Source organism: Streptomyces sp. NPDC048291, assembly GCF_043201715.1.
Lineage (GTDB): Bacteria > Actinomycetota > Actinomycetes > Streptomycetales > Streptomycetaceae > Streptomyces.
In genome coordinates, this window is record NZ_JBICZC010000023.1 from 1 (window position 1) to 57671 (window position 57671).

General features: G+C 70.7%; 49 protein-coding genes and 3 pseudogenes (1 of these 52 running past the window's edge). 28 read left to right on the plus strand and 24 right to left on the minus strand.

What is annotated here, in order from left to right:
• From ACGF5O_RS45305 to hutI, 3 genes and pseudogenes are all read right to left on the minus strand, one after another.
• Positions 1-212 (minus strand): annotated as a pseudogene (locus ACGF5O_RS45305) (rhamnose isomerase); the annotation flags it as partial.
• A 295-nt stretch (positions 213-507) separates the two neighbouring features.
• Positions 508-1194: an IclR family transcriptional regulator gene (locus ACGF5O_RS45310; RefSeq protein ID WP_393815784.1), complete on the minus strand. Its 687-nt coding sequence runs from the start codon at positions 1192-1194 to the stop codon at positions 508-510.
• A 104-nt stretch (positions 1195-1298) separates the two neighbouring features.
• Positions 1299-2624 (minus strand): imidazolonepropionase, encoded by a 1326-nt coding sequence (gene hutI / locus ACGF5O_RS45315; protein WP_393815785.1) that lies wholly within the window; start codon positions 2622-2624, stop codon positions 1299-1301.
• Between the two features lie 130 nt (positions 2625-2754).
• Here hutI and ACGF5O_RS45320 point away from each other — a divergent pair, with 130 nt between their 5' ends.
• The 12 genes and pseudogenes from ACGF5O_RS45320 to ACGF5O_RS45375 all read left to right on the plus strand — a co-directional run bounded on the left by ACGF5O_RS45320 (position 2755) and on the right by ACGF5O_RS45375 (position 15664).
• Positions 2755-3729, plus strand: a complete 975-nt coding sequence (locus ACGF5O_RS45320; protein WP_393815786.1) for an arginase family protein — start codon at positions 2755-2757, stop codon at positions 3727-3729.
• 16 nt (positions 3730-3745) lie between these two features.
• The gene (gene cynS / locus ACGF5O_RS45325) at positions 3746-4195 is read left to right on the plus strand and encodes a cyanase (protein ID WP_393815787.1); all 450 of its coding nucleotides are present in this window, start codon (positions 3746-3748) and stop codon (positions 4193-4195) included.
• 53 nt (positions 4196-4248) lie between these two features.
• On the plus strand, positions 4249-4611 hold the full coding sequence (locus ACGF5O_RS45330) for a cupin (RefSeq protein WP_393815788.1): 363 nt from the start codon (positions 4249-4251) through the stop codon (positions 4609-4611).
• Between the two features lie 61 nt (positions 4612-4672).
• A complete protein-coding gene (locus tag ACGF5O_RS45335; RefSeq protein WP_393815789.1) occupies positions 4673-6979 on the plus strand; it encodes a molybdopterin-dependent oxidoreductase in 2307 nt (768 codons plus the stop codon).
• Positions 6980-7135: 156 nt separating this feature from the next.
• A complete protein-coding gene (locus ACGF5O_RS45340) occupies positions 7136-8212 on the plus strand; it encodes an ABC transporter ATP-binding protein (RefSeq protein ID WP_393815790.1) in 1077 nt (358 codons plus the stop codon).
• Positions 8206-8859, plus strand: coding sequence for an ABC transporter permease (locus tag ACGF5O_RS45345; protein ID WP_393815791.1), 654 nt, complete (start codon positions 8206-8208; stop codon positions 8857-8859). The genes ACGF5O_RS45340 and ACGF5O_RS45345 overlap by 7 nt, the downstream gene beginning before the upstream one ends.
• Positions 8856-9578 (plus strand): ABC transporter permease, encoded by a 723-nt coding sequence (locus tag ACGF5O_RS45350; protein WP_393815792.1) that lies wholly within the window; start codon positions 8856-8858, stop codon positions 9576-9578. The genes ACGF5O_RS45345 and ACGF5O_RS45350 overlap by 4 nt, the downstream gene beginning before the upstream one ends.
• A gap of 21 nt (positions 9579-9599) precedes the next feature.
• Complete coding sequence (locus ACGF5O_RS45355) at positions 9600-10490, plus strand: ABC transporter substrate-binding protein (RefSeq protein ID WP_393815793.1); 891 nt, start codon at positions 9600-9602, stop codon at positions 10488-10490.
• 20 nt (positions 10491-10510) lie between these two features.
• On the plus strand, positions 10511-12019 hold the full coding sequence (hutH, locus tag ACGF5O_RS45360; RefSeq protein WP_393815794.1) for a histidine ammonia-lyase: 1509 nt from the start codon (positions 10511-10513) through the stop codon (positions 12017-12019).
• Positions 12016-12915 (plus strand): 3-hydroxyacyl-CoA dehydrogenase family protein, encoded by a 900-nt coding sequence (locus tag ACGF5O_RS45365; protein ID WP_393815795.1) that lies wholly within the window; start codon positions 12016-12018, stop codon positions 12913-12915. The genes hutH and ACGF5O_RS45365 overlap by 4 nt, the downstream gene beginning before the upstream one ends.
• Positions 12916-12942: 27 nt before the next feature.
• Positions 12943-14556, plus strand: a complete 1614-nt coding sequence (locus tag ACGF5O_RS45370; RefSeq protein WP_393815796.1) for a urocanate hydratase — start codon at positions 12943-12945, stop codon at positions 14554-14556.
• A 357-nt stretch (positions 14557-14913) separates the two neighbouring features.
• Positions 14914-15664: pseudogene (locus ACGF5O_RS45375) on the plus strand (IS5 family transposase).
• On the opposite strand, the gene ACGF5O_RS45380 reads toward ACGF5O_RS45375, so the two are convergent.
• Positions 15612-16145, minus strand: a complete 534-nt coding sequence (locus ACGF5O_RS45380; protein ID WP_393815797.1) for a hypothetical protein — start codon at positions 16143-16145, stop codon at positions 15612-15614. The pseudogene ACGF5O_RS45375 and the gene ACGF5O_RS45380 sit on opposite strands and share 53 nt — an antisense overlap.
• Before the next feature lie 234 nt (positions 16146-16379).
• On the opposite strand from ACGF5O_RS45380, the gene ACGF5O_RS45385 reads away from it, so the two are divergent.
• Together ACGF5O_RS45385 and ACGF5O_RS45390 are read left to right on the plus strand one after the other, a co-directional pair.
• Positions 16380-16820, plus strand: a complete 441-nt coding sequence (locus ACGF5O_RS45385; protein WP_393815798.1) for a helix-turn-helix domain-containing protein — start codon at positions 16380-16382, stop codon at positions 16818-16820.
• Positions 16821-16984: 164 nt separating this feature from the next.
• Entirely contained in the window at positions 16985-17464 is a 480-nt protein-coding gene (locus ACGF5O_RS45390) for a MaoC/PaaZ C-terminal domain-containing protein (RefSeq protein ID WP_393815799.1), read from the plus strand.
• 580 nt (positions 17465-18044) lie between these two features.
• Here the strand turns inward: ACGF5O_RS45390 and ACGF5O_RS45395 are convergent.
• Positions 18045-18791 carry a TetR/AcrR family transcriptional regulator gene (locus ACGF5O_RS45395; RefSeq protein WP_393815800.1) on the minus strand — a complete coding sequence of 249 codons (747 nt, stop codon included), beginning with the start codon at positions 18789-18791 and terminating at the stop codon, positions 18045-18047.
• Positions 18792-18884: 93 nt separating this feature from the next.
• On the opposite strand from ACGF5O_RS45395, the gene ACGF5O_RS45400 reads away from it, so the two are divergent.
• Positions 18885-19955 carry an amidohydrolase family protein gene (locus tag ACGF5O_RS45400; RefSeq protein WP_393815801.1) on the plus strand — a complete coding sequence of 357 codons (1071 nt, stop codon included), beginning with the start codon at positions 18885-18887 and terminating at the stop codon, positions 19953-19955.
• A 210-nt stretch (positions 19956-20165) separates the two neighbouring features.
• Here ACGF5O_RS45400 and ACGF5O_RS45405 read toward each other — a convergent pair whose 3' ends face one another.
• The 11 genes and pseudogenes from ACGF5O_RS45405 to ACGF5O_RS45455 form a co-directional block, all read right to left on the minus strand.
• Positions 20166-20492: an FAD-dependent oxidoreductase gene (locus ACGF5O_RS45405; RefSeq protein ID WP_393815802.1), complete on the minus strand. Its 327-nt coding sequence runs from the start codon at positions 20490-20492 to the stop codon at positions 20166-20168.
• The gene (locus tag ACGF5O_RS45410) at positions 20492-20923 is read right to left on the minus strand and encodes an FAD-dependent oxidoreductase (RefSeq protein ID WP_393815890.1); all 432 of its coding nucleotides are present in this window, start codon (positions 20921-20923) and stop codon (positions 20492-20494) included. Before ACGF5O_RS45410 ends, ACGF5O_RS45405 begins: the two co-directional genes overlap by 1 nt.
• Positions 20924-20935: 12 nt before the next feature.
• Complete coding sequence (locus ACGF5O_RS45415; RefSeq protein WP_393815803.1) at positions 20936-21406, minus strand: FAD-dependent oxidoreductase; 471 nt, start codon at positions 21404-21406, stop codon at positions 20936-20938.
• Positions 21407-21547: 141 nt separating this feature from the next.
• Positions 21548-22435 (minus strand): alcohol dehydrogenase catalytic domain-containing protein, encoded by an 888-nt coding sequence (locus ACGF5O_RS45420; RefSeq protein ID WP_393815804.1) that lies wholly within the window; start codon positions 22433-22435, stop codon positions 21548-21550.
• A gap of 112 nt (positions 22436-22547) precedes the next feature.
• Positions 22548-23147, minus strand: a pseudogene (locus ACGF5O_RS45425) (GMC oxidoreductase); the annotation flags it as partial.
• Between the two features lie 92 nt (positions 23148-23239).
• Entirely contained in the window at positions 23240-23482 is a 243-nt protein-coding gene (locus ACGF5O_RS45430; RefSeq protein ID WP_393815805.1) for a hypothetical protein, read from the minus strand.
• Between the two features lie 21 nt (positions 23483-23503).
• Complete coding sequence (locus tag ACGF5O_RS45435; protein WP_393815806.1) at positions 23504-23818, minus strand: hypothetical protein; 315 nt, start codon at positions 23816-23818, stop codon at positions 23504-23506.
• Positions 23819-24097: 279 nt separating this feature from the next.
• Positions 24098-24673: a DUF5605 domain-containing protein gene (locus ACGF5O_RS45440; protein ID WP_393815807.1), complete on the minus strand. Its 576-nt coding sequence runs from the start codon at positions 24671-24673 to the stop codon at positions 24098-24100.
• A gap of 29 nt (positions 24674-24702) precedes the next feature.
• Positions 24703-25656, minus strand: a complete 954-nt coding sequence (locus ACGF5O_RS45445) for a DUF5060 domain-containing protein (protein ID WP_393815808.1) — start codon at positions 25654-25656, stop codon at positions 24703-24705.
• Between the two features lie 467 nt (positions 25657-26123).
• Positions 26124-27092 carry an alpha/beta hydrolase fold domain-containing protein gene (locus ACGF5O_RS45450; protein WP_393815809.1) on the minus strand — a complete coding sequence of 323 codons (969 nt, stop codon included), beginning with the start codon at positions 27090-27092 and terminating at the stop codon, positions 26124-26126.
• 311 nt (positions 27093-27403) lie between these two features.
• A complete protein-coding gene (locus ACGF5O_RS45455; protein WP_393815810.1) occupies positions 27404-29671 on the minus strand; it encodes an MMPL family transporter in 2268 nt (755 codons plus the stop codon).
• 338 nt (positions 29672-30009) lie between these two features.
• Here ACGF5O_RS45455 and ACGF5O_RS45460 point away from each other — a divergent pair, with 338 nt between their 5' ends.
• Together ACGF5O_RS45460 and ACGF5O_RS45465 are read left to right on the plus strand one after the other, a co-directional pair.
• Positions 30010-30726 (plus strand): response regulator transcription factor, encoded by a 717-nt coding sequence (locus ACGF5O_RS45460; protein ID WP_393815811.1) that lies wholly within the window; start codon positions 30010-30012, stop codon positions 30724-30726.
• Positions 30720-31793 (plus strand): sensor histidine kinase, encoded by a 1074-nt coding sequence (locus tag ACGF5O_RS45465; protein ID WP_393815812.1) that lies wholly within the window; start codon positions 30720-30722, stop codon positions 31791-31793. Before ACGF5O_RS45460 ends, ACGF5O_RS45465 begins: the two co-directional genes overlap by 7 nt.
• A 37-nt stretch (positions 31794-31830) precedes the next feature.
• On the opposite strand, the gene ACGF5O_RS45470 is transcribed toward ACGF5O_RS45465, so the two are convergent.
• Positions 31831-34674: a family 78 glycoside hydrolase catalytic domain gene (locus tag ACGF5O_RS45470; RefSeq protein WP_393815813.1), complete on the minus strand. Its 2844-nt coding sequence runs from the start codon at positions 34672-34674 to the stop codon at positions 31831-31833.
• A gap of 574 nt (positions 34675-35248) precedes the next feature.
• On the opposite strand from ACGF5O_RS45470, the gene ACGF5O_RS45475 reads away from it, so the two are divergent.
• From ACGF5O_RS45475 to ACGF5O_RS45500, 6 genes are all read left to right on the plus strand, one after another.
• Complete coding sequence (locus ACGF5O_RS45475; protein WP_393815814.1) at positions 35249-36742, plus strand: MFS transporter; 1494 nt, start codon at positions 35249-35251, stop codon at positions 36740-36742.
• A 174-nt stretch (positions 36743-36916) separates the two neighbouring features.
• The gene (locus ACGF5O_RS45480; RefSeq protein ID WP_393815815.1) at positions 36917-37549 is read left to right on the plus strand and encodes a TetR/AcrR family transcriptional regulator; all 633 of its coding nucleotides are present in this window, start codon (positions 36917-36919) and stop codon (positions 37547-37549) included.
• Between the two features lie 416 nt (positions 37550-37965).
• Positions 37966-38736, plus strand: a complete 771-nt coding sequence (locus tag ACGF5O_RS45485) for an SDR family NAD(P)-dependent oxidoreductase (RefSeq protein ID WP_393815816.1) — start codon at positions 37966-37968, stop codon at positions 38734-38736.
• 100 nt (positions 38737-38836) lie between these two features.
• Complete coding sequence (locus ACGF5O_RS45490) at positions 38837-40123, plus strand: MFS transporter (protein ID WP_393815817.1); 1287 nt, start codon at positions 38837-38839, stop codon at positions 40121-40123.
• A gap of 76 nt (positions 40124-40199) precedes the next feature.
• Positions 40200-42458 carry a glycoside hydrolase family 3 C-terminal domain-containing protein gene (locus ACGF5O_RS45495; protein WP_393815818.1) on the plus strand — a complete coding sequence of 753 codons (2259 nt, stop codon included), beginning with the start codon at positions 40200-40202 and terminating at the stop codon, positions 42456-42458.
• A gap of 117 nt (positions 42459-42575) precedes the next feature.
• The gene (locus ACGF5O_RS45500) at positions 42576-45230 is read left to right on the plus strand and encodes a family 78 glycoside hydrolase catalytic domain (protein ID WP_393815819.1); all 2655 of its coding nucleotides are present in this window, start codon (positions 42576-42578) and stop codon (positions 45228-45230) included.
• Between the two features lie 19 nt (positions 45231-45249).
• Here ACGF5O_RS45500 and ACGF5O_RS45505 read toward each other — a convergent pair whose 3' ends face one another.
• The 4 genes from ACGF5O_RS45505 to ACGF5O_RS45520 all read right to left on the minus strand — a co-directional run bounded on the left by ACGF5O_RS45505 (position 45250) and on the right by ACGF5O_RS45520 (position 50133).
• Entirely contained in the window at positions 45250-46821 is a 1572-nt protein-coding gene (locus ACGF5O_RS45505) for an FAD-dependent oxidoreductase (RefSeq protein WP_393815820.1), read from the minus strand.
• A gap of 70 nt (positions 46822-46891) precedes the next feature.
• Positions 46892-47407 (minus strand): nuclear transport factor 2 family protein, encoded by a 516-nt coding sequence (locus tag ACGF5O_RS45510; protein WP_393815821.1) that lies wholly within the window; start codon positions 47405-47407, stop codon positions 46892-46894.
• 154 nt (positions 47408-47561) lie between these two features.
• A complete protein-coding gene (locus ACGF5O_RS45515; protein ID WP_393815822.1) occupies positions 47562-48755 on the minus strand; it encodes a flavin reductase in 1194 nt (397 codons plus the stop codon).
• Positions 48756-48825: 70 nt separating this feature from the next.
• Complete coding sequence (locus ACGF5O_RS45520; RefSeq protein ID WP_393815823.1) at positions 48826-50133, minus strand: LLM class flavin-dependent oxidoreductase; 1308 nt, start codon at positions 50131-50133, stop codon at positions 48826-48828.
• 119 nt (positions 50134-50252) lie between these two features.
• Between ACGF5O_RS45520 and ACGF5O_RS45525 the strand changes: the two genes are divergently transcribed.
• Together ACGF5O_RS45525 and ACGF5O_RS45530 are read left to right on the plus strand one after the other, a co-directional pair.
• A complete protein-coding gene (locus tag ACGF5O_RS45525) occupies positions 50253-51053 on the plus strand; it encodes an SDR family oxidoreductase (protein WP_393815824.1) in 801 nt (266 codons plus the stop codon).
• Between the two features lie 27 nt (positions 51054-51080).
• Positions 51081-52301 (plus strand): acetyl-CoA C-acetyltransferase, encoded by a 1221-nt coding sequence (locus ACGF5O_RS45530; RefSeq protein WP_393815825.1) that lies wholly within the window; start codon positions 51081-51083, stop codon positions 52299-52301.
• A gap of 51 nt (positions 52302-52352) precedes the next feature.
• Here the strand turns inward: ACGF5O_RS45530 and ACGF5O_RS45535 are convergent, their stop codons facing one another.
• Positions 52353-53966 (minus strand): AMP-binding protein, encoded by a 1614-nt coding sequence (locus ACGF5O_RS45535; RefSeq protein WP_393815826.1) that lies wholly within the window; start codon positions 53964-53966, stop codon positions 52353-52355.
• A 187-nt stretch (positions 53967-54153) separates the two neighbouring features.
• Between ACGF5O_RS45535 and ACGF5O_RS45540 the strand changes: the two genes are divergently transcribed.
• Entirely contained in the window at positions 54154-54804 is a 651-nt protein-coding gene (locus ACGF5O_RS45540) for a TetR/AcrR family transcriptional regulator (RefSeq protein WP_393815827.1), read from the plus strand.
• On the opposite strand, the gene ACGF5O_RS45545 is transcribed toward ACGF5O_RS45540, so the two are convergent.
• Entirely contained in the window at positions 54794-55555 is a 762-nt protein-coding gene (locus ACGF5O_RS45545; RefSeq protein WP_393815828.1) for a CoA-transferase subunit beta, read from the minus strand. The two genes, ACGF5O_RS45540 and ACGF5O_RS45545, sit on opposite strands and share 11 nt — an antisense overlap.
• Positions 55552-56433, minus strand: coding sequence for a CoA transferase subunit A (locus ACGF5O_RS45550; RefSeq protein WP_393815829.1), 882 nt, complete (start codon positions 56431-56433; stop codon positions 55552-55554). The genes ACGF5O_RS45545 and ACGF5O_RS45550 overlap by 4 nt, the downstream gene beginning before the upstream one ends.
• 150 nt (positions 56434-56583) lie before the next feature.
• Here ACGF5O_RS45550 and ACGF5O_RS45555 point away from each other — a divergent pair, with 150 nt between their 5' ends.
• Positions 56584-57345, plus strand: a complete 762-nt coding sequence (locus tag ACGF5O_RS45555; protein WP_393815830.1) for an SDR family NAD(P)-dependent oxidoreductase — start codon at positions 56584-56586, stop codon at positions 57343-57345.
• 65 nt (positions 57346-57410) lie between these two features.
• Positions 57411-57671 carry the start of an aldo/keto reductase gene (locus ACGF5O_RS45560; protein ID WP_393815891.1) on the plus strand. The gene runs 567 nt beyond the window's last position, so the window shows 261 of its 828 coding nt (coding positions 1-261); its start codon is at positions 57411-57413; the stop codon falls past the right edge of the window.

Sequence of the window (57671 nt, forward strand, 5' to 3'; positions counted from 1 at the left end):
ATCCTGTCCCAGGGGATGTGCAGCGCCACCGTCGGCGCCACCCCGGTCACCGCGTGGACCTGCGCCGCGTCGTCCAGCTTCTCCTTCGGCGAGCGGGGCACGCCCTGCTGGGCGAACACCTTGAATCGGGTCCCCGAGTTTCCGTACGCCCACGACGGCGTCTCGACGGCCTGGGTCTTCAGCGCGGCCTTCACCGCGACGAGGTCGGTCATCTCCACCCCTGAGTCTTACAGGTCTCACCTTCGGCACCACGTGACTCCTTGAGTGCCGAAAGTGATTGAATCGTTTCAGTCAGAGACTAAAGCGCGGGTGGTCCAATGTCAAACATCATTCGGGTTTTGAAGTCCGGCCCATGGTGCTCACCCAAGGGCGGAAACAGGTGAACGGCCCGGGCAAGATGACCGGCACTGCATGTCAACCACTACCCGGCGTGCCTTCGCGTCAACGCCTCCGCACGGGCCGACCGCAGGATCGGCCGGCCCGGTGGCCATCCGTTCGCCGACCCCGCTACCTGGCCTCGAAACCCAGCAGGCGGGAAAGCTCCGCGGAACGCGCGCGGACTGGCTCGGTCAGGCTCGCGACGGTCCTGGCAGGCATTCTGAACGACGGACCCACGATGCTCAGCGCGGCCACGACGGTACCGCGTGCGTCGCGGACCGGTGCCGCCACAGCCGTGGCGCCCTCGGTCGCGATCGCTTTGGCCACGGCGACCCCACGTTCGTCGACCTTCCCCAGCAGCGCCGCCCCGGCCGCCGTTCCCTCCATCGGGATGCTCCGTCCGGTCCAGTTGACATGCCGGATCGGCTGCGGGCTCGGCACCTGCCGAAGATAGATCAGCGTCTGGGCCGCGCCCCGGACACTGAGGTAACTCGATTCCCCCGTGTCGTCGGTGAGCGCGCGCAGCACCGGGCCGGAGAGCTCGACGATGTCGGTCTCCGGCTCCTCGTCCACACTCCGCTGAAGTGACGCGAAACGGTGGCCCGTCGCGTACGTACCGGACTCGTCGCGATGCAGATACCCCCAGTGGATGAGGGCCCTCCCCAGTCGCATGGTGGTGCTCGGCGACATGTCGAGTGCCCGAGCCAGCTCCGACAGCGTCTGCGGCCCCTTCTCGGCGACGCAGGTCAGCATCATCAGCGCGCGATGGACGGCGCGCGGACCATCGGCTCCCTGTTCGAGATCGGGCAAGGACATGGAAGGACCTCGGGCTCGGGCGTCACCTGCACGAAACAGCCGCAGGTTCATGGGGACTTCGGTGCGGGAACCACGGCGGATGGCTCTGATCGTTCACGCTCATGTTATATCGCCGTTGAGCAGGTCTTCGCCGTCGACGGGGCGGACAGCCGGCGCCCTCGCTCGGCGACCGGCCGGCCGGCGGCATAGACGCGGTCGGCCATGTTCGAGCCGAAGCGGTGAACGACCTCGCCGTGGCTGCGCACGGACCAGATGACGAAGTCGGCGGACTTGCCGGGGGCGAGGCTGCCACGGCCGGCCTGAAGGCCGAGCGCGGCCGCCGCGTTGAGGGTCACCATGTGCCAGACCTGGGCGTACGACCAGCGGTAGAGACGGGCGGCGAGCTGCATGACCGCCTGCATGGAGAGGGACGGCGCCGTGCCCGGGTTGTAGTCCGTGGACAGGGCGATCGCCGCGCCGGAGCCGAGCACGCGGCTCGCCCAGGTGGCGAGATCCCTGGCCGCGCGTCCGCGCGGCGCCAGGGACGCGGTCATGTCGAGGAGGTGGTAGTTGGCGCCCGGGAAGACGACCCCGACGGTGTCGCTCGCGGCCAGGGAACGCAGCGCGGCGTCGGAGGCCTCGTCGAGGTGGTCGACGGACACGGCGCCGAACTCGACCGCGAGTTCCGTGCCGCCGATGTCGCCGGTCTGGTCGGCGTGGAACTTCAGCGGCAGGCCCAGCGCGCGTGCCGCCCGCGCGATCCGTCGGCTCTCCTCGGCGGTGAACGACACGGGGTCGCACGCCACGTCGCAGAAGTCGGCGGTGGCCGCGATGTGCGGCAGCGTGTCCAGCACCGTACGGATGTATCCGTCACGGTCGTCGAGGTACTCCGCCGGGACGGTGTGCGCCCCGAGGTAGGTGGCCGGGACGTGGACGGGATGATCCAGGGCCTTCGTCAGGCGCAGCAGCCGCATCTCGGAGTCGGGGTCGAGACCGTAGCCGGTCTTTGCCTCCAGCACGACGGTGCCGTGGACCAGTGCCTCGTCGAGGTCCGCCAGGGCGCGGGCGGTGAGTTCGGCGTCGGGGGCTGCGCGGGTGGCCGCAATGGTGGTGCGGATACCCGCGTCGATGCCGGGCACGGCCCTCTCCAGCACCTTGCCCTGCCATTCGTCGTGGCGGGTTCCGCCGTGGAGCAGGTGCGTGTGCGGGTCGACGAAGGCCGGGGAGACGAGGTGGCCGCCCGCGTCCACGACATGGTCGGCGTCGTACCGGGCAAGCAGGTCGGCCGTGCCGCCGATCGCGACCACCCGGCCGTCGTCGACGGCGAGCGCGCCGTCGGGTATGACCTCCAGCCGGTCTAGCTGGGCGCCGCGTGCGGCGCCGTCGAGTGCCGGTGAGGGGGTGACGAGCTCCGAGGCGTGGACGACGAGAGTGTTAATCCTGTGTGTCAAGCCCGTTCCAATCGCTGCGCTCTGACCATTGACTATCGCCATGCTTTTCATCTGATGATAGCTTCTGTTTTCACGGTATGGCGATGGATGGGATGTGGCAATGGGTTCTCGATCAACGGTGGAGCGTGGCGTGTCCGGGCCGACGGCCCGGGGGCTGCGCCCGGCGGCCGTTCCGTACCCGGGCGCGGTGGGACTGCGTGATCTCGACGACCTGAGCGCGGCGTTCGCCGTCATCGGGGTGCCCTACGGCTCGCCCTACCGCATGGAACTGGTGCACTCGGGCGCGGCCGACGCGCCGCGCCTCTTCCGTGAGCGCGCCGCCGCGCGCTTCGGCGCACACCTGGACCGCTGGGACTTCGACCTGGGCGGCACGCTGTTCGGCGGGACGGGGCTGGCGATGGCCGACGTGGGCGACATGACCGGCGATCCGCGGGACCTCGCCGGGAACGCGGCGGCGGCGGTCGCGGCGATGCGCGTGATCGTGGAGCGCGGCGCGGTGCCGATCGTGCTCGGCGGCGACGACTCCGTCCCGATCCTGTGCGCGCGAGCGTTCGCGGCCGACCGGCCGGTGATCAACGTCCTGCACGTGGACGCGCACATCGACTTCCGTGACGAGGTCGACGGCATCCGGGACGGTTACTCCAGTCCCGTCCGGCGCATGTCCGAGATGCCGTGGGTCGGGCAGATCGTGCAGGTCGGGATGCGCGGCACCGGTAGCGCCCGTCCCGAGGACGTGGAGGCGGCCCTGGCAGCGGGGAACACCATCGTCCCGGCCTCGCGCGTGCACAGCGAAGGCACCGGCGTGGTGACCGAGGCGATGCGCTCGGACCTGCCGTGGTTCGTGTCACTCGACGTCGACGGACTCGACCCGGCCATCGCGCCCGGCACCAGTTGCCCGCTGCCCGGCGGGCTGGACTTCCGCGAGGCGAGCGCGCTGTTCACCGCGGTCGGGCGGGACTTCGACTTCGCCGGCATCGACGTGGTCGAGCACTTCCCCGGCCTGGACGTCGGCGGCACGACGTCACTGACGCTCAGCAGACTGCTGACCACCCTCATCGGCCACGCGGCCCGCCGCAAGGCCCTCAAGGAAACGCGGACATCATGACGAGAGGAAGCCTGACATGACGGATCTCCCCCAGTCGGACCTCACACGGCGAGTACGGCTCGCCCGCCAGGCGAAGGGTGTGCCCTGGGCCGAACTCGCCGGACTGATCGGCAGGCCACCGGTGTGGACGGTCGCCGCCCTGTTCGGGCAGCACGCGCTGAGCACAGCCGAGGCGGAGGCGGTCGCGAAGGCGCTCGGGCTCTCGGCCGACGACGCGCTCGAACTCCAGCTCCAGCCGTACCGGGGCACGTTGGACGGCGGCGCGCCGTCCGACCCGACCCTCTACCGCTTCTACGAGGCGCTCTCGGTCTACGGTCCCGCGATCAAGGAACTCATCCACGAGGAGTTCGGCGACGGGATCATGAGCGCCATCAACTTCAGCCTCTCCGTCGAACGCCGCCCGGACCCGGACGGCGACCGCGTCGTGGTGACGCTCGACGGCAAGTTCCTCGACTACCGCTGGTAGCCGAGTCCCCCCAGGAAATCCCTGAGGAAATCCCTCTGGAAAGGAGCGGTCCCATGTCCGCGAACCCCGCGATGCAGAAGGCGGCCCTGCTCGAAGTCGAGCCCGACGCCCACGGCCTCATCAGCAAGAAGACCGCCCAGCTCGACGGCGTGGCGGTGACCGAGGTCACCTTCGGCGTCGGCGCGAAGTGGTCCAACGACCTCAAGGAGTACGCCGGAACCGAGCTGTGCGAGCTCCCGCACGTCGCGCTCGTCACGGCCGGCACGCTGGCCGTGCGGATGGTCGACGGCTCGTACGAGGAGTTCTCGGCCGGCGACGTCATGCTGCTCCCGCCGGGGCACGACGCGTGGAGCGTCGGTGACAGCGCCTGCACGTTCGTCGAGTTCTCCGTCGGGAACGACTACTACGACGCGTGACCGTACGCCGGCACGGGGCGCCCGCACCGCCCCTCGGCCACGGCCCGCGCGGGGAGAGCCCATGCGCACAGAGCCGGAGCGGGAGTACCTCCCCCACTCCTCCCACTGGGGTTCCTTCCGGGCCCGCCCCACCCCTGACGGCCGGATCGAGGTACGCCCGCACGAACTCGACCCCGAGCCCTACGACCTGATCCACAACGTCACCGACGCCGCCCGCCATCCGACGCGGATCGACCGGCCGTACGTCCGCCGCGGCTGGCTCGACGGCGACAGGAGTACACGACGCGGGCGCGACACGTTCGTGCCGGTCAACTGGGAGCATGCCGTCCAGCTCGTCGCGGACGAACTGGCCCGTGTCTACGGCGGGTTCGGACCGGAGGCGGTCTTCGGCGGTTCCTACGGCTGGGCCAGCGCGGGCCGCTTCCACCACGCCCAGTCGCAGGTCCACCGGTTCCTGAACCTCTACGGCGGCTACGTACGAGGCGTCACCAACTACTCGCTCGGCGCCGCCCTGGTGGTCGTGCCGCACGTGGTCGGCCAGAACGGCTCGATGCTCCACACGAGTTCGACCTGGTCGGACCTCATTGGGAACTGCGAGCTGTTCGTCGGGTTCGGTGGCATCGCCACGAAGAACGCGGCCGTCAACGCGGGCGGGCTCGTGCGCCACGCGGCCCGGGGCGCCGTACGGGACATGCACGCGGCCGGATGCCGGTTCGTGAACGTCGGTCCGCTCCGGTCCGATCTGCCGGACGTACCCGCGCAGTGGATCGCCTGTCGTCCCGGCACCGACACCGCGCTCATGCTCTCACTCGCGCACGAACTCATCGCGACCGACCGCGTCGACACGGCCTTCCTCCACACTCACACCGTCGGTTACGAGCGGCTGCGCGACTACGTCACCGGTGCCGCCGACGGCCGTCCGAAGAGTCCGGAGTGGGCGTCCGGGATCTGTGACGTACAGGCTTCCGTCATCCGGGAGCTGGCCGCCGAGATGGCGGCGAAACGGACCTTCGTCTCGGTCGCACCCGCGCTTCAGCGTGCGGAACACGGGGAGCAGCCCGTCTGGATGGGGATCGCGCTGGCCGCGATGCTCGGCGGGATCGGCCTGCCGGGTGGTGGCTTCTCGGTGGGGCACGGCTCGATGGGAAACTACGGCAACCACCCCAACCTGCTGCGGAATCCCCCGCTGCCGCAGGGGCACAACCCCTGCGAGGCTTTCATCCCGGTGGCCCGCATCGCGGACATGCTACTGCGCCCCGGCGAGGAGTTCGACTTCGACGGCCGGCGGTACACGTATCCCGACATCCGGCTGGTCTACTGGGCGGGCGGTAACCCCTTCCACCATCACCAGGACCTGTTCCGGCTGCACGAGGCCTTCCAGCGGCCCGAGACCGTCGTCGTCCACGAACCGTTCTGGACGGCGACGGCCCGCCACGCGGACATCGTGCTGCCGGTCACCATGACCATCGAACGCGAGGACATCGCGGCCGCGTCGAACGAGCCGGCGATGATCGCGATGCGGCAGATCGTGCCGCCGTACGCCGAAGCCCGCGACGACTACCGGATCTTCACCGACATCGCTGCCCGCCACGGACTGGGCGAGCGGCTCACCGAAGGCCGGTCACCCCGCGAGTGGATCGAGGCGCTGTACCGGGACTGGCGCGAGCGGGTGCGTGAACTCGCGCCGGACACACCGGCGTTCGCCGAATTCTGGGAACGCGGCAGCACCGCGATCCCGCTCGATCCGGCACCGCGCAGCTGGCTCGACTGGTACCGCGCCGACCCGGAGGGGCGTCCGCTCGACACGCCCAGCGGTCGGATCGAGCTGTACTCCGAGACGGTCGCCGGCTTCGGCTACGACGACTGCCCCGGCCACCCCGTCTGGCGGGAGCCGGAGGAGTGGCCGGGCTCGCCGCACGCGCACACCTATCCGTTCGTGCTGGTGGCGAACCAGCCTTCGGGCAAGCTCCACAGCCAGCTCGACATGGGCGCGACAAGCATGGCGACCAAACAGCGGGGCCGGGAGTCGGTGACGATGCACCCTGCGGACGCAGCCGTGGTGGGCGTGAACGCGGGCGACGCGGTGCGGGTCCGGTCGCGGCGGGGGACGTCGTTCCTCGGGGTCGTCACCGTCTCCGACGGCGTACGGCGGGGCGTCGTGCGCGTACCGACCGGTGCGTGGTTCGACCCGGTCTTCGACCAGCGGACGTGTGTGAGCGGTAACCCGAACAGCGTGACCCGCGATGTCGGGACCTCCCGACTCGGGCAGGGGTCGACGGGTCAGCTGTGCCTCGTCGCCGTGGAGCCCTGGACCGGGCCTCTGCCTCGGCTGACGGTGCGCAACCCGCCGGAGACCGGCCCCCGCTGACATTACGGAAACGTTTCGAATCGTTTCCCCATGGTTCCAGATCATTTATGCGGGTTTATTCGGCGACCGACATGTGTTTCACTCCATGACATGAGTAGTTTTCGTCTGATGCAAAATGAGTGTGCGCGAACCGGCGTACAGGACTGAGGTCGCACCATGATCGAATTCGACGGCGTCTCGAAGACGTATCCCAACGGGGCGAAGGCCATAGAGAACCTGTCCCTCACCGCCGAGACGGGCCGGCTCACCGTCTTCGTCGGCCCGTCCGGATGCGGGAAGACGACCTCTCTCCGCATGGTGAACCGCCTCATCCGACCCACCTCCGGCACGATCCGGCTGGGCGGCGCCGACGCGGCGCGGATGGACGAGACCGAGCTGCGGCGCCGGGTCGGCTACGTCATCCAGCACGTGGGGCTGTTCCCGCACCGCACCATCGAGCACAACGTCGCCGTGACGGCCCGGCTCACCGGCAAGAACCGCCGGCAAGCCGTCGAGGTCGCCCGGGAACTCCTCGAACGTGTCGGACTGGGCCCGGAGTTCTTCCGGCGCTACCCCTGGCAGCTGTCGGGCGGCCAGCAGCAGCGCGTCGGTGTCGCGCGGGCGCTCGCGGCCGAATCGGAGTTCCTGCTGATGGACGAGCCGTTCAGCGCGGTCGACCCGATCGTGCGGACGCAGTTGCAGGACGAGTTCCTGCGGCTCCAGCGCGAGTTCGGCAAGACGATCATCATGGTCACCCACGATGTCGACGAGGCGTTGCGCCTCGGGGACCGGATCGCCGTGTTCCGCGAGGGCGGGCACATCGCCCAGTTCGACGTGCCGGACGTGCTGCTCACCGCACCGAAGGACGAGTTCGTCGCCAGGTTCCTCGGAAGCGAACGGGGTTACCGTTCGCTCGGCTTCCGTCCGGGCGAGGCCCTGCGGCCGGTGCCCGTCCGCACGGTGGCGCTGGACTCGACGGCGGACGGCGACTGGCGTCTGGCGGTCGACGAGGCGGGCCGCCCGCTCGGCTGGCTGCCACCGTCCGAGAAGGCCGATCGCGCGCACCTCGTGCCCTGCGGCGCCACCGCGGGCCGGGACGCCTCCCTCCGCGACCTGCTGAACGCGGCGCTCAGCTCCCCCACTTCGGCCGGGCTCGTCATCGACGACGCAGAGGCGGTCGTCGGAGTCGTCCCCCTCGACGCGGTGCTCCCGGAGATCGCGGCGGCCCGCCGGATCGAGGGTGCCCCGTGCTGACCTGGTTGCGGCAACAGCAGTCGTACGTCATCGATCTGACACTCTCCCACCTCTACCTCTCGGTCGTCCCGATCCTCGTCTCGCTCGCGATCTCGGTTCCGGTCGGGGCGCTGATCCACCGCTCGCGCCGCTGGAAGGCCCTGGTGCTCGGTGTGGGCGGGATCCTCTACACGATCCCGTCCCTGGCGGTCTTCGTCCTCCTGCCGCAGCTCATCGGCACCCAGATCCTCGACCGGGTGAACGTCGTGATCGCCCTGGTCGTCTACAGCACCTCCCTCCTGATCCGGACCGTCGTCGACGGCCTCGACTCGGTCCCGCCCGAGACCGAACAGGCGGCGGTCGCCATCGGCTACCGGCCCACGGCCAGGATGCTGCTCGTCCAACTCCCCGTCGCCGTACCGGTGATCGCGGCAGGCCTGCGGGTCGCCGTCGTCACCAACGTCAGCATCGCCTCCATCGCCTCACTGATCGGGGTGGAACAGCTCGGTCAGCTCTTCACCCAGGGCGCCCAGCAGCTCTACCTCGACCCCGTGATCGTCGGCGTCGTGCTGAGCCTCGCGCTCGCGGCCGTACTCGACCTGGCCGTCCTCGCGCTCGGACGGCTCCTGACCCCCTGGCGCCCGCCGAGCCGAGTGAGGCACGCATGAACTGGCTGTTCGACTCCCGCAACTGGTCCGGCGCCGACGGCGTCCCGGCGCGCGTGGCGGAACACCTGGAGTACTCGGTGGCCGCCGTGGCGCTCGCGCTGCTGATCGCCCTGCCGCTCGGCCTGGCCGTCGGGCACACCGGCCACGGCAGGCGCGCGGTCGTGGGACTGGCCAACGCACTGCGGGCGCTGCCCACTCTCGGTGTCGTCGTGCTGCTGGTCATCCTGCTGTCCCCGCACATGCACTCGAAGCTGGCCTTCTACCTGCCGAGCACCGTGGTCCTCGTGCTGCTCGCGGTGCCGCCGATCCTCACCAACGTCGTCGCCGGTATCGACGCGATCGACCGCAACGTCCTCGATGCCGCCCGGGGGGTGGGGCTCGGCCCGCTGGCCGTCGCCTTCGGTGTCGAACTGCCGTGCGCGGCACCACTCGTCCTGGCCGGGATACGGACCGCGTTCCTCCAGGTCATCTCGGGGGCCGCGATCGCCGCCTATGTGTCGCTCGGCGGGCTGGGGCGGCTCGTCATCGACGGCCAGGCACAGCAGAACCTCTCCGAGATGGTCGCCGGCGGCATCCTCATCGCCGCCCTCGTCGTCCTGGTCGACGCCCTCTTCGCCCTTCTGACGAAGGTCCTGGTCTCCCCGGGACTGTCCCGGAGCACCGGACGCCTCGTCCGCCTCCGCCCCTCCTTCCTGTCCGGCTCCACCCCTCGCTCATGATCCGCACCACTGGAGACAGCAATGCGTAGACGTACCCTCCTCACCGCCGCCCTGGCCACAGCCTCCCTCGCCCTCGCCGGATGCTCGTCGTCCTCCGACTCCGGTACGACCGGTTCCTCGTCGAGCGTCGTCATCGGCTCCGCCAACTTCTCCGAGAGCCAGCTCGTCGCGGAGATCTACGCCCAGAAGCTGGAGGAGGCGGGCGTCAAGGTCACCCGGAAGTTCAACATAGGCAGCCGTGAGACCTACATACCGGCGCTGAAGGACGGTTCCATCGGCGTCATCCCGGACTACCAGGGCGCGCTGCTGTCCTACCTGGACCCCAAGGTCGGGCACGTCACGGCGAGCGAGCTCACCTCCACCCTCACGTCCAGGCTCCCCACGGGCGTCACCATGCTCAGGGCGGCGTCGGCACAGGACGTCAACGTGCTCGCCGTACGCAAGGACACCGCCGCGAAGTACTCCCTGACCACGATCAGCTCGCTCGCCCCGCACGCGTCGAAGCTGTCCGAGGGCAGCGCGCCCGAGTGGAAGTCCCGCTACGAGGGGGTCCTCGGGCTCAAGACCGTGTACGGGATCACCTTCAAGTCGTTCGTGCCGCTGGACTCGGCGGGACCGCTGACCCTCGCGGCGCTGAAGAACGGTCAGATCGACGTCGCCCCGCTCACCTCGACGGACCCCGCCCTGAAGTCCCTCACCGTCCTCAAGGACGACAAGGGGCTGTTCCTGCCGCAGAACATCGCGCCACTCGTGCGGACCTCGGTGAACTCCAGCAAGATCACCACGGCTCTCGACGCGGTCTCGGCGAAACTGACGACCGAGGACCTGATCGACATGAACGACAAGGTCAACAACGAGCACCAGGCCATTGCCGCGGTCGCGAAGGCCTGGCTCACGGCCAACAACCTGTGACTCCGGACGGAACGGGCGAGATGATCACGATCGGTACCGGTGAACTGAGCCCCGCGGCGATCACCGCGATCGCCGCGGGGGCGGCCGTCGAGGTGGACCGCGACGCACTCGCACGCTGCCGGGTGACGTACCTCGCGGTCGAGGCGGTGCACCGCCGGGGAGCTCCGATCTACGGACTGACCACCGGGGTCGGGGATCTGTACAAGGCCCCCGTGGGCGAGGCGGCGCACGATGACATACAGCTCGCGATGCTCCGCGGCCACGCGACCGGCGTCGGCGAACCGTACGACGACCGGACCGTCCGCGCGATCATGGCGTGCCTGCTCGCCTCGCTCGCTCAGGCCCGCAGCGCCGTCCGGCCCGAACTCGTCGAACGGCTCGCGGCGATGCTCAACAGAGGTGTCGTCCCGGTCGCTCCGGCGCAGGGCTCGGTGGGATACCTCACCGCGCCCTCGCACATCGCGCTGGTCGCCTTCGGCGCCGGGCAGGCCCGCCTCGACGGGGTCGTCCTGCCCGGGGACGTGGCGATGCGCCGGGCCGGTCTCGCCACCGACGGCCCGGTGCTGCGCGAGGGGCACGCCCTGATCAGCGGCACCTACGAGATCACGGCACTCGCGGCACTCGCCTTGGAGCGTGCCGCCGCCCTCGTGGACGCGGCGGACGTGACCGCGGCCATGTGCCTCGAAGCGACGCGCGGCAACACACGCGGCTGGGAGCCGGCCGTGCAGCGGCTGCGCCCCCAGCCGGGGCAGGTCAGCACCGCCGCCCGCCTCATGTCGCTCCTGGAGGGCAGCGAGCCGGTGGCCGCCAACCGCCACCACCGGTTGCAGGACGCGCTCAGCCTGCGCTGCGTGCCCCAGGTGCACGGTGCGGCCCGCGACATGCTCGACTTCGCCGAGCGCACCGTGACCATCGAGATCAACTCGGTGACGGACAACCCAGCCTTCCTGCTCACGGAGGACGGTGAGGTCGAGGTGCTCGCCAACGGCAACGGACACGGCGCGGCCTGCGCCCAGGCGCTCGACTGCCTCGCCGTCGCCATGGCGTCGGTGGCGAACATGTCCCACGCCCGGCTCGACCGCCTCACCAACTCCGTCCTCAGCGGCCTGCCGCCGTTCCTGTCCCGGCGCGGCGGCGCGGAGTCCGGCCTGATGGTGCTGCCGGTGACCGCCGCGGCGATGCTCGGGGAGGTCCGGCAGCTCGCCGGTCCGTCGTCGGTCCACTCGATGGTGACCGTGGCCGGGCAGGAGGACCACATCAGTCAGGGCGTGAACGCGGGCCAGAAACTGCTGACACTGTTGGACCGGGCGGCCGGGGTCGTGGCGATCGAGCTGCTGTGCGCGGCGCAGGCCCTCGACTTCCACATGCCCGTCGCGCTCGGCCGTGGCACGGGCGCCGCCTACGCGGCGCTCCGCGCGGCCGTCGAACCGTACGAGTCGCAGACCGAGCTGAGCGGCCCGATCGAGGCGGCGAAGCGGCTGGTGCTCCACGGCGCAATGCCGGACACCGTGGGCGGGGTGACCCGATGAGCACCGACGACAGTGCCCGCGGACCGCTCAGGGTCGCCGTACTGGGCGGCGGCACGATGGGACGCGAGATCGCCCGGGTGTTCGTCGCCGCCGGGCACCGGGTGACCGTCTGGTCCCGCTCGCCGCAGACCGTCGCCGCCGTGCGGGCCGGCCTCGACGGCGCCGTGGCCGGTGCGGAATCGGCGGCGGACGCGGCGGATGGCGCCGATCTGGTCGTGGAGACGATCGTGGAGGACTTCGACCTCAAGACCGCGCTCCTCGCCGAGGTCGAACCGCGCCTGGCCGCGGGCGGCGTGCTCACGTCGAACACGTCGAGCCTGTCGGTCACCCGGCTGGCGCGCGGCTTGCGGGACCCTTCCCGCCTGCTCGGGATGCACTGGTTCCACCCGGCCTCCCACATGCCGCTCGTCGAACTCGTCCTCGGTGCGGACACCGCGCCCGAGGCCCTGGAGACGGCCGAGCGCGTGTGCGCGTCGCTCGGGAAGTCGACGGTCCTGGTCCGCGACGACGTGCCCGGATTCGTCGTGAACCGCCTCCAGTACGCCCTCATGCGCGAGGCCCTCGCCCTGGTCGCCGCCGGCGTCGTCTCGGCGGAGGACGTCGACCTGGCCGTGTCGGGCACGCTCGGCCCGCGCTGGTGCGCGTCCGGGCTCTTCGAGCTGATGGACCTCGCCGGGCTCGACACCGTACAGCGCGTCTCGAAGGTGATCATGCCCGCCCTGTCCGCCGACCCCGGGGTGCCCGAACTCATCGACCGGCTGTGCGCCGAGGGCCGCCACGGCGCCAAGTCCGGCTCGGGCTTCTACGCGTGGGACGCGGACCGTCTGGCGCGCGCCGGACACGACCGCACCGCCTTCCTCACCCTCGCCCGCGGCCTGGCCCGCCACGAACCCTGAACCCGCCCCCCCCTGTCTGGAGAACCCATGCCCCGCCGAATCACCGCCGCCCGCGGCCCCGAACTCCGCTGCAAGGGCTGGCGCCAGGAGACGATCCTGCGCCTGCTGGAGAACAACCTGGAGAACGCCGCCATCCCCGAGGAACTCGTCATCTACGGCGGCAACATGAAGGCCGCCCGCAACTGGGAGGCGTTCGACGCCATCGTGCGGGCCCTGAAGAACCTGGAGACCGACGAGACGCTCGTCGTCCAGTCCGGGAAGCCGGTCGGGGTGTTCCGCACCTCGGAGGACGCACCCCTGGTGATCATCGTCAATGGCGTGGCGACGGGAAGCACCGAGGCGGAGACACAGGAGCTGTTCGCGAAGGAACTGCTGATGGTCGACGGCATGACGGCCGGCGCCTGGCAGTACATCGGCAGCCAGGGCATCATCCAGGGCACCTACGAGTCGTTCATGCAGGCCGCACGGCAGTCGCTCGGCGGCTCCCTGCGCGGGCGCACCATCCTCACCACCGGCGCCGGCGGCATGGGCGGCGCCCAGCCCCTCGCGGGCAAGCTGGCAGGCGCGTCGATCCTCGTCGTGGACGCCGAGCCCAGCCACCTCCGGCGCCGTATCGACGAGGGCTACCTCGACCGGATGACCGACGACATCGGCGCGGGCGTCGACGAGTGGCTCGCGGCCGCCGCCGAACAGCGGGCAGCCTCCTTCGGCATCGCCGCGAACATCACCGAGGTGCTGCGCGAACTCGCCGCCCGCGGCGTCGTCCCCGACGTGGTGACCGACCAGACCTCGACGGACCCGCTGGCCGGATACCTCCCCGAAGGCCTCGACGGGGCCGGCGCGAAGGAACTGCTGCGCACCGATCCCGACGAGCTGCGGCGCCGTTCGACCGCGACCCTCGCCGAACACGTACGCGGCCTGCTCGACCTCCAGCGCGAGGGCGCGGTCGTCTTCGAGTACGGCAACGACCTCCGCAAGCAGGCTTTGGAGGCCGGAGTCGAGGACGCGTTCGAGATCGGCGGGTTCATCGACATGTTCATCCGCCCGCTGTTCTGCCAGGGCGTCGGACCGTTCCGGATCATCGCCATCCAGGGCGACCCGGACACGATCCACGCGATCGACGCGATGCTCCTGCGGGAGTTCGCGGAGGTACCCCGGGTGGTCGACTGGCTCGGGCGGGCCAAGGAGATCGCCTTCACGGGACTGCCCGCCCGGGTGTGCTGGCTGGGCCACACCGAACGCACCCGCGCCGCCCTCGCGGTCAACGACATGATCGCGCGCGGCGAGATCACCGGCCCGGTCGCCTTCAGCCGCGACCACCTGGACGCCGGCAGCGTGACCGCCCGCTACCGGGAGACGGAGAACATGCTCGACGGCAGCGACTGCGTCGGCGACTGGCCACTCCTCAACGCGATCCTCAACGGCATCGCCGGAGCCGACCTCACCTCGGTCATCGGCTGGGGACTCAAGGGCCTCAACTCCGGCCCCACCACCATCGCCGACGGCACCCCCGAGGCGGCACGCCGCCTCAAGCGCGTCATGGACGCCGACACCGGACTCGGCGTCATCCGCCAGGCCGACGCCGGCTACCCGACCGCCATCACCACCCGGGAGTCCTTCGGACTGGGCCTGCCGAACTGATCCGGTCAACCGCTGATGTGGCTGAATTCCTTACTGCCGAGAAGCGGTGAATTCGTAGATCCACCAATTCAGAGCTGCCACTGGCTGCTTTAGAAGCCGTATCTCAACCAGTCTTGGAACGTGCAGGTCGAACGGAGTTCCTGGTCGGGTGATCTTCCGCCGGTACGCGCGTGAAGGCAGGGCCTCCTGGTAGCTCGGGGGTGCGATCCCATTCCGAGCGGCTCCCGGAGGCCCTGTTGTCGTTAGTTGTACGCGTCCGAGCCCGTTGACTTCAACTCGCCCGTCGTGTCGTGCGATTGTCGTTAGCCCTCGGACGTGACGGACGCGGAGTGGACGGCCGTGCGGCCATTGTTGCCGGTGCCGGCCTGGCTTCAGGGGCGGGGCGGACGGCCCGAGGGCTACTGCCATCGGCAAGTGCTGGACTCGATCGGTTACCTGGTCGCGGGCGGGATCTCCTGGCGGGCACTGCCCGCGAACTTCCCCGGCTGGGGCCGGGTCTACGCCTTCTTCCGGCGCTGGCGCGAGCACGGACTGATCGCCGAGTTCCACGACCGGCTGCGCGGGAAGGTCCATGAGAATGAGGGCCGCGAGGCCGAGCCCACGGCCGGGATCATCGACGCGCAGTCGGTACGGGCCGCCGCGACGGTGCCGGCCTCCTCACGCGGCTACGACGGCGGGAAGAAGGTGCCAGGCCGCAAACGGCACATCGTGACCGACACTCTCAGCATGCTCCTTGCCGTCACGGTCACCGCAGCGAACATCGGCGACCGGGACGCCGGCGGGCCTGCTGACCAGGCTGCGCTGCCTGCACCGCGACATCACCCTCGTCTGGGCCGACGGCGGCTACACCGGCGGCCTCGTCGACTGGTGCCGGGACAAACTCGCCTTGACCTTGGAGATCGTCAAGTGCACCGACGACATGACACGGTTCGTGGTGCTGCCCAGGCGCTGGGTGGCAGAGCGCACGTTCACGTGGCTGATGAACTCCCGCCGCCTGGCCCGGGACTACGGGACCCTGCCCGTCACCAGCGAAGCGGTGATCCAGTGGTCGATGGTCACACGGATGAGCCGACGTCTGGCGCGGCCACGGGCTGTCGGCCGGCACTGAATGCCCCCGACGTCTCCAGGAGGAACCATCCGCGCTCCGCCAGGCGCCGGGCTCTCGACCGCAGCCCCTCGGCCTTCGCCGGGGTCTCCCCAAGGCCCAGCTCCACAGCGATCTCCTTGGCTCGAAGCGGCCCATGCCCCGTGGACCGCTGTTGTTCCAGCACGCCCAGAATCCGCTGATAGTCCGGCACCAGAACCGTCACCGGCAGCCCTTCCCACCAGGGCGGCACCGTCGAGCCCGGCACCGGCGCGAGCGACGGCGCCGCATCCTCCTCCGCCTCGGTCGTGGTCACGGCAGTGGCCTCGACCGCAGAGACTGCCAGGGCCTCGACCAGTTCCTCCCGCTCGATCGCCCTCCGGTCCAGCTCGATCTCCGCGGCCCCCAACACCTCAGTCAGCCGAGCAACTTCCTCCCGCAGACCCTCCACCCGCACCCGGGCAGCCGCCTCCCGCTCCTCCGGCATTCCCAGCACCGACGCCACCGGGCACCCCTCGACCAAGAAGCGAACACAAGACGTCGACATGGCTCCCACACCCCGAGCCGAACCATGCCTGACCAGCGGAAATCAAGGGATCACGTTCGCCTGCGATACGGCTTCTCACTCCAGGTCGGGATAGGACGCCAGGTCACGGCCGTCGGCGGAGTCGCAGACTCCTACAACGACGCCCCACTCGCCGTGCGCACCCTGCGGCATGTCGCGCGTGACCAACGGCTCATGGCCTACGAGGACTTCGACTTCGCCACGCGGCTCTTCGCCAACGTCGGCCTGGAGCGGATGGTGGTCTGGGCCGAGGACTTCCTCAAACCGCTCGCGGACCGGGAGAAACTCCTCGCCGGCCTTCGCGCCTACTTCGAGAACGACCAGAACACCAACGTGGCCGCAGTGGCCCTCAACATCCACCACAACTCGCTGAGACACCGCCTGACCAAGGTCGAGGAGCTACTCACGATCAACCTCAAGCAACCCGCGGCGGTCTCCTCGGTCTTCCCGGCCCTGACCGCCCTCGATCTCACACGGCAGCCGGGAACGCTGAGACCGCGGCCTTCCCGGTCGCGCGACGAGCTCCCGGTCGGCGAGGCCGGCTCATCGCTCGGGGTCACGGGCTTCGGTGACGACGGGCGCGGCGACATCGGAGTCGTCTTCGGCCCTGAGTGACGGGCAGGTCTGTCCGACCGAAGCCGGGCGACCACGATCGCAGGCTTTGGTGAAGCGACTACCAGGTGCCAGGAAATTGGGGATTCCCACGGTCCCGTGCCAGAGCCGTTCAGTCGACACTCAGGTTGTCAGTTCCAGATCCCCCAGAACGATTGGAGCCCCTGGTGAGCCAGGCAGCTGCCGTCCAGTCGCCCGTCGAGCGCGGCCTCTACTTCGACGAGTTCTCCGTCGGCCAGTCGTGGGTCACGCCGGCCCGCACCATCTCCGAGGCCGACCTCGTGAACTTCGCCGGCATCTCCGGGGACTTCCATCCTCTGCACACCGACGAGGAGCTCGCCAAGCAGACTCAGTTCGGCGGCCGGATCTTCCACGGCCCAGGGGTGTTCGCGATCGCGACCGGACTGGAGTCCCGCCTCGGCATCAAGGAGGGCACCGCGATCGCCTTCCTCGGTATGACCTGGAACCTCAAGGGCGCCGTGCGCATCGGTGACACGATCCGGGTGGAGCAGCAGGTGGCTGAGTTGCGGCCGTCGAGCTCCAAGCCGGACCGGGGGATCGTGACCTTCGACGTCCAGGTCAAGAACCAGCGTGACGAGGTCTGCCACGAGGGTCAGTGGTTCGTGATGTTCCGACGCCAGGTCTGACGACCGACGGCATCACCGTTCGTCCTTTTGTGGCCCGGGCCGGAATCGGCCGGGGCCACAGCCATGTCCGCGGGCCACAGCACGGTTCGGCACCGCGCGGACGGCGACCCGTCGGCCGAGCAACAGTCCCCGGGTTATCCGTTCGCCCCACAACTCCTGGCACGGCTGAGAGCGCCTGGACCCTGGCCTGCCGTCGGCGCCGGTGCGGCCGCCCTTGATCCGTTTCCGGGTCGGTGACGCGGCCCTCCTTCGTCCCGGAGTCGTAGGTGGTGGGGATTCCCCGGACCACTGAGTCCTGGTCCTGAAGGGTTCCCTGCGCCAGGCCCGTGAAGCCGGGATGTCCGCGGCCGGTGGGCCTTCCGAGCCGACTGGGGGCGTCGTGCTGCGGGCATGACGCCCCCAGCGTCAATCGGGCCGGACGGCCTGTCCGCCGACGACCCAGCGGCCCTTTGTCCCGGACGGCGATGACAGGCGACCGCCGGGGTACGGCTGCTGTCCCAGTCCACCTCGTCCCGATGTTCGCTCCCATGTGCCGCAGAGGCGCGTCCGAGTAACTGCGCTGCGCGCGGAGGAGCACGTCTCAGCCATCCACGGCGAGCCGGTCGAGCCATTCGCCGAGCAGGTGCTGTTCAGCACCGCTGAGCACTGTCTGGTCGGGCAGGAGGGCGCGCAGGGCTCGGGCGGCACCGGCCGGGCCCGGTTCGCCCACGGCGGGTTTGTCGTGAGTGACGGCAGCGACCATGGATTCGCGCAGGGCGGTGAGCAGGGCCGGGTCACGCTGCTGCTCGGGCAGTGACAGCCAGGTGAGCACGGCGCCGCGTGCGGTGGCATGGATGAGTGCGGCCGCGAGCTTCTCGTCGACACGAAGCCAGCCACCGGCGGCGAGGCGGCCGATGCGCCCCAGCAGGATCTGCATGCCGGCGTGGAAGGCCGCCGATGTCGTGCCGCGTTTGGGCTCGCCGTACATCAGGGCGTACAGCTCGGGATTGGCGAGTCCGAACTCGACCGCGAGGTCCCAGCCCGCGCGCAGGTCCTCGACCGGATCCTGGAGGTGGCGGTCCTGGTGTTTGGCTGCCAGGAACGTGGCATAGCCGTGTTCGGCCACGGCGTCGAGCAGTCCGTCCTTGTCACCGAACAGCCGGTAGATCGCGGGGGGCTGCACCCCGGCAGCCGCCGCGACCACGCGGGTGGTCACCGCATCGCGTCCCTCACGGGCAAGCAGATCCGCCGCGGCCTCGAGCACCCGCTGACGCGTGACTTCACGGACGTCTGCAGTAGAGCCCGGATCTGCGACGGATGTGCTGTGGGGCTTCGGTTCAGCAGCCATGAATCAACGATATCAACCGCCTGGTTCCGTTGGTGATATCAGTGATACGCTCATGTTGATATCGATGGAATCACTCGACGTACGAGGAGTGCCATGTCCGAGAAGTTGCGCATCGTGGGTCTTGAGGAGCACGTGGTCCTGCCGGTCCTGCTGGATGCGTGGGCTAGGGCGGGGGTGCCGCGGATCCCGCAGCTCGGCTACGGCGACGAGCCGTTCGCACGACGGCTGCGCGACATCGGCGAACAGCGCCTGGCCGATATGGACGATCAGGGCCTGGACGTCGCGGTGCTGTCCCTGGCCACACCTGGCGTACACAACCTCGCGGCGGCGGACGCCGTGAGCGTGGCGCGTGAGGCGAACGACACGCTCGCCGAAGCCGTCGCCGCCCACCCCCGGCGCTTTCAGGCGCTCGCGGTGATCCCGACACCGTCACCGAAGGACGCCGCGGCGGAACTGGAGCGTGCGGTCACGCAACTCGGCTTCCGAGGCGCGATGCTGTATGGCCGCACCGGTGACAGACTGGCCGACGACCAGGAGTTCGACGAGCTCTACGCCGCCGCCGAGCACCTGCGGGTGCCGCTGCACTTCCACCCGCAGACCCCGGTGCAGGCGGTCCAGGACGCTTACTACGCGGGGCTGCCGAACGGCCTGGGCCGTGCCCTCGCGACCGCCGGGCTCGGCTGGTACTACGACCTGGGCGTGCAGTACCTGCGGATGATCTTCTCCGGAGTGTTCGACCGCCACCCCGGCCTCCAGGTGATCGCCGGTCACTGGGGCGAGGTCGTCCTGTTCTACCTGGACCACATCGGGGTCATGCAGGACATGGCGAAGCTGGAGCGTCCCCTGGCCGACTACTTCCGCCAGAACTTCTGGGTGGCAGGAAGCGGCACGGTCAGCGAGCGCTACCTGCGATGGACGGCTGAGGTCGTCGGCACCGGCCGCATGCTGTACTCGACCGACTACCCCTACACCTTCGGAACGCGCCCCGGTGGCTTTCCCTTCCTGGACACCAGCAGCGGGGTCGCCCGGTCCTTTCTCGAACAGGCACCGTTCACTGCCGAGGAGAAGGCGGCCATCGGGTCCGGCAACTGGGAAACGCTGACCGGCCACGTTGCGGCCGCCCTGCACGCCGACGGCCGTCCGCGGACCGGCGACCGGGCTTGACCTCAGCCGGAACCCGCTCCGGCGGCCGTTCCCCAGGTCATCCGACGGCGCCCTGATGCGGGTGCCTGAGGACTCACGCCTCGACGACTTCCGGACTGACGGCATACCGGCAGGGGTGCGGGTTGTGCTCTGCTCGTGTCATGCCGCCGGGCACGCCGGAATCCCCGCACCGAAGTGCGGGGATTCCGGTCCTGCGAGTGAGGTGCACGTCTACCGGCCGACGATGACGCTCACCTCGTCTGCCGCACGATGACCGCTGTTGACCGCGCCCTCGATCCAGATGCGCCAGACCGAGTCGTCGAGGTCCGTGCCGGCGAAGACGACGCGGCCCTCCGGCTCGTTCATCGCCCGGATGAAGTCGTACGCCTCACCCGGACGGTCGATGCGGTAGGTCCCGTCGAAGAGCGGGTCGGTGTTCCAGTCGTGGGCGTCGACGGCCAGCACCTCGACGTCGGGGTAGTACTCACGCACCGCGGCCTCGACCTGGTCCCGGTCCGTCGGGTCGAGACTGGCCGCACCTTCTTCCCCGAAGCCCATCAGCACACAGGATCCGTCGAAGAGCTCATAGCCAAGACAGATGGCCGCAAGGTGCCCGTGCCGAGCGCGAACGACCGCGGCGGTACGTTGCGCACCACCATCGACGGCTTGGAGGCGCGGCCTTGACGGTTCCGGGCGAGGAACCTGTTCTTGTCGGTGGACAGCCCCGGCAGGAACTCGATGTGGCGCAGCACGTTGGTGGGCTCCGCCACGACGCAGGATCGTGCCCGCACGGACTGACCGTCGCGGGTACGGACCGTGACGGCGTCCTCGCTCTGCTCGATCCGCGTGACATGGTGACCGAGACGGATCTCCAGACGGGACTGCTCCACCATCCGGTCGAGCAGCACGCCCGCGCCGCCGACGAACCGCTCCATCGGCGCTCCGAAGAACCCGTACGGACTGTGGCCGAACCTCGCTGTCTGGGCGATGAAGCCGAGCGTCTAGACTTCACGGGGGTCAGCGCCGGTGTACCAGGCCACCGTCGCGTAGAGCAGGTCGCGGATGGGCTGGCCACTGAGCCGCTGCGAGGGCGCGATCCGCTTCGACGCGTCGCGCAGGTGCCCGACGACACGCTCCAGGTCACCGAGTTCAGCCGCGGGAACGGGGAACGAGCGCAGACGGCCGTCGGTGCGGAACGCGGCGCTCTCGGGCACCGAGTCCTCGGTGAGGGCGATGCCGTAACGTGCGATCTCGCGGCGGATCCTGGGCTGCAGGTCGCGGTTGACCCAGCTGCCGCCGAACTCGGCGGTCAGGTCCTCACGGCCCACGAACGGGCGTGCGTAGGTGCGATCTCCGATCCGTGCTCCCGCCTCCAGGACCACTACGGAGCGGCCGCGGTCAACGAGGTCACGGGCTGCCGTGATCCCGGCGAATCCTGCTCCGACAACCACTGCGTCGTACAGTGCGTCCACGGCTGTTTCCTTCCGGTGCGGTGGGTCGAGCAGGGTCCGGTGACCTGACTCAGAACGTGATGAGGGGTTTGATGTGGCCGGGTTCGCGGGCGGCAACGTCCGCCGGTGCGCGCTCGACGTCGTCGAAGGCGTAGCGCCGTGTCAGCAACGGTGCCGGGTCGAGTCGTCCGGTCTCGACGAGCCGGAGGAGCCGCCCAGCCGCTCACTGCCGGAGCGCTGGAACGTGCTGAGAATCGTCTCGTCGCCGATGCCCCAGCCCCACTGGGCCAGCGGGATCGCGAGGGAGGCGTCGTCCGGCCCGGCGTACGAACTCAGGACGGCGATCACACCGCCCTCCCGGGTCATGGCCAGCGCACGGGAGAAGGATTCGGCGACTCCCGACGCCTCGACCGCGCAGTCGGCGCCGGCGCCCGCCGTGAGCCGCCGGATCTCCGCTTCGATGTCGTGCTCGGCGTGGTTGAGGGCGTGGTCGGCTCCGACGGCATGCGCCAGGGCCTCACCGCCCGTCCGGGCCTTCACCGCGACGACCAGACCGGCGCCAAGGGCGCGGGCCGTCATGGTCGCCGCAAGGCCCACGTGCCCCTGCCCGAACACCACGACGCTGCCTCCCAGGGGGAACCGCGCGGCCTCCGGGCCGGTACTCCCGGAGGCGACGGTGCCGGACACGCACACGGCGGCCGCGTCGGTGACGCCGGCGGGGATCGGCACCAGGTTGTGCTGGGCGAACGGGACGGCGAAGTACTCGGCGAGACTGCCGTCGCGGCTCACTCCGAACGTGTAGCCGCCCCAGGCGGCCCCGCCGCAGTGACCGCCGAAGCCACGCTGGCAGTTGGCACAGGTTCCGCACGGCGTCGTCGAGGCGGCGGTGACGCGCTGGCCGACCGAGAACCGGCTGACGAGCGGGCCGACCTCGTGGACGACACCGACGGCCTCGTGCCCGAGCACGGTGCCGTCCGGTGTCGGGAACTCCCCGCTGACACAGGCCACGTCGGCCGAGTAGACGGAGGCGGCCGTGGTGCGGATAACCACCTCGAACCTTCTGATCGCTCGCCGTGTCCATCAGGTGTTCCACCGCGCGGGCGGCGAACGCCACCACGGTGGAGGTCGGGTTGACCGACGACGAGGTCACGAACACGCTGCCGTCCAGGACGAAGAGGCTGGGCACGTCATGGGAACGGCCGAACCGGTCGACGACCGAGTCGGCCGGATCGTCTCCGCACCGGGCCGTTCCGAGCATGTGCCAGCCGACACCCGGCATCCACGGGACGGTCCTGGTCTCGATCGCCCCGGCGGCCCGGTGTGCCTCGTTCTTGCGCTCGACGTTCCAGTCGAGGTTGCGCACGCTGTCCTCGGAGAGCCGGTAGGTGATCTTCGGTGCCGGTACGCCGGACCCGTCGACCAGGTCGGGACTCAGGGTCACGGTGTTGCTCTCGTCCGGCAGGTCCTCGATGGAGGCCGCCCGCTCGAAGGCCCGGCCGAGAGCGCGCTCGACGAGCGCCTGGCCCGCGGCCCCGGTCCGTTCGGCGAGGGGCAGGTCGGCGTACCTGGACAGGATCTCCATCGGACCCGGGATCGCCATCGCCGACCACTTCGCGCCGCGGGCGGAGCCCCGGCTCGGATCGGTCTCGGCGAACTTCAGGGAGTACAGGTTGGCGCCGAACGGGCCGAGCCAGCTCTCCAGTTGCACTTCGTGGACGCCCATGACACCGACGAACAGGTGCATCATCAGGCGCTTGCCCATCAGGCCCGACGAATTCGCGAGGCCGTCGGGGAACCGGTTGGAGGTAGAGAGCTGCAGCAGGCGCGGGGTGCCGACGCTGTTCGCGCACAGGATCACGGTCGAGGCGGACGTGGGTGCTCCCGGCCCGCCGCGTCGATCCACGTCGCGCCGTTGGCGAGACCGGCCTTGTCGACCGTCACCTCGCGCACCCGCGCCTCGGTGATCAGGGTCGCGCCCGCGGCGAGCGTGGCGGGCCGCATCGCGACGTCGAAGGATCCCTTCGCGCCCTCAGGGCACCCGGACATGCACGTGCCCCAGCGTGCGCAGGCGCCCCGATCGCCCTGGGTCTTCGTCATGATGGCCTCGGTGGCCGGCCATCAGTGCCAGCCGAGCTTGTTCATGCCCTCGGCCGCCTTCGCTCCGATCCGGCCGATCGGAACACCGGGCATCGGCGGCTCGACCGTCGGCGGATACGCCGGGTCACCCGGCCGCCCGGAGACGCCGACCATCTTGTCGAGCAGCGTGTAGTACGGCTCAGGGTCCTCGTAGGTGAGCGGCCAGTCGTCGGCGAATCCGTACAGGCTCCGGACCCGGAAGTCGGAGGGGACGAAGCGGGGCCACTCCGCACCGTAGAAGTTGCTGCTGCCGCCGACGCCGTTGAAGTTCAGCGGGTGCACGTCGGCCTCGGACACGTCACAGGGGTAGTCCCAGCCTGCCAGGGGATCAGAATTGTGGACCGTCCGAAAATCTCACGCCAGGTCGGTGAGAAGTCCAAAGGGCGGGCTTCCGCCGTGGACGCCAGCCCCGAGAATCGCACGACGGACGGACCGGCCCCCGTACCGACCCGTCCGTCGTCCGCCGCCTCGCACCGGCGACCGACTACCCCTTGAGGGCGGTGCGGGCCGACTCGACGGCGTCACGGACCCGCTGCGCGGCCGGCTCGTAGGAGAGCTGGGTCATGGTGCTTCCTCTCAGGGCTGGACGCGCTTGATACGGAGCGCCAGGCAGGGGAGGCCGGGCAGCTTCACGGAGCGGTGGTCGCGGTCGTGAGTGGTGTTGTTCGCAGCGTCGACGACCAAGGTGAAGGTCTCCTCGACGGGGGTGACGGTCATGTTCCAGGTGTCGAGGATCTCGACGCGGAACTCCATTCCGTCGACCAGCGGTCGCAGGAACTCGGGGAGGAAGGAGGCCTGCGGGATGGCGAACGGCCATTCAGCGGGGGTGTCGCGGCCGAAGTAGCGGAGGAAGTGGTCGGGGCTGCCACCGCACAGGTGCAGCGGGTCCTCGACGAAGGGCTGGGGCTCCAGGCCGGCCGCGGGCGCCTCGTCCAGCACCTCCTTGAGGAAGGCGATCCTGGCCGGGCTCTCGCCGTGCAGCTCGCCGCCCTTGGACCACCACAGGACGTCCTCGGGGTGCTTGAGGGTCTCGCCGTGGGTCACGTAGGTGCCGGCGACGGTGGCCTGCCAGAAGCGGTGCACGAGTTCCTGGGCGGTGATGCTCCCCCAGAACTCGGGGATGTCTCCCTCGTACTTGACCTCGTCGAACACGATCGGCTTGCGGTAGACGTCGCGGAAGATCAGGGGCGGCCGGCCTCCTCCACCGCGAAGCCCATCTGGATACTGGCGTGGGTGACCCAGGGCTTGTTGTGGTCGTAGAGGTAGATGCCGTTGTGGTTGGACCGCAGGTGGTCGTAGGGGTCCTCGCGCCGGACGGTCTGGAAGTACCGGTCGAAGTCCTCGACGGTCTTGGCCCCGCCGATCGCGGGGATGGTCATGAGGTCGAACTCGTTGGCCATCGACCACCACACGTTGCGGTAGGCCGCCAGCCGGGCCACCACGTAGCGCAGGTAACGGTCGTCGGCGTCGGCCGGCATCCGGTCGAAACCCCAGTGCCCCTCGTCGTAGGGGTGGAACAGGATGACGTCGGCCTCGATGCCCAGGTCGCGCAGTTGCCCGACGCGGTGTTCGAGGTTGCGGAAGAAGGCGGGGTCGAACCGGGTGAAGTCCCACTCGCCCGGTGCCGTGCCCTCGAAGGGGTACAGCTCGGGCTCGTTGGCGTTGTAGACCATGTGCTTGGGGAAGACGCACATGCGGATCTTGTTGAACGGACTCTCGGAGAGGGTGCGCAGGGTACGTTCGGCCATGTCGTCGCCCTGGTGGGTCCAGGCGTAGGCGGTGGTGCCGACGGGCTTGTACCCCGTTCCGTCGGCGTGGGCGAAGTGGAAGGTGTTGTGCACACGCACCGGCCCGTGGTTCGCGGGCGACGGAGCGGTACAGGCGAAACCTCCCGTGACCCCGTTCAGCTCGGCGACGTCACTGACAGTCTCGTAACGCCACTCGCCCTGAAGGTGCGGCATGAACCGGATCCGGTAGGTGCCGTCGCCGTCGTAGAACCCGGAGGCCTCGACGGACTCGACACCCGAGTCCTCGACCAGGGTGAACCGGGCGGACACCGTCACGTCGAGGAAGGGATTGCCGGTGTTCGGCCCGGTCAGGACGATCTCGTGGATGTCCCACTGTTCAACGGTCATCGGGTAACTCCTCGTGAGCGGCTCAGAGTGTCCTGGCATCAGGACAGGCAGGACTCGCGCCGTTCGGCGCCTTGCTCGGGTTCGAAAACATGGCCCGGAATGCGGAGCGAGCGCAGTTCGGCCTCGTCCCAGAGATCCAGGACGATCCCGGCCAGCCGGGCGGCGCCGACGGCGGAACTGCATCAGGGACGCGTTCCCGGTCGCGCCGCCGTCGGACCGCAGCTCCGCGGCCGGTCCGAGCGCGCGGTCGAACAGGTCCAGCGTGCCGACGACCGGAGGGGCGATGGACTCGATCGAGGCGTGTGCGAGGTCCGGGTGGTGTCACCCCATGACGGCGGCCAACGGATGCGGGCAGGGAGACCGGGCAGCCCTTCGGCAGTTCCGAAGGGACCGGTCGACGGCACCCGACGGGGGAAGGGCTTCGCCGGACGTCCCGCGGCTCGGATCTGATTCGGACGGCCGCCCGGTCAGCCGCTCATCGCCTCGGCCACGCTCCCGGGCCCCCCGGAAAGCGCGGTGCCGTCCACCAGTCGCCCGTCGGCGACCCGGTCGACGAAGGCACCGGTACGAGCGACGGCCTCGGTGGCCTCGGGGAGGAAACCGGCGGCCACCTGCCAGGCGTGGAACATGCGCGGCCACACCTCCAGTTGAACCTCCACGCCCGCGCGGACGGCACGGTCGGCGAGGAACAACGAATCGTCGAGAACGCGTTCGGCACCGGAGACCTGGAGGAACAGGGGCGGCAGACCTGCGAGATCGGCGGGATCGGCCGCAAGAGGGCTGGCCAGCGGCTCGTCGGCGGGTTGCCCGGCCAGGTAGTCGTCATGCATGAGGCGACCGAGTTCGTCGGGCAGGAGGAGGTCGCTGTCGCCGTTCTCGGCCCAGCTACCGGTGCCGAAGCGGTTCAGGCGCAGGTCGAAGACTCCCGAGTACAGCACCCCCGCCGCAGCCGCCGGATCCGCCGCCCGCGCACGGCTGAGGAGTACGGCGAGGGCCAGGTTGGCTCCGGCGGACTCCCCCGCCACCACGACTTTGGGTGCCATTCCGGCGGCCACACCGAAAGCCGCCAGGCAGTCGTCGAGCCCGGCGGGGAACGGGTCCTCCGGAGCGAGACGGTACTCGGGGAGCAACACCCTGGCGCGGGCCGCGAGCGCCAGATGGGATCCCAGACCGCGCGCCCCGGCAGCCTGGCCGGTACGGAATCCGCCGCCGTGCACATAGAGGATCACCACATCGTCGCGGGCACCCCTCGGCGTCATCAGCCAGGAGCCGGACCGCAGCCCCTCGACGGGCTCGGCCTCCACGCCGGGGACCGGCCGGAACAGGCGGGCGAATTCGGCCGCCTGCTCTCGGTCCACAGCCAGGTCCGAGGGACCTCGGGTGCGGGCGGCCTCCTGGAACCATCCCTCCATCAGGGCATAAGTGGCACTGGGCATGACGCAGGCTCCTTACCGATCCCGGACGGGGATCGTCTTCCGGTGGGTGCTCTCCGGGCGCACCCAAGGCCCCGCGCGGGGTATGGCGCAGGGCCCGGTCGCCCGGAGCGGGAGCGTCACGCGACGCCGGACGACAGCGCAACGGCGGTGCGGTGCCTCCCGCAAGCGGAATCGTAAACACCAATCCCGAATCTTGATAGGTTTTGGGGGTGCCATATCCGCCACCAGACCGGGAGTCCGTTCCGGCACCCTCGTCGAGAACCGCGTGCCGCCCGGTGCACGGGATGGACGGCACGTCGTCCGGCCCGCCGTCAGGACTGCGGGGAGCCCGTTCCACTCGCCCCGGCGGTCACCGGTTGGGGGGACACGGTGCGCGCGACGTCCTGCTGGGACACGGACCGCGCACCCAGCCGGCCGACCAGGCGTTCGCCCTCGATGTCCATGTCCGGCAGGGTCCGCCGAAGGAAGCCCGGCAGCCACCACGCACCCCTGCCCAGGACCGCCAGCACGGCGGGGACCAGGGTCATCCGCACGACGAACGCGTCCAGCAGGACACCGATGCCAAGCGCGAAGCCCATGCCCTTGATGACCTGCATGTCGGCGAAGACGAAGGAGCCGAACACAGCGATCATGATCAGCGCGGCGGCGGTGACCACCTTCGCACCGTGACCGAAACCGCGGACCACTGCCTCACCCGCCGGGCGCCCGTGGACGTACTCCTCACGCATCCGCGAGACGAGGAACACCTCGTAGTCCATGGCGAGACCGAAGAGGATGCCCACCAGCAGCATCGGCAGGAAGCTGAGGACCGGACCGGTCTCCTTGATGCCGAGCACGCCGGCGAGCCAGCCCCACTGGAAGACGGCCACCATGGCACCCAGGGAGGCGCCGAGGGAGAGAAGGAAGCCCAGAGCGGCCTTCACCGGAACCGCGACGGCGCGGAACACCACCATGAGCAGCACCAGGGCGAGGCCCATCACCAGCAGGCAGTACACGGGCAGCGCGGCGGAGAGCTTGTCCGCCACGTCGATGTTCACGGCCGTGGTGCCGGTGACGTTGACGTCCGTTCCGGTGCTCCGCTCCACGTCGCCCCGGGCATCGCGGATCTCGGCCAGCACCTTCTTCGTCGCCTCGGACTCCGGTCCTCCGGAGGGTGTGACGCTGATCAGTGCGGCCGTACCGGATGCGGCGCGGACGACGGGCGACACGGAGGCCACCCCGGGCAGGTCCTTCACCACGGCACTCAGTTGCCGGGCAGCCGGGGCCACCTCGGTCTTCCCGCCCTGCACCAGCACCACCAGGGTTCCGCTGTAGCCGGGACCGAAGCCCTCGTCCACGAGCTTCTGCGCACGGCCCGCGGAGCTGTCGGGGTCCGTGGTGCCGCCGAGACCGAGCCGGAGGTCGGCGGCGGGGACGGCGAGGACGCCGAGACCCAGCAGGGTGACGACCAGGACGGTCCAGCGACGGCGGGTCACCATGGCGGCCCAGCGACGGCCCGCGTCGGGCCGGTCCGCGGGCAGCCCCCGGGCACGCTCGGCAGCGCGCAGCAGCACCGGTATCCGGCTCGTCGCGATGGAGCCGCCCATCAGTCCGAGCACCGCGGGCAGCAGCGTGACGGCGATCAGGACGGAGACGACAACGGTCGCGGCCGCGCCCAGACCCATCACGGTGAGGAAGGGGATGTTCACCACCGAGAGGGCGGCCAGCGCGATGACCACGGTCGCCCCCGCGAAGACGACGGCCCCGCCGGCCGTACCGGTGGCGAGGCCCGCCGACTCCTCCGGGTCCATGCCGGCCCGCACCTGCGTCTGGTGGCGGGAGACGATGAACAGGGCGTAGTCGATACCCACCGCCAGGCCCAGCATCACCGCGAGGATGACCGAGGTGCTGTCCATGGTGACGAGGCCGGTGAGGGCGAGCAGCCCGAGGACGCCGACGGCGACGCCGACCAGCGCGGTGGCGATCGGGATGAGCGCGGCGCGCAGCGAGCGGAACACGAGAACCAGCACGGCCAGGGCGATCAGGACGCCGACGGCCTCACCGGGACCCATCACCTCGACCTCGACCTTGGAGAAGGCGTTCCCGCCCGCCTCCACGGTCAGGCCCGACCGGTGTGCGTCTGCCGTGAGGTCCTCCATGCCCTTCTCGGTGGCGGCGGAGAGGCCGGCGTCCTTGTCCACGGTGAAGGTCAGTTGGACGATGCCGCTGCGGCCATCCGCCGAGACCGTGCCGGCCGTCACGCTGGGGGCGGTGGCCGACCGCACCCCGGTGAGGTCCGCCGCGTCGGCGACGGTCTTCCTGACGGCCGCCGCCGCCTTGCCGGCGGTGAGGCGCTCGCCGTCGGGCGCTCGGAGGACGAGCGTGCCGGTGAGGTGGCTGTCGTCGGTCGGGAACTGCGCCTTCACCACGTCGAGGGTGCGCTGCGCCTCGGTGCCGGGAATGGTCGTCGACGGGGTGAACGGCTTCATCAGCCCCAGTGCGGCCACGACCGCCAACAGCACTACGACCAGCCAGGCACCGATGACAGACCATTTGCGCCGGTAGGCGAAACGGCCCAGGCGATACAGGAAAGTGGACACGCGAAGACTCCCGAAGGCCGGGGACGGGACAGCAGCGGCACCGCGGCCGTCGGCGCTCGCCGGACGTATGGGGGCTGCGTGATCCACGCTAGGGATGCGCTGGTCGCGGACCGCGCGAAACGGCCCCGCGGGGGCGCCCTTCACACACAACTCCCATGGAAAGAGGGGGAGCGGGCGGAGACGATCAGATGAGAACGCCGGGCGGACGCGGGGCGGGGGCACGCCGGTCGAGCGGGTCACGCGGTGTCAAGACGAACGCCGTGCAGCTGCCCCGCGAACGGGACACCCTGCCGGACACGGGTGGTGCGATGCCTCGTGCCAGGAAAAGGACGACGCGGATGACAGACCAGCAGGACCCACGGGGCGGAGCACTCGGGCGGCTCCTGGTGGTGGACGACGAGCCGGCGATCATCGACACCGTGGGCCGGTTCCTGCGGTTCATCGGCTACGAGGTCCGTACCGCCGGCACGGCCCAGGAGGCGTTGACCGTGACCCGTGACTTCCTGCCCGAGCTGATCCTGCTGGACATCATGCTGCCGGACGGCGACGGCATCGAGGTGATGCGGCGGCTGCGCACGGACGGGCTGCCGCACGCCGTGGTCTTCCTGACCGCCCGTGACACCCGCGAGGACCTGGTGAAGGCGCTCACCGCGGGCGGCGACGACTACATCACCAAACCGTTCGGACTGGACGAGGTTGCCGCCCGGATCGGCGCCGTCCTGCGCCGCACCCGCGGTCCCGCGCGCGAGGATTCCGTGCTCAGGGTCGACGACCTGGAACTGGACGCGGCGGGCCACACGGTATGGCGGGCCGGCACACCCGTCGACCTCTCCCCCACCGAGTTCCGGCTGCTGCGCTACCTGATGCTGCACAACGGCCGAGTCGTCCCCCGTGCGCAACTGCTCGACCACGTGTGGTCGTACGACTTCAACGGGGACGACACCGTGGTGGCCACCTACATCAGTTATCTGCGCCGCAAGCTCGACGCGCTCGGCCCGCCCCTGATCCGCACCCGGCGCGGGGTCGGCTACGTCATCGGGGAGCCGGAGTGCTGAGCCGGATGCGGCGCCGGCCGCTGCGCACCCGGCTGAGCGTGGTCGTGACCGCGCTGTGCGCGGGCGCCATGGCCGTGACCGCGTTCACCTGGCTGTTCAGCGGAGATCCGGCCGCCATCGTGATCGTGGAGCTGGCCGGGCTGGCCACCGTGGCCCTGGCAAGCACCGTGGTGGTACGACGGGAACTGCGCCCGTTGGAACGGGCCGCGGACACCGCGGACGCCATCGCGGCGGGCGACTTCGCCCGGCGGCTGACCGAGACCGGCGCCGCGCGGACCACGGAGGTGGGGCGGCTGGCCGAAGCGTTGAACGGGATGCTCGACCAGATCAGGGCGGCGCTGACGGCCCGCGAACGGTCCGAGGACCGGATGCGCCAGTTCGTCGCCGACGCGTCGCACGAGCTGCGCACCCCGCTGCAGTCGCTGCGCGGATACGCGGAGCTGTACCAGAGCGGTGCCCTGCCGGACCGGGGCTCGGTGGACGAGGCGGTGGACCGGATGCTCTCCGAGATACACCGTATGACCCGGCTGGTCGAGTCACTGCTGATGCTCGCGCGGTTCGACGAGGAGGACGAAGCCGATCTGGACCCGGTCGATCTGAGCCGGCTGGTGCGGGACTCCTGCCGGGACGCGGCGGCGGTCGAGCCGGGCCGACCGCTGGACGTGCGGGTGGAGCCGGGCGTACGGGTCCTCGGGGACGAGGCGCAGTTGCGGAGCCTGCTCGCCAACCTGCTGGGGAACGTGCGGATGCACACCCCGAAGGGCGCGCCCTGCACGGTGTCGCTGAGCACGTCGGGCGAGCAAGTGCTGGTACGGGTGGAGGACTCCGGCCCGGGGATTCCCAAGGAGTCCCTCGCCCATGTCTTCGACCGGTTCTACCGCGCCGGCAAGGGCCGCAGCCGGGCCGGCGGAGGCAGTGGACTGGGTCTGGCCATCGTCGCGGCGATCGCCGACCTGCATCACGGCCTGGTCGAACTCGGCACCGCCCCGGGCCGCGGCACCCGCGTGGACGTACTGCTGCGAGCCCTGCCGGAGCCGACGGCGATGGGGTCGGGGAACAGCGGATAGACGCCCCGAGGGTACGGGGCGGCTACGGGCCGAACCGTCAAGCGCGGTCGTTCAGTTCGGCGAACCTCGCCTCCAGGGCGGCGACGAAGTCGCCGCTGTCGGGCAGCATCGCGGCGATCGAGCGGACCGTCATCCCGGCCGCGGCGCCGCTGCCGCTGTCGATGAACGCGGCGGCCTCCGGGACGAACGAGACGAGCAGGTCCTTGAAGGCGCGGGCGGCCTCCTCGCGACCGAGCAGTTCGTCCACGGTCACGTCCAGCGTCAGCGGCGCCGCCGCTGTCTCACCGGTCACGAACGGGAGTGTCCAGGTGTGACGGCCGGAGCCGACCTCGAACGTCTCCCCGCCCTCGGTGAGCTGGACCTCCGCGGTGGTGTTCGGCGGCACCACGGCGTCGACGGTCAGCTCCTCCCCGGCCAGCGTCCAGGACACCCCGGCCTCGCCGTACGGCGTGCGGAGCCGAGCTTCGGCATGGGTCAGGTCACCGCCCGGTCGCGGGGCGATGCGCTGCCGGCGGTAGCCGGGTCCGGCCGGAGCGAGACCGGCGACCGTACGGTGCAGCCAGTCGGCCACGGCGCCCAGCGCGTAGTGGTTGAAGGAAGTCATGCCGCTGGGGTTGACGGTGCCGTCCGGCAGCAGGCTGTCCCAGCGCTCCCAGATGGTCGTGGCGCCCATGGTGACGGGGTAGAGCCAGGACGGGCACTCCCGCTGGAGGAGCAACCGGTAGGCGGTGTCGATATGCCCCGCACGGGTGAGCGCGTCGCAGATGAGCGGAGTGCCGACGAAACCTGTGGCGATCTTGTACCCGTTGCCGCGCACGAGCTTGGCCAGTCGGTCGCCGGCGTGGGCGCGCTGCGCGTCGGTGCCGAGCAGGTCGAAGCAGATCGCGAGGGCATAGGCGGTTGGCGCGTCGGCCATCACGCGGCCCGCGCCGGTGACGTACTCGGATCGGAAGGCGGCGCGGACCTCCGCGGCCAGGGTGCGGTAGCGCTCAGCGTCCTCCGCGCGGCCCAGGACCTCGGCGGTGCGGGCCAGGATGTCGGTGGAGCGGGCGAAGCACGCGGTGGCGACCAGCTCACCGGGGGTGGCGGCGGCGTCCGGCCGTCCGGCGGGAGCCGTCGGGTCGAGCCAGTCGCCGAACTGGAAACCGCTGTCCCAGATGCGGTCGTCACCGGCGAGCGACGCCTCGTGGTCCACCCAGGCGCGCATGGACTCGTACTGGTCGGCCAGGACGCCCGCGTCGCCGTACCGCTCGTACAGCACCCACGGTACGACGGTGGCGGCGTCGCCCCAGGCGGCGGTGGGGGTGTCCGCGCCGGGCACGACCTTGGGCACGACGAACGGGACGACCCCGTTCTCGCCCTGTTCGGCGGCCAGGTCGGCCAGCCAGGAGCGCAGGAACCCAGCGCTGTCGTAAAGGTAGGAGGCGGTCGGCGAGAAGACCTGGATGTCACCGGTCCAGCCGAGGCGCTCGTCGCGTTGCGGACAGTCGGTGGGCACGTCGAGGAAGTTGCCGCGCATGCCCCACACGACGTTCTCGTGCAGGCGGTCGACCAGTTCGTCGGAGGAGCCGAAGTGACCGGTGCGGGTGAGGTCGGAGTGAACCACGACGGCTTTGACCGAGGCCGTGGCGTCGAAGCCGTCGGGCTGACCGGTGATCTCCGCATAGCGGAAGCCGTGGAAGGTGAAGCGCGGTTCGAAGACCTCTGTTCCCTCGCCCCGCAGCGTGAAGGCGTCGGTCGCGGCGGCGGTCCGCAGCGGCCTGGTGCTCAGCTCGCCGTCCTCCAGCACCTCGGCGTGGCGCAGGGTGAGCGTCCGGCCGGCCTCACCCGTCACGGTCAGGCGCAGCCAGCCGACGAGGTTCTGTCCGAAGTCGATGACCGTCTTCCCGGAGGGGGAGGCGGTGACGGAGACGGGGGCGATCTCCTCGGTACGGCGCACCGGCGGACCGTCGGGTGCGACCAGGGTGGACAGGTCGCGTTCGAGGACGGTGACCCCGCTCCACCCGGAGTCGTCGTGGCCGGGCTCGGTCCAGCCCGTCCGCTCCAGACGGGCGTCGTAGGCCTCTCCGTCGTAGATGCTGGAGGACACGATCGGGCCGGTGGCGGCGCGCCAGGAGGCGTCGGTGACCACGCGTTCGGTGGTGCCGTCGGTGTACTCGACCTCCAGCTGGGCGAGGAGGGCGAGCCGGTCGCCGTAGATCGCGCGGGTCTTGCCGTCGAAGCCGATACGGCCGCGGAACCAGCCGTCGCCGAGGAAGGCGCCGATGGCGTTGCGGCCGCGGCGCAGCAGGCCGGTGACGTCGTAGGTCTGGTAGCGCAGTCGCTTGTCGTAGACGGTCCAGCCGGGGGCGAGGATCTGGTCGTCCACGCGGCTGCCGTTGATCTCCGCCTCGTAGACGCCGAGGGCGGTGGCGTACAGGCGTGCCGAGCGGACCTCGCCGCGCAGCTCGAACTCGCGGCGCAGCATCGGGGCGGGCTCGTCGGACTCGGCGTTGCCGTCCCAGCCGGGGGTGACGAAGGCGGCCGACCAGTCCCCGGGGGCGAGCAGGCCCACCTCGGCGGTGGCCGGTTCGCTCCAGTCGGAGACCGCGCCGTCGGAGCCGGTGACACGGACCCGGAGGGTCGCGGCGGCGCGGGCCGGGAGCGGCTCGAACGGCCATGCCACGAGAACGGATTCGGCGGACTCGGCCAGATGCCGCACGGGTTCGGCACCGGTACCGGTGAGCTCGATCTCGTAGCCCGTCTGGTGCCAGTCCCGGGCCTCGGTGAGCGTCGTCCAGGTCAGCCGGGGGCTGCCGGTACCGAGGCCCAGCCCATCGCGCACGTGCTCGAACCTGACGTCGGCGACGGTGCACGACCGCTCGGGGGTTTCCTGACTCACGAAGCGTCCTCACTTCTCACGCCGGGCACGGTATGCGCCTACGTCCATGGTGGCTCGCCACCCAGTTGGATGAATCGATTCATCAGCGACTGGAGATACCGAACACCATGGAGGATCACCGACCGCCCAGACAGCGGCTCACATTCTTTGGCCGAAACTCTAGCCACGAATGCCGAACAACGCTAGGTTTCCGCCGTGTGAACTCCATGTTCACGTCGAAATCAGACCGATTCGCGACGTGGACGAGTCGCTCACATTCTCCTCCCGGCACGGCCTCGACCACGCGATCCATAGCGGTACGACGGTTGACAGCCGGGCACCATCTCCAGCATCGCCACACGGAATTGAAAGGTTCCAATCCGAGGCAGGGCGCCACGTACCTCGTGTCTCCCCCCTCGGCCGCCTCCGGTTGATTCCGTTCTCGACGTTCTTCGCGGAAGCCCGCCAGGTTCCTCCCCGAACCGCTCCCGGAGCGACCGCACGCCACCACCCCGCCGCCATCGGCGGGGCTGATCCCATCCCCGCAGGACCGCCGAGCCGCGCGGTCCTCCCTCCGCCGAGAGGCCACACCGCCGTGTCTTCTTCCACCACGCCCTCCCCTCCCGCCCCGACCTCGTCGGCGCCGTCCGCCGGTTCCGGCGGTCCCGGGCTGGGTGTCCGCCTGGTCCTCATCGCCCTCGCCCTTATGTGGCCGACGCAGCTGCTCTCGCTCGCCGGCATGCTGGGCGGCAACGCCCAGGCCTCCATCGCCGTGCATTTCCGCACCACGGAGATCGGCTGGTTCATCCTGGTCAACGCCCTGGTCTCGACGGTGATCACGCCGTTCGTCGTGAAGTTCGCCGACTTCTACGGCAAGCGGAACGTGATGATCGTCATCACGATGCTGGGCCTGATCGGCGACATCGTCGCCTCCCTGGCCACCAGCTACAGCATGCTGCTGGTCGGCCGCGGCATCGCCGGCTTCTACGGCCCGATCGCCATCCTCGCCTACGCCAGCGTCCGGGAACTCTTCCCGGCCAAGCAGGTGGGCGCCGCCAGCGGTCTGATCGGCAGCGGTATCGCCTTCGTCGCCCTCGGCGGCCCCTTCCTCACCGGCTGGCTGCTGGACGGCTTCGGCTTCCGGGGCGTGCTGTGGGCGCTCACCGCCGCGACGGCCATCGGTCTGCTGCTGCTGTTCCTCGTGGTGCCCGAGACCCCGCAGCGCGTCGAGCGCACCCGGGTCAACTGGCTCGGCGGGGTCCTGCTGGGCGGCGGCGCGGGCGCACTGGCGTACGGCATCGGCAAGGGCGGCGAGTGGGGCTGGACCGACTCGGGCACCCTCGCCTACATCGTCGGCGGCATCCTCGCCGTGGCGCTGTACGCGGTGAGCGACCTGAGAGCCGCGCACCCGCTCTTCCACCTCGGCATGCTGGCGCGCCGACCCGTCTGGTCGGTCATGCTGGCCACGGGCCTGGTGGCCGGCACCGTCTACGGCACCGGCATCATCAGCCAGCTGCTGGTCCTCTTCCCCAGGATCCCGCAGGTCTCCGACGGCCTGGGCATGACCGCCACCCACTTCGCGGTGATCGGCATCCCGTCCAGCATCCTCATCCTGCTCGTCGGCTTCGGCACCGGCGTGGTCCTGCGCAAGGTCGACACCCGGCTGCCGCTCGGCCTGGGTGCCCTGCTCGCCGTCGTCGGCTACCTGCTCCAGCGCCAGTGGCACTACACCAACACACAGCTGATGCTGCTCGGGATCGTGACGGCACTGGCCCTGGGGCTGATCGTGGCGACCGTGCCGGTGCTCATCATCGAGACCGTCACCCCCGAGGAACAGGTCACCGCCAACGGTCTCCAGGGCATGATCCAGGGCCTGCTCACCACGATCATCACGCAGCTCGTGTACGTGGTCCTGGCCCAGCACAGCAACGTCCTGCAAGGCACCCGCTTCTACCTCGACGCCGGCTACCGGAACGCCATGCTCTTCGCCGCCGGCTGCGCGGCGCTCGGAGTCCTCGCCGTACTGCTCGTGCCCAAGCTGCGGCCGGTGGAGCAGATCGAGGCGGGTCCGGCCGTCAGCACGTCCTGACCGGACCCATCACCCCACAAGCCCCGGGGTCGCCGCATCATGCCAGTCCCGCCGCGGCGGCCCCGGCTCCCTCTCCGTACCGGTAGCCCGTGGTACCGGTACTTCCTCCACCACCGTTGTTCATTGACTGCTCCCGGCGGCCGGCCGGAGCGCCTCGTGAAGTACGGTCGGACCGTGACGACACCTCGCAAGCCCCGTGGCCCTTACCGCAAGGGACTGGAACGCCGGAAGCAGATCCTCCGGGCCGCCCTGGAGGTATACAGCGAGCACGGAGAGCGCGGCTCGTCGCTCAAGGAGATCGCCGACCGCGTGGGCATGTCCCAGGCAGGGGTACTGCATTACTTCGACTCCCGCGAGGACCTGCTCGTCGCCGTCATCGCCGAGCGGGACGCGCTGGACCTGGAAGCGACCGCCGACGTGACGACCCCCGGCGAGGCGGTCGCGCGAACCGCCTCGCACAACACCCGCCAGCGGGGCCTCGTGGACCTCTTCGTCACCCTCTCCGCCGCGTCGTCCGACCCGGAGCATCCGGCCCACGCGTTCTTCAAGGAGCGGTACGCGAACCTGAGCACCCAGATCGAGTCGGGACTGCGGACGGCCCAGCAACGCGATCAGGTCCGCCCGGACGTGCGTCCCGACCACGTCGCGCGCATGCTGCTCGCCCTCTCCGACGGGCTCCAGCTGCAGTGGCTGCTGGACCCGGACGTCGACATGGAGGGCACCATCGAGACCTTCAACCGGATGTGCCAGAACCCCGTGACGGCCGCGGACGGGGGCAGGCAGGTCGTCAACGGCAACGACGGCTGAGGGCCAGCCCGATCTCTTCCGTCCGTTCGGCGGCTTCGCCGTACGGCACATCACGGCGGCCGGGCCGTTCTTCCATGTCCGGCTTCCGGCACAGGACCGGCTCCCTCATCGGCGCGCTCCGGCGTGCTTCGGCGCGCTCCGGCCGTCCCGCTGACGTGCGCGGACGCCCCTCCCGTACATCTCGCGGAAATCCCGCCGTATTCCCCAGGTTCGAATACCTAGCCACATTCGCTTTTTGGTCATAGAGTCGGACGCCGACGCGTACACGTGCCGCCCTGCCGCAGGCTCCCGTCGTCGGCGGCCGATCCGGCCCGGCCGATCCGTTCTCCCCTCCCACAGCAGCCGGCCCCGCACGGTCACCGCTTCCCGACCTCGACGACTTGGCCGCACCCCGCAGAATCAAGAGGTATGACCCCATGGAACGTCTGGACAGCCACCGCATCCTCGTCACCGGCTCCGCCTCCGGCATCGGCCGCGCCACCACGCTGCGCCTGCTCGCCGAGGGCGCCCGTGTAGTCGCCACGGACGTGGCCGAGGAGGGGCTTGCGGAGACCGCCGAACTCGCCCGTAAGGCCGGCGCCGCCGAACGGCTGCGCACCGCCGTGCTGGACGTGTCCGACGAGACCGCGGTCAACACCGTCGTGGCGGACGCCATAGCCGGGCTGGGCGGCCTCGACGCCCTGGTGAACGTGGCCGGCATGCTGCGCGGTGCGCACACCCACGAGTGCTCCCTGGAGCTGTGGAACCGGATCATCGCCGTGAACCTCACCGGTACGTTCCTCGTCACCCGGGCCGCGCTGCCCGCGCTCCTGGAGGGCGGCCACGGCGTGGTGGTGAACTTCAGCTCCACCTCCGCCCAGTTCGCCCACCCGTTCATGGCCGCGTACTCCGCCAGCAAGGGCGGCATCCTGTCCTTCACCCACAGCATCGCCCAGGAGTACGGCAAGCAGGGTCTTCGCGCGGTGAACATCAACCCGGGCAGCATCTCCAGCGGCATCACCGAGAACATCTTCTCGCTGGTGCCCGAGGACACCGACTGGAACCTCTTCACCAAGCTGTCCCCCGTCCTCGGCGAGGGCTACGGCTCTCCCGACACCGTCGCCGGCGTGGTCGCGATGGTCGTCTCCGAGGACGGCGCCTTCATCACCGGCACCGAGATCCGCATCGACGGCGGCACCCATCAGTGAGCCGAGCCCGTTCCTGGGCACGTCCGTGTCCCTGAACCCTTCTCGCCTCACTCCACCCGCACCACCCATGGACGTGCCCGCACGCCCGGAGGCCGACACGATGTCACAGCACGCAGCCGAGATCCCCGCGCCCGTGGACGGGGAGAGAGCCCTGAACGGCGGCCCGACCCCGGTCAGCGCCCGCTTCATCACCCTCTACGTGATCGCCTACCTCGGCATCTACCTGGCGACCATGACACCCCTGCTGGTGTCGCTCGCGATCCAGCTGGAGCGGATCGACCCGGCCGGCAAGTCCACCAGCCTCGGCCTGGTGGTGGGCATCGGCACGCTCGCGAGCATCGTGTCGGGACTGCTCTTCGGCGTGTTCAGCGACAACACCACCGCCCGCCTGGGCCGACGCAAGCCCTGGATCATCGGCGGCATCCCGGTGCTGCTCGGCGGCGCCGCGCTCACCGGCCTGGCCACGAGCGTCCCCGGCGTGATGGCCGGGTTCGTCGTCAGCCAGCTCGGCCTCAGCTCGATCACCACGTCACTCCAGGCCATCCTGCCCGACCAGGTCCCGGAACAGCAGCGCGGCAAGGTCTCCGGTCTGCTCGGTTTCACCGCCCAGATCGCCGGTGTCGTCGGCTTCCAGATGGCCAACCCCCTCAAGGGCACCCCCCTGCTGCTCTTCCTGGTCCCGGCGCTGCTCGCCTGCCTGGCGCTGGTCCCGGTCGTTCTCCTGATGCCCGACCGGGCCATCCGTCCCGAGGAGCGCTCCGGCGAGGGCATCGTCGCCATGCTGCGCGGTCTGACCTTCAACCCGCGCCGCCACCCGGACCTCGGCTGGACCTGGGCGGGCCGGTTCCTGATCCAGCTCAGCCTGATGTTCCTGACGACCTACCAGCTGTACTTCCTGACCGACCACCTCGGCTACCGGCTCGACAAGGTCACCGGGCTGCTCGCCCTCACCGGCGGCATCGGCCTGGTGATGACGTCTCTCGGCGCGGTGGTCAGTGGTGTCCAGTCGGACCGGCTGCACCGGCGCAAGCTGTTCATCTACCTCGCCGCCGGCTGCTTCGCCGTCGGGTTCTCCGTGGTCGCGACCGCCTCGTCATTTCTCCAGGTCTTCGTCGGCTCGGAGATCATCCTCCTCGGCGCGGGCGTCTTCGGCGCGGTGGACATCGCCCTGGTGACCGACGTCATCCCGAACCGGGAGACCGAGGGCGCCAAGTACATGAGCGTCTTCGGCATCGCCAGCGCCCTGCCGCAGTCGGTCGCCCCGCTCGTCGCCCCCGTGCTCCTGGCCATCGGCGGCGGCGACAACTACACCCTGCTCTTCCTGACGGCGGCCGGCGTCGCGGCGGCCGGCGGTCTGACCGTACGGCCGATCCGGGGCGTTCGCTGAGCCGCACCCCTCCCCCACCGTCGCACGCCCTCACAGGGTTCGGCACACTCGACAAGAACTGAGGAATCCGCACATCATGGACAGCTCTCCCGTCGCCGGCATGCTCGGCCTCGACGAGAAGACCTCCCTGCTCTCCGGCCGCGACCTGTGGTCCACCGAGTCCGCCGAGGGGGACGGTGTGCCCTCGCTGGTCCTCAGCGACGGCCCGCACGGTGTCAGGCTCCAGTCCGGGGAGTCCGACCACCTGGGCATCTACGACAGCGAGCCCGCCACCTGCTTCCCGCCGGCGGTGGCCCTCGCCTCCAGCTGGGACCCGGATCTGGTGGGCCGGCTCGGCGAGGCGCTGGGCCGTGAGGCGCGCGCCCTGGGTGTGGACGTGCTGCTGGGACCCGGTGTGAACATCAAGCGCTCCCCGCTGTGCGGTCGCAACTTCGAGTACTTCTCGGAGGACCCGCTGCTGAGCGGGATGCTCGGTGCCGCCCATGTGCGCGGTGTGCAGAGCCAGGGGGTGGCCGCCTCCGTCAAGCACTTCGCGGCCAACAACCAGGAGACCGACCGCATGCGGGTCAGCGCCGACGTCGACGAGCGCGCGCTGCGGGAGATCTACCTGCCGGCCTTCGAGCGGATCGTCAAGGAGGCCGGACCGGCCACGGTCATGACCGCCTACAACAAGGTCAACGGCGTCTACGCGTCCGAGAATCGCTGGCTGCTCTCACAGGTGCTGCGCGAGGAGTGGGGCTTCGGCGGACTGGTCGTCTCCGACTGGGGCGCGGTCGCCGACCGGGTGGCGGCCCTGGTCGCCGGCACCGACCTGGAGATGCCGGGCAACGGCGGCGGGACGGACGCCGAGGTCGCGGCCGCCGTGCGCGAGGGGCGGCTGGCGGAGTCCGTGGTGGACACCGCCGTGGAGCGGCTGCGCGCGCTGGCCCGGCGGGTGCGCGCCGAGACCACAGCGGCCGAGGTCGACCACGCGGCCCAGCACCGGCTGGCCCGGGAGAGCGCCGGTGACTGCCTGGTCCTGCTGAAGAACGAAGACCGGGCGCTGCCGCTCGCGCCCACCAACCGGATCGCCGTCATCGGCGAGTTCGCGCGGCACCTGCGCTACCAGGGCGGCGGCAGCTCCCACGTCAACGCGACGCGTGTCGACTGCACCCTGGACGAGCTGCGCACCCTGCTCCCGGAAGCCCGGTTCGACTTCGCGCCTGGCTACGACATCAGCGGGCAGGCGGACGCCGAGGAGTTGCGCGCCGAGGCCGTCGCGATCGCTGAGCAGGCCGACACAGCGGTGCTGGTGATCGGCCTGCGTGAGTCCGACGAGTCCGAGGGCTTCGACCGTGAGCACCTGGAACTCCCGGACGACCAGGTCGAGTTGGTGCGCGCGGTGGCCACAGCGGCTCGGCGCACGGTGGTCGTGCTGCTCAACGGCGGTGTGGTGAGCCTGGAGAGCTGGCACGACGAGGTGGACGCCGTGGTCGAGGCGTGGTTGCCCGGCCAGGCCGGCGGCGGCGCGATCGCCGACGTACTCACCGGCCGGGTCAACCCTTCGGGACGCCTCGCCGAGACCATCCCGTTCCGCCTCAACGACACCCCGTCGTATCTCAACTTCCCCGGCGAGCAGGGTCATGTCCGCTACGGCGAGGGCGTGATGGTCGGCTACCGCTACTACGAGACCGCCGAGGTCGCCGTCCGCTACCCGTTCGGCCACGGCTTGAGCTACACCACGTTCGAGCAGAGCGGGTTCCGGGTCACCGCGACCGGGGCCCACACCGCGACGACCTCCGTCACGGTCACCAACACCGGTGACCGCTTCGGCAAGCACGTGGTGCAGGTATACGTGGCCGCGCCCCAGCGGCCGGTACGCAACCCGGTGCGTGAGCTGCGGGGCTTCGCCAAGGTAGCGCTGGAGCCGGGTGAGAGCGCCACGGTGGAGATCGCCCTGGATCGCCGTGCCTTCGCCTACTGGGACATCCAGCGCGGCGACTGGACCGTCTCCGGCGGCCGCTACGAGGTGCAGCTCGCCGAGAACGCGCACGCCATGACCGCGTCCGCCACGCTGGACCTGGCCGGGGACCAGCTGGCAAAGCCGCTCACGATGGACTCCACCGTGGAGGAGTGGTTCGGCCACCCGGCGGCCGGCCCCGCCCTGACGGAAGCGATGTCGGCCGGGATGACCGAGGAGCAGGCCGCTGCCGCAGCGGACAACGCGGACGCCATGCGCATGGTCGCGTCCATGCCGATGCGCCAGTTCCTCGGTTTCCTCCCGGTGCCCCTGCCGGACGAGTTTCTGGAGCAGCTCATGGACATGAGCCGAACCCAGGTCCCGGCAACCGCCTGACACTCGGACACGCGCTGCCGGACCGGCCGGTCCGGACCGTTCGGCGTGGCCCACACGCGGAAGGCGACAAACCTCCTTCCGCCCGCAGACGACCGCACCGCTTTCTGGAGTTCACTGATGCCCCGACCCACCCGCCTTCGCGTCGAGCACCTGGACGACTCGGTCCTGGGCACCGACGTGCTCCGGCCCCGGCTGTCCTGGTGGCTGCCCGTCGGCAGTTCCCGGCAGACCGCCTACCGGATCCGCACCGCCGACTGGGACTCGGGTCGGCTGGAGGGCGGGGACACCGTCCTGGTTCCCTTCCCGGGCCCGGAACCCTCGCCCGGCGAGCGGGTGACCTGGCGGGTCAAGGTCTGGACCGACCTCGGTGAGAGCGACTGGTCCGAGCCCGCCTTCTGGGAGCGGCTCCCCTTCTCCCCGGCGACCTCGGCCTCGGCACGCTGGATCGAACCGGCCGAGGACGAGCCCGCCGAGGCCGGTGTGCGCCCCGCGCACCTGTTGCGCCACGAGTTCACCCTGGACGCCGTCCCCCGGCAGGCCCGGGTGCACGCGACCGCGCACGGCCTGTACGAACTCTTCGTCAACGGTGTGCGCGTCGGCGACCATGAGCTGGCTCCGGGCTTCACCGCCTACCGCTCCCGGCTGCATGTCCAGACTTACGACGTCACCGCGCTGCTGCGCCCCGGTGGCAATGTAATCGGCGCGGTGCTTTCCGACGGCTGGTTCCGGGGCCGGACCGGTTTCCACCGGATCCCCGACGGCTACGGCACCCGGACCGCCTTCTGGGCCGTGCTGCGCGCCGAGGCCGACGAGGCGACGACCGAGGTCGTCACCGGCCCCGGCTGGTTCTCACGCCCCTCGGAGATCGTCGCCGCCGATCTGATGGACGGGCAGCGCACCGACCTCACCCAGTCGCCCGACGGCTGGGGCGAGACCGGCGCGGACATGACCGTATGGGCCGAGGCACGGGTGGCCGACGGCGGGCTGTACGACGACACGGGCCGCCTGACGACCAGCCCCGCACCACCCGTGCGCCGGATCGAGGAACTGGCCGCGACATCCGTTACCCGGCCCCGGCCGGGCGTGCACGTCGTGGACTTCGGGCAGATCCTCAGCGGCTGGGTACGGCTGGCCGATCTCGGCCCGGAGGGCACCGAGCTGACGCTGACCCACGGCGAGTCCCTCGACACCGAGGGCGACGTGACCACCGGCCATCTGGTGGCGATCGATGGGACCACCGGCAAGACGTTCGACGTCGGCCAGGTGGACCGGGTGGTCTCCGCGGGCCGTCCCGGCGAGGTCTTCGAGCCGCGCCACACCACCCATGGCTTCCGTTACGTCCGGATCGAAGGACACCCGGGTGTCCTGGAGGCGGAGTCCGTCCGTGCCGTCGCCGTCCACAGCGACATGCGCCGCACCGGCTGGTTCCGGTGCAGTGACGAGATGCTCAACCGGCTGCACGAGGCCGCCGTGTGGAGCTTCCGCGGCAACGCCTGCGACGTTCCCACCGACTGCCCCACCCGCGAACGGGCCGGTTTCACCGGCGACTGGCAGGTGTTCGCCCCAGCCGCCGCCTTCGTCTACGACGTGGCCGGATTCTCCGCAAAGTGGCTGGCCGACTTGGCCGCGGACCAGTGGCCCGACGGCCGGGTGCCGAACTGGGCGCCCGAGCCGGGGCTCGACCAGCGCTCGGACCCGACGTACTCGTACATCAACGGCTCGGCGGGCTGGGGCGACGCGGCCGTGATCGTTCCGTCGCTGGTCCATCAGCTCTACGGTGACGAGCGGATCCTCCGGGACCAATACGCCTCGATGGGAAGCTGGGTCGACTTCGCCGCCGCCGCGGCGCGGGACGGCCGGTTCCCGTCGCGGGCCGAGGAGCGTCCCGAGCCGGCGCCCCATGAGCAGTATCTGTGGGACAGCGGATTCCACTGGGGCGAGTGGCTGGAGCCCGTCCAGGGCAACGACGAACTCCCCTTCTACTTCCAGGACCAGGGCATCGTCGCCACGGCCTACCTCTATCACTCGTCGCTGCTGCTGGCGCGTGCCGCCGAGGTTCTCGGCGAACAGGAGGACGCCGTCCGCCACAGCACCTACGCGCAGCGCGTGCTCGATGCCTGGCGCGCCGAGTTCATCCGCCCCGATGGCAGCCTCACCCGCGACACCCAGGCCACGTACGTCCGCGCGCTCGCCTTCGGTCTCGTCCCGGAGGAGCTGCGGGCCCCGACGGCCGCCCGCCTGGTCGAGCTGATCCGTAAGGCGGACAACCACCTCGGTACCGGCTTCCTCGCCACTCCCTATCTCCTTCCCGTACTGGCCGACACCGGCCACCTCGACGTCGCCTACGAGGTGCTGCTCCAGGACACGACCCCGTCCTGGCTCGGCATGATCAGGAACGGGGCCACGACGATCTGGGAGAACTGGGAGGGCACGTCGCCGGACGGGTCCGTCACCACCTCGCTCAACCACTACAGCAAGGGTGCGGTGATCTCCTTCCTGCACCGCTACGTCGCCGGTATCAGCCCCCGCGAGGACGCGCCCGGTTACCAGCACTTCTACGTCCGTCCCCGCCCTGGCGGCGGACTCACCTCCGCCGAGGCCGAGTTCGACTCCGTACGAGGGCGCATCGCGGTGAAGTGGCTGATCGAGGATGGCCGCTTCCGGCTGGACCTGACGGTTCCGCCGGACACCACGGCCACCGTGACCCTGCCCGACGGACATGTGTCGGAGGCGGCGCCCGGAGATCATCACTTCACCTGCGCGGCGGTCTGACCGGCCGCACCCCGCGGCATCACCCGGCTCGGCCCGCCATGTCGCGGGCCGCGAGGTGACCGAACACCATCGCCGACCCGATCGGGGCGCCGGGACCGGGGTAGAACGCACCTGCGGCCGAGGCGATGGTGTTCCCGGTTGCGTACAGACCTGGGATCGACGTGCCGTCCGCGCGCAGGACGCGGGCGTCGATGTCGGTGCGCAGGCCGCCCTTGGTACCGAGGTCGCCGAGGACCAGCCGCACGGCGTGGAACGGGCCCTGTGCGACCGATACCAGGGCGGAGTTGGGTCCCTCGCCGTCGGCGAAGAAGGCGTCGTAGGGGTCTTCGCCGCGGTGGAAGTCCGCGTCCACGCCTTCGGCCGCGTAGCCGTTGAAGGTCCGGACGGTCTCCGTCAGCCCGACGGGGTCGATGCCGACGGTGGCGGCGAGGCCGTCCAGGGTGTCGGCGGTGTGCCACAGTCCCGCCTCGGTAAAGGACTTGCGGTCGGCCGGGACCACGACGATGCCGGGCACCTCGTCCCCCCAGCGCCCGTCGAAGACCCACCACACCGGGCGGTCGGGGTGGTCGCCATGGCCGGCCGCCAGCATGGCCCGGCCCATCCGGTCGTACGGCAGGCTCTCGTTGGCGAAGCGGCGGCCGTCGGCGCCGACGAAGACACCGCCCCGGAAGCCGAGCGCGAAGTTGGCGGAGCCGTCCGGGAAGAGGACGGACGGACACCACCAGGACTCGGCCAGCAGGGCGGTGTCCGCGCCGGCCGCCTGACCGGCCAGGATGGCGTCGCCGGTGTTGCCGCCGGGGGCGCCCATGGTCCAGTCGGCACCGGGGAGGTGCTGCCACTCACGGCGCAGCCGGTGGCTGGCCTCGAAGCCGCCGGCCGCGAGCAGCACGCCGCGGCGGGCACGGACGCGCCGCTCCCGGCCGTCGTCGGCCGTCACACGGGCGCCGAGTACGGCGCCGTCCGGGCCGGTCACGAGGTCGGTGAGGGCGGAGCCGAGGCGGCAGCGGGCGCGGCCGGTCGCGCGCAGGGCCGACAGCAGCGCGGCGATCAGCGCCCGGCCGTCGGTGAAGGGGCCCTCCGGGCCGCTGACGCCGAGGCGTTCCTCCCAGGCGGTGGGCCGCACCGCGCCGAGCAGTTCGTCGCCGGGCCCGGCCGCGGGGTATTCCACGGGGAACACGCCCCGGCCTAGCGGGAAGCGGCCGGGGGCGTCGTAGTAGTCGGGGAACGGCCGGTGCTCGAACCGGATCTCCGGGTTCTCCTCCAGGAAGGCGACCATGGGGCCGGCGTTGTCGATGTAGGCATCCTGGAGTTCGGCGGGGGCGCTGTCGCCGACGACGGCGCGGAAGTAGGTGCGGCCCAGTTCCGCCGAGTCCTCCAGGCCGGCCCGTGCCTGGGCGGGGTTGCCGGGCAGCCACAGGCAGGCGCCCGCGTAGGCGGTGGTGCCGCCGTAGTACCCGGTCTTCTCGACCACCAGGGTGTCGAGTCCCAGGGCGGCCGCGGTGTAGGCGCCGGTGAGCCCGCCGCCTCCCGAGCCCACCACCAGGACGTCGCACTCCTCGTCCCAGTCGGCTGTCGTCGCCTCGTCGGTCATGTCCGGTCTCCTCGGTCGTGCGGGTGGCTGGGTGGGTCGGCGAGTGGGCGGGGTCGGGGCGAAGCCGGGGTCACCGGCGGGGAGCGGTGACGGTGCGTGCCTCGTACCAGAGGGGGAAGACCTCCCGCCGGGAGATCCGCCAGCCCCGGCCGGTGCGTACGCACGTGTCGTGATAACGCACCGGGCAGTACAGGTCGGTGGCGTCGCCGTCGACGGACGGGCTGTAGTGGTGGGCCTCGGCCGAGACGACGGCGGTGGCCGTCCCGTTGTCCTCGGCGATGTCGGCGACGTGCCCGCCGACCAGGTGGAAGACCCGGTCGAAGCCGGCGAGGTCGTCGAACTCCTTCACGATCTCGGCGGCGCCCCGCCTTTCCTGGGTCGGGGAGCCGTCCGGACCGTGCACGGCCACGACGGCGTCCTCGGTGAACACGGCGAGGTAGCCCTCGCGGTCGCCGAGGTCCAGCGCCACGGCGTAGCGTTCGGCCAGCGCGCGCAGTGCGGCCCTGGCCTGCTGCGAGGCACCGTCCTCGGACCGGCGTTCGGGCGCCGACGCGGTTTCGGCCGTCCCTGATATCTCGGATGTCATGGTGTTCCCTCCCGACGGCGCCTCGCGCCTGGATGCGGTGAGCCGGGCGGCACGCCGGTGCACGCTCTTGCCGCGGCTCGCGCGAGTGTCCGGGCCGCGCACACCCCGGCGCGAGTACGGGTCCCGCAGACCGGGAGCGCCGCGGACGCCCTTCTCACGACACGGTGGACGGCCGTCGTCCGCCGATCGCCGCCGTCACCGCGTCCGCCTCCTCGATCAGCCGGTCGCGCCAGCGGGCGACCTGCCGGGCGCTCGCGCCGGGCTCCATCCCGAACAGGACGAGGACCTGAACCACGGTGCCGTCCGGGCCGTGCACCGGGGCCGCGACGACCCGGACGTCGTGCAGGGCGTCGGGGTCCAGTTCGGCGGGTTCGTACTGGTCCAGCACTTCGTCCAGCAACTGGCCTACTCTCAGGTCCAGTTCGGGCGTCCGGGCCGCCCGGCTGAACCCCTCGACCTCGTGCCAGACCTCCGGGTGCCGGGGCGAGACGAGTCCCAAGGACCACCGGCGCCTGCGCACCTGTTCCAGCATGTTCCGGCAGGCCGCGAGGTCCTCCTCAGACACCGGCCGGGGCAACCGGGAGATCCACGCCTGGGCGGCCCGCTCCCCCTCTCCGGCCACGAACAGCGTCCCGTACGGCGGCATCAGCGGGAGCCGCCGGCCGACGTGTGTACGCACCGCGGTGTGCGGGGGCCCGGCCGCCGCGACGACGACGATCTCGTCCCCGGCCACGGACTGGGCGTAGCACTCCAGGCCGAACTCGTCGGCGAGGGTGCTCATGTGCTCACGGGCGAGGTCGGCGAGCCGGATCTGGGCGGCGAGGTCGTTCTCGTAGGGCGCGACGAGACTGCGGGCGCTGAAAGCTCCGTAGCCGCCCTGAAAGAACAGCAGCGGCGAGATGGGGTTCTGCACCCCGAGGCCGGTCACCCGCCCGAGCACGATGTAGTGGTCACCGGCGTCGAAGACCTGGTCACGGGCGCAGTCGATCCAGGCCACGGCCCCGGAGAGAACCGGCGCCCCGGACGGTGCGGCCTTCCACTCGACGCCTTCGAACTTCCGGCCGTTCTTCGAGGCGAACCGGCGGCAGAGGTCCTCCTGGTCGGCCGCCAGGACGTTCACACAGAAGGCGGTGGCCGAGGACAGGCGGGCGTAGGAGCCGGACTTCCTGTCGGGCAGGAAGGCGACCAGCGGCGGGTCGAGGGAGACCGAGGTGAAGGAGCCGACGACCATGCCGACGGGTTCGCCGTCCGGGGCGAGGGCTGTCACCACCGCCACGCCCGTGGGGTAGTGCGCCAGTACGGTGCGGAAGCTCTGGGAATCGAAGGACTGGGATCCTGCGAGGCTCATGTTCCATGCTTCTTTCATCGTTCGGCGGGGTGGCTCGTCGGGCGGCACGCTCCCTCGCGGACTGCCCGTCTCAGCCGCTGAGGTGTTCGCGCAGGGTGGTGCCGGTGTACTCCTTGCGGAACAGACCGCGGTCCTGGAGCCTCGGCACGACCTGCTCGACGAAGTCCCGCAGGCCGTGGGGAAGGTCGGCCGGGATGATGTTGAACCCGTCGGCCGCGTGCGTCTCGAACCAGTGGGCCATGTCGTCGGCGACCTGGTCGGGGGTGCCGACCAGACAGCGGTGGCCGATACTGAGGCCGACACGCTCGATCATCTGGCGGATGGTCAGCTTCTCCTCCAGCGCGGTGCCGATCAACAGCGCGGGGCGCGACTTGCCTGCGTGCGCGGGCAGTTCGTCCCGCAGGTCGGGGAACGGCTCGTCCAGGTCGTACCGGCCGAGGTCGATCCCGCCGAAGGCCTGGCGCATGAAGGCCAGGGTCGCCTCGGGGCTGATCAGCGAGCCGAGTTCGTCGGCGAGTTCCCGCGCCTCGGACTCGGTGCGCCCGATGACAGGGGTCAGGCCCGGAAGGATCTTGACGTCGAACGGCGAACGCCCCTTGACCTCGGCAAGTGCCCGCACGTTGCGCACCAGCGCCTGCGCGGCCTGGGGGTCGTACTGGGTGGTGAAGACCATGTCCGCGAAGCGCGCGGCGAGGTCGAGGCCGGTCGCGGAGGAACCGGCCTGGGCGAGCAGTGGTCGGCCTTGGGGCGGGCGCGGGACGGTGAGCGGGCCACGCACTTGGAAGTGGCCACCCCGGTGCCCGATCTCGTGGATGCGGTCGCGGTCGGCGTAGACGCCGGCGGCCCGGTCGGCGACGATCGCGCCGGGTTCCCAGCTGTCCCACAGCTTCAGGACGACCTCGACGAACTCCTCGCCGCGCGCGTAGCGGGCCTCGTGCTCGGGGAGTTCGGCGGAGCCGTAGTTCCCGGAGGCGCCCGCGATGGCGGTGGTGACGATGTTCCAGCCGGCCCGGCCCTCGCTGAGGTGGTCGAGGGTGGCGAACTGGCGGGCGACGGTGAACGGGTCGTTGTAGGTGGTGGAGCTGGTGCCGATCAGCCCGATACGCGAGGTGACGGCCGACAGAGCGGACAGTACGGACACGGGGTCCGGCCGTTCGCCGACGTCGGCGCCGATCGAGTCGGGCAGGACGAGGGCGTCGGCGATGAAGACGGCATCGAGCCTGCCCTCCTCGGCGATGCGCGCGATGTCCGCCCAGTGCCGCAGGGTGTGCAGCCGGTCGGGCGCGGTGCGCGGCGACCTCCAGACGGAGTGGGCCGCGCCGAGCCCCTGGGCGAACACGGCGAGGTGCATGCTTCGTTGCCGGTGTGCGGTTTCCACGGTGACTCCTCGGTGCGGTACGGGCACGCGGCCGGATCCGAGGATAGCCAAGCAAGTGCTTGGTAGCCATATGCCACCGACCTAGCGTTTGATTGGTTTCCCCGGCTAGGGTGTCGGACATGCAGCTCCAGTTGGACATGGCAGGGAAGGTCGTCCTGGTCACCGGAGGTGCCAGGGGTGTCGGCGAGGGCATCGCCGAGGTGTTTCTGCGCGCGGGCGCCGAGGTCGAGATCTGCGGGCGCAGCACTGCGCCCGCGCCCGGCGCCGCCCCCGGGCAACCCCGCTTCAGCCAGGTCGATGTGCGCGATCCCGACCAGGTCGACCGGTGGATCGAGGAGATCACCGCCCGGCGGGGCCGGATCGACGTCGCGGTCAACAACGCGGGCGGCGCCCCGTTCGCCGACTTCGCATCCGCCTCCCCTCGCTTCCACCGCAGGGTCACCGACCTCAACTTCCTGGCACCGGTGTACGTCAGCCGTGCCGTCTTCCCGGTGATGGACGCGCAGGACGACGGCGGTGTCGTCCTGAACATCACCTCCATCAGCGCCCGGCGGCCCAGCCCCGGCTCGGCCGTCTACGGCGCGGCGAAGGCCGCGCTGGAGTCCCTGACCACGACGCTCGCCGTCGAGTGGGCGCCCCGTGTGCGGGTGAACGCCGTCAGCTGTGGACTGGTGGCAACCCCAGGGTCCACGGACCACTACGGCGACGCCGAGCAGACCGCGCGGGTCGCCGCGACGATCCCGCGCGGGGTCTTCGCCCGGCCCGGCGACATCGGGGCGGCCTGCCTCATGCTCGCCTCCCCGCTCTCCGCGCACATCACCGGAGCCGTCCTGAACGTGGACGGGGGTGGCGAGTGGCCGGCCTTCCTCCAACATTCGCCCAACACCGGTGCACTCACCGCGAAGTCCCGCGGGCGATGAACCCCGACGACCAAAGGGAGTCTCCCCATGCCCGAAGCAGTCATCGTCTCCGCTGTCCGCTCCCCCATCGGGCGCGCGACCAAGGGGTCGCTCAAGGATCTGCGCCCGGACGACATCGCCGCGCAGATCGTCCGGTCGGCGCTGGCCGAGGTGCCCGCGCTGGACCCGGCGGAACTGGCCGACCTCATGCTCGGCTGTGCCCAGCCGGCCGGCGAACAGGGCTACAACCTGGCCCGCATGACCGCTCTGCGGCTCGGACTGGACACCCTGCCCGGCACCACCGTCCAGCGCTACTGCTCCTCCTCGCTCCAGACCACCCGCATGGCCTTCCACGCGATCAGGACGGGCGAGGGCGACGCCTTCGTGTCTGCGGGGGTGGAGATGGTCTCCCGGTTCGGCAGGGGCAAGGCGGACGGAATGCCGGACACCCGCAACCCCGTGTACGAGGGGGCCGCCGAGCGTACGGCCCTCAGGGCGGCCGGCGGGGCCGGCGACTGGGTGGACCCGCGTGCGCTGGGCGAACTGCCGGACGCCTACGTCGGCATGGGCGACACGGCCGAGAACGTGGCCCGGCTGCACGGGGTGTCCCGGCGTGAGCAGGACGAGTTCGCGGTGCGCAGCCAGCGGCTGGCCGAGGAGGCGGACGCGCGCGGCTTCTGGAAGCGGGACATCACCCCGGTCACCCTGCCCGACGGCACCGTGGTCGCCACCGACGACGGACCACGCAAAGGGGTGACCCTGGAGAAGGTGTCCGCCCTCCAGCCGGTGTTCCGGCCCGACGGCACGGTGACCGCCGCCAACTGCTGCCCCCTCAACGACGGGGCGGCGGCACTGGTCGTCATGAGTGACCGGCGTGCGGCCGAGCTGGACGTGACGCCGCTGGCCCGGATCGTGTCCACGGGGGTGTCGGCACTCAGCCCGGAGATCATGGGGCTGGGCCCGGTGGAGGCCTCCCGTCAGGCGCTGGCGCGGGCCGGGCTCACGGTGCGCGACATCGATCTTTTCGAGTTCAACGAGGCGTTCGCGGCCCAGGTGATCCCCTCCGTGCGTCAGCTGGGGGCGGACCCGGAACGGGTCAACGTCAACGGCGGCGCGATCGCGCTCGGCCACCCGTTCGGCATGACGGGGGCGCGGATCACCACGACACTGATCCACGCCCTCCAGGAACGCGGCGGACGGTTCGGCCTGGAGACCATGTGCGTGGCCGGCGGTCAGGGCATGGCCATGGTCATCGAGCTGCTCGGCTGACCCCTATTGCCGGGGAGCCGCCGACCGGGCCACCGAGGCGGTCCGGTCGGCTCAGCCGAGCTGTCGGCGCAGCCCCGTTTTGAGGATCTTGCCACTGGCGTTCCTCGGCAGCTCCCCCAGGACGACCACCCTGCGGGGCACCTTGAAGTTGGCCAGCCGCTCCGCGCAGTACGCGATGACGTCCTGCGCGGTGGGCTCGGTCCCGCGGCGCGGGACGACGTAGGCGCAGGGCACCGAGCCGAGCCGGGCGTCCGGCATGCCGACCACCGCGGACTCGGCCACGTGCGGATGACCGGCAAGGACGTTCTCCACCTCCGCGGGGTACACGTTGAAACCGCCGACGATGATCATGTCCTTGAGCCGGTCGGTGATCTTCAGGCAGCCGTGCTCGTCGAGCCGGCCGACGTCCCCGGTGCGGAACCAGCCGTCGCCGTCGAAGGCGGCGCGGGTCGCCTCCTGGTCCTCGAAGTAGCCGAGCATCACGTTGTCGCCGCGCAGCAGGACCTCGCCGTCGTGGCCGGTCGGCACGTCCTTGCCGTCCGCGTCCACCACGCGGATCGCGATGCCCGGCACCGCGGGCCCGGTGGTCTGCTCCACATGGGCGGGGTCCTCGCCGGGCCGGGAGCGGGTGGCCACGGTGCACTCGGTGAGGCCGTACGCCTGTGCCACCGTGTCGAAGCCCAGTTCCTCCCGCATCCGCCGGAACAGCGACTCGGGGACGGTGGCGGCGCCTGCGGTCGCGAACCGCAGGGTGGAGAGGTCGTACTCCGCCAGCCGGGGGTGGTCCAGCAGGGAGACGAAGATGGTAGGCGCTCCGGGCAGTACCGAGATCCGCGCCGACTGGATCAGTTCCAGAAGTCGGCCGGCGTCGAACGTGGCCACCGGATGGATCGTGGCACCGGCCGAGAGCGCGGCGATCACCCCGGCCTTGTAACCGAAGCCGTGGAAGAAGGGGTTGACGATCCCGTAGCGGTCGGCGGGGCTGAGCTCGGCGCCCTCGGCCCACACCAGGGCCGCGCCGACGGTCTGCCGGTGCGCGCTCATCACGCCTTTCGGCAGGCCTGTGGTGCCCGAGGTGAACATGATGTCGCAGATGTCGTCGGGGCCGACGGCGTCCGCGATACGCGCGCCCTCCGCCTCGGGGACCTCGTCCGCGCGGGCGGTGAAGTCGGCCCAGGACAGCAGGCCGTCCGCGGACCGGGCGGCGTCGATGTCGACGACGGTGCGCAGCCAGGGCAGTCCGGGCGTGGGTCCGGTCTCGCCGGGCTTCGCGTCCCGCGCCACCGCGGACCGCAGCATCGCCGCGTAGTCGTGGCCGAGGAAGCCGCCCGCGAGGACGAGCACCGTGGCCCGGGAGCGCCGCAGGACGACGGCGGCCTCCTGGCCCCGGTACCGGGTGTTCATGGGTACCACGGAGGCACCCGCACACTGCGCGCCGAGCAGCGCCAGGATGAACTCCAGCCGGTTGGGCGCCCAGACCGCGACCCGGTCGCCGGGCCGCACTCCCACGGCGGTGCAGGCCCGTGCGGCCTGCAGGGCCAGTTCGGTCAGCTGCCGGTAACCGACGCGGGTCTCGCCGTCGACGACGGCCGGGTGATCCCCGTACCGCTCCGCCGCGCGGGCGAGCAGCCGGGGAATCGTCGAGGGCATCGGCGCCTCTGTCACGTGACTCCTCCAAACAACCAAACGCTTGGTAGCTATCGGGCGGATATGCTGGGCAGTGCAGGACGCGGGCCGGTGACCCGCAAGTCGCCCTCCCGGTCAGCGGGACCGTGGCGGCACGGATGTGTGGCACGATTCGATCAAAAGCTTGGTGGTCGGAGGCGGTGCCCCGGTGGAAGGGACGAACGACATGGCGGCACGACGCCCCGCGCGGACGGCGGTCCCCGCCCGGGCCGCGGCCAGGAACGGCGGCACCCGGGGCGGCAGTTCGGTGCGGCGCACGGAGCTGCTGCAGATCGCGGCGGGCATGTTCGCGAACCGCGGGTTCACCCAGACCACCGTGCGGGACATCGCCGACGAGGCGGGAATCCTGTCCGGGAGTCTCTACCACCACTTCAGTTCCAAGGAGGAGATGCTCGACGAGATCCTCCGGGACTTCCTCGGGCGGCTCCTGGAGCACTTCACGGAGATCGAGAAGGGCGCCGGGGATCCCAAGGAAGCGCTCGACCGGCTGATCACCCACTCCTTCGCCACCATCCACGAGACGCCCGAGGCCGTCGCCCTGTACCAGAACGAGGCGGACGCGCTGAGCGGACAGCCCGGTTTCGAGTACGTCGACCAGCTGGGCAAGAAGATCGAGAAGATCTGGTTGCGGGCACTCACGGCCGGGCAGAAGTCCGGCGTCTTCCGCGCCGACGTCGACGTCAACCTGACCTACCGGTTCATCCGGGACACGGTCTGGTGCACCGTGCGGTGGTACCGCCCGCGCGGCAAGTTCCGCGCGGAGGCGGTGGCGGAACAGTATCTCCGGGTGCTGCACGGGGGGCTCGTCACGGAGTGACGGGTACCTCGCGCTCGCGCAGCCGTCGGGGGTCGATGACCTCGCGGATGAGTCGCAGTTCGGTCTCGTCCGGCAGCCGGGTCGTAGTGGCGCCACTCGTGTCCATCTCGAACCCGGTGGCGCGCCGCACCTGCTCCTCGGTGACCCCCGGGTGCAGCGAGCGCACCCGCAGCAGCCCATCGTCCCCGTAGTGGAGGACGGCCAAATCGGTGACGACCACGCCCAGGTGATGGAAACGCAGGCCCCCGGCGGCCCGCGCGCGGTCGTTGCCCACGCCGCAGACCAGGTCGACCTTCTCCACGAAGACCTTCGGGGAGTGCCGGGCCACCCAGTAGTCGGTGCGGTGGTTGACGGTATTGCCCGGCGCGCCGCGCACCCCGATCAACTGGCGGGCGGGGCGCTTCCAGTCTCCGATGAGCGAGATGTTCTGGTTGCCGTACCGGTCGATCTGGCTCGCGCCCATCATGCTCTGGCGCCGGCCGCTCGCGACGATGTCGAATACCCGCCGGTAGGGCACCCAGCTCTCCACCACGCCGCCGTCCGCGGCGGTACGGCCGAGCGGTGGGGGCTCGCTCATGAAGAACGCCTCCCCGTCGCTGAGGACAAGGTCCGGGCTGGTCGTCAGACGAGCCAGTCGCGCCCCGACCGCCGGCAGCACGCCGACCGCGTGGGCGAGCACCTCACCGGCGCCGCGCCACACGTCGGCGCATGCCACGGCGCACACCTCGGCCCGGGTGATCTCCTCGGTCATCGGTTCTCCTCCCGCTCGCCGCGGTTCGCGTGGAACTCCGCCACGGCCCGGTGGTAGCCCGGCTCGTCGCCGTCGAGGAACTGCTTGCGGAACAGCTCCCAGGAGTCCGCGTCTCGCGCCGCCGACGCGTAGTGCGCCTGGAACACCTCGTCCCGCGCGTAGTCGGGCTCGCACGAGGTGAAGTGCGCGCCACGGGGTGTCTCAACGACCCCGTCGACGAAGAGGCGGCTGATCAGCAGCGACTGCGCGGGTGCCCCGTCGGCCAGCAGCTCCCCGGACGGGACGATCTGCTCGGTGCTGACATAGCAGCGGTCGGCGGCCATCGCGTAGAGGTCGTCGAAGTAGGGGTCCGGTCCCAGGTACTGGGCGTTGCCGGCGGCGTCGGCACGGTTGACGTGCACCAGGGCGACGTCCAGACGCAGCGCCTTCATCGCGACGTACTCCTCCGCGTCGTACGGCGAGGCGATGGTCACCAGGTCGGGGTTCATCGTGAGGACGTCAGAGCCGAGACCCGCCCGGGTGGGTAGGAACGACAGCCGGGCCGCGGCGGCGCGCAGCCCGGTCACGAACATGCCCTCGTCGTACTCGGCCGTCTCCACACCACCCCGCTCGCGCACGGCGCGGAAGTGCGGGTCGAGCGCGATGCTGTCCAGCGAGACGAACCCGTAGACCAGCTTGCGGACCCTGCCCGCCGCACACAGCAGACCGACGTCCGGGCCGCCGAAAGCGACGACGGTAAGGTCCCGTACGTCGGTACGCAGGATCTGCCGGACGAGCGCCATGGGTTTTCGCCGTGCCCCCCACCCGCCGATACCGATCGTCATGCCCGATTCGATGGTCCCGGCGAAGTCTTCCAGGGACATCGACTTGTCACCCATCGGCACTTCCTCTCACGCGTGCAGAGCCGAACGACACAGCGCACAAACCTAACGCTTGCTTGCTTCGGGCGACAGGGTTACCCAGCAAGCAATTGTTAGGTTACGTTGATCGGACCGACAACTCCTCGGGAACCGGGAATGGGTGAAGCGATGGCCGACAGCACGGGACACGCGGTGGTGACGGGAGGGAGCAGCGGGATCGGCCTGGCCGTGGTCGGCCGACTGCTCGGCAGGGGGATCGACGTCACCGTCCTCGACACACGGCCCATCGCCGCCCGGCCCGGACCACCCGGGGACGCCGCGCTGCGGGAGTACCTCGTGGACGTGACGGACGAGAAGGCGGTGAGCGAAGCCCTCGACGACGCCACGGAGCAGGCCGGCACGGTGCCGGGCCTGCTGGTGACCAGCCATGGCATCCGCGGGGAGTTCGCGCCGGCGCTCGACCTCGACCTGGCCGCCTTCCGGCGCGTGTACGACGTCCATGTGACCGGGACCCTGGTGGCGGCCAGGTCGTTGGTGCGGTGCCTGGAGCGAGCGTCCGGCGGCACCTCGCCCGGCGGCTCCGTCGTGACCGTCTCGTCCACGACCGCCTACGGCGGCTGGGCCAACCAGGCCGACTACGGGGTTGCCAAGGCGGCGATCCGCCAGCTCACCCAGAACCTCGCTGTCGAGTGGGCCCCGCAGGGGATTCGCGTGAACGGCGTCGCGCCGGGCCACACGCTGACACCGATGGTCCAGGAGATGATCGACCAGGGCTACGACATCGCGGCCACCGAGGCCCGCACCCCGCTCGGCCGGCTGTGCACCCCGGACGAGATGGCGGCCGCCATCGAGTTCCTGCTCCTGGACGCCACCTTCTCGACCGGCGTGTGCATGCCCGTCGACGGCGGCTGGACGGCGGTGGGCAAGTGAGCGCAGTCACCCGAAGCGCACAGCCTTCCCGCCGTCTCGGTGACCTGACGGTCTTCCCGGTGGGAATGGGCGCGATGACCCTCACCCAGGTTCCCGGCTACGACGAGGCCCGTGCGATCCGCACCGTGCACGCGGCGGTGGATGCCGGGGTGACGTTCTTCGACACCGCCGACGTGTACGGTCCGGGCGCCGGATACGGAGCGAACGAGTCGATGCTGGCCAAGGCCCTCGCGTACGCTCCAGGACCTGCCGAGAACGTGATCGTCTCCACCAAGGGCGGTCACCTCAGGCCCGGCGACCAGACCTGGGACACCGACGGCCGGCCC

Bases quoted from the DNA above. Each gene is read 5' to 3' on its own strand.
- ACGF5O_RS45310 (WP_393815784.1), bottom strand. From the start codon at position 1,194: ATGTCCTTGCCCGATCTCGAACAGGGAGCCGATGGTCCGCGCGCCGTC.
- cynS (WP_393815787.1), top strand. From the start codon at position 3,746: ATGACGGATCTCCCCCAGTCGGACCTCACACGGCGAGTACGGCTCGCC.
- ACGF5O_RS45330 (WP_393815788.1), top strand. From the start codon at position 4,249: ATGTCCGCGAACCCCGCGATGCAGAAGGCGGCCCTGCTCGAAGTCGAG.
- ACGF5O_RS45335 (WP_393815789.1), top strand. From the start codon at position 4,673: ATGCGCACAGAGCCGGAGCGGGAGTACCTCCCCCACTCCTCCCACTGG.
- ACGF5O_RS45340 (WP_393815790.1), top strand. From the start codon at position 7,136: ATGATCGAATTCGACGGCGTCTCGAAGACGTATCCCAACGGGGCGAAG.
- ACGF5O_RS45350 (WP_393815792.1), top strand. From the start codon at position 8,856: ATGAACTGGCTGTTCGACTCCCGCAACTGGTCCGGCGCCGACGGCGTC.
- ACGF5O_RS45355 (WP_393815793.1), top strand. From the start codon at position 9,600: ATGCGTAGACGTACCCTCCTCACCGCCGCCCTGGCCACAGCCTCCCTC.
- hutH (WP_393815794.1), top strand. From the start codon at position 10,511: ATGATCACGATCGGTACCGGTGAACTGAGCCCCGCGGCGATCACCGCG.
- ACGF5O_RS45365 (WP_393815795.1), top strand. From the start codon at position 12,016: ATGAGCACCGACGACAGTGCCCGCGGACCGCTCAGGGTCGCCGTACTG.
- ACGF5O_RS45370 (WP_393815796.1), top strand. From the start codon at position 12,943: ATGCCCCGCCGAATCACCGCCGCCCGCGGCCCCGAACTCCGCTGCAAG.
- ACGF5O_RS45385 (WP_393815798.1), top strand. From the start codon at position 16,380: ATGGCCTACGAGGACTTCGACTTCGCCACGCGGCTCTTCGCCAACGTC.
- ACGF5O_RS45395 (WP_393815800.1), bottom strand. From the start codon at position 18,791: ATGGCTGCTGAACCGAAGCCCCACAGCACATCCGTCGCAGATCCGGGC.
- ACGF5O_RS45400 (WP_393815801.1), top strand. From the start codon at position 18,885: ATGTCCGAGAAGTTGCGCATCGTGGGTCTTGAGGAGCACGTGGTCCTG.
- ACGF5O_RS45405 (WP_393815802.1), bottom strand. From the start codon at position 20,492: ATGGGCTTCGGGGAAGAAGGTGCGGCCAGTCTCGACCCGACGGACCGG.
- ACGF5O_RS45430 (WP_393815805.1), bottom strand. From the start codon at position 23,482: ATGACGAAGACCCAGGGCGATCGGGGCGCCTGCGCACGCTGGGGCACG.
- ACGF5O_RS45445 (WP_393815808.1), bottom strand. From the start codon at position 25,656: ATGACCGTTGAACAGTGGGACATCCACGAGATCGTCCTGACCGGGCCG.
- ACGF5O_RS45450 (WP_393815809.1), bottom strand. From the start codon at position 27,092: ATGCCCAGTGCCACTTATGCCCTGATGGAGGGATGGTTCCAGGAGGCC.
- ACGF5O_RS45460 (WP_393815811.1), top strand. From the start codon at position 30,010: ATGACAGACCAGCAGGACCCACGGGGCGGAGCACTCGGGCGGCTCCTG.
- ACGF5O_RS45485 (WP_393815816.1), top strand. From the start codon at position 37,966: ATGGAACGTCTGGACAGCCACCGCATCCTCGTCACCGGCTCCGCCTCC.
- ACGF5O_RS45490 (WP_393815817.1), top strand. From the start codon at position 38,837: ATGTCACAGCACGCAGCCGAGATCCCCGCGCCCGTGGACGGGGAGAGA.
- ACGF5O_RS45495 (WP_393815818.1), top strand. From the start codon at position 40,200: ATGGACAGCTCTCCCGTCGCCGGCATGCTCGGCCTCGACGAGAAGACC.
- ACGF5O_RS45500 (WP_393815819.1), top strand. From the start codon at position 42,576: ATGCCCCGACCCACCCGCCTTCGCGTCGAGCACCTGGACGACTCGGTC.
- ACGF5O_RS45505 (WP_393815820.1), bottom strand. From the start codon at position 46,821: ATGACCGACGAGGCGACGACAGCCGACTGGGACGAGGAGTGCGACGTC.
- ACGF5O_RS45510 (WP_393815821.1), bottom strand. From the start codon at position 47,407: ATGACATCCGAGATATCAGGGACGGCCGAAACCGCGTCGGCGCCCGAA.
- ACGF5O_RS45515 (WP_393815822.1), bottom strand. From the start codon at position 48,755: ATGAGCCTCGCAGGATCCCAGTCCTTCGATTCCCAGAGCTTCCGCACC.
- ACGF5O_RS45525 (WP_393815824.1), top strand. From the start codon at position 50,253: ATGCAGCTCCAGTTGGACATGGCAGGGAAGGTCGTCCTGGTCACCGGA.
- ACGF5O_RS45530 (WP_393815825.1), top strand. From the start codon at position 51,081: ATGCCCGAAGCAGTCATCGTCTCCGCTGTCCGCTCCCCCATCGGGCGC.
- ACGF5O_RS45540 (WP_393815827.1), top strand. From the start codon at position 54,154: ATGGCGGCACGACGCCCCGCGCGGACGGCGGTCCCCGCCCGGGCCGCG.
- ACGF5O_RS45545 (WP_393815828.1), bottom strand. From the start codon at position 55,555: ATGACCGAGGAGATCACCCGGGCCGAGGTGTGCGCCGTGGCATGCGCC.
- ACGF5O_RS45550 (WP_393815829.1), bottom strand. From the start codon at position 56,433: ATGGGTGACAAGTCGATGTCCCTGGAAGACTTCGCCGGGACCATCGAA.
- ACGF5O_RS45555 (WP_393815830.1), top strand. From the start codon at position 56,584: ATGGCCGACAGCACGGGACACGCGGTGGTGACGGGAGGGAGCAGCGGG.